Origin of the sequence: Yinghuangia seranimata (genome assembly GCF_029953285.1) — a bacterium.
Taxonomy (GTDB): Bacteria; Actinomycetota; Actinomycetes; order Streptomycetales; family Streptomycetaceae; genus Yinghuangia; species Yinghuangia seranimata.
The window spans coordinates 57085-113430 of sequence record NZ_JASAOI010000044.1; the positions used below are offsets into that span (position 1 = coordinate 57085).

At 72.6% G+C, this 56346-nt stretch carries 54 protein-coding genes (1 of these 54 only partly in view); 23 read left to right on the forward strand and 31 right to left on the reverse strand.

What is annotated here, in order from left to right; translation table 11 throughout:
* Positions 1 to 160: the 3' portion of a hypothetical protein gene (locus tag QI554_RS26900; protein WP_281473149.1), read on the forward strand. The gene continues 41 nt to the left of window position 1, outside the view; only the last 160 of its 201 coding nucleotides appear in the window; the start codon falls outside the window, past its left edge; the stop codon is at positions 158 to 160.
* A 233-nt stretch (positions 161 to 393) separates the two neighbouring features.
* Here the strand turns inward: QI554_RS26900 and QI554_RS26905 are convergent, their stop codons facing one another.
* Positions 394 to 663 (reverse strand): helix-turn-helix domain-containing protein, encoded by a 270-nt coding sequence (locus QI554_RS26905; protein WP_281473151.1) that lies wholly within the window; start codon positions 661 to 663, stop codon positions 394 to 396.
* Between the two features lie 159 nt (positions 664 to 822).
* Between QI554_RS26905 and map the strand changes: the two genes are divergently transcribed.
* Positions 823 to 1590: a type I methionyl aminopeptidase gene (gene map, locus QI554_RS26910; protein WP_281473154.1), complete on the forward strand. Its 768-nt coding sequence runs from the start codon at positions 823 to 825 to the stop codon at positions 1588 to 1590.
* Between the two features lie 27 nt (positions 1591 to 1617).
* Here map and fabG read toward each other — a convergent pair whose 3' ends face one another.
* Complete coding sequence (gene fabG, locus QI554_RS26915) at positions 1618 to 2355, reverse strand: 3-oxoacyl-ACP reductase FabG (RefSeq protein ID WP_281473156.1); 738 nt, start codon at positions 2353 to 2355, stop codon at positions 1618 to 1620.
* 159 nt (positions 2356 to 2514) lie between these two features.
* Between fabG and QI554_RS26920 the strand changes: the two genes are divergently transcribed.
* From QI554_RS26920 to QI554_RS26935, 4 genes are all read left to right on the forward strand, one after another.
* Positions 2515 to 3444 (forward strand): SDR family NAD(P)-dependent oxidoreductase, encoded by a 930-nt coding sequence (locus QI554_RS26920; RefSeq protein WP_281473158.1) that lies wholly within the window; start codon positions 2515 to 2517, stop codon positions 3442 to 3444.
* Between the two features lie 641 nt (positions 3445 to 4085).
* Positions 4086 to 4472: a hypothetical protein gene (locus QI554_RS26925; RefSeq protein ID WP_281473160.1), complete on the forward strand. Its 387-nt coding sequence runs from the start codon at positions 4086 to 4088 to the stop codon at positions 4470 to 4472.
* Positions 4473 to 5432: 960 nt separating this feature from the next.
* Positions 5433 to 6983, forward strand: coding sequence for a fibronectin type III domain-containing protein (locus tag QI554_RS26930; protein WP_281473162.1), 1551 nt, complete (start codon positions 5433 to 5435; stop codon positions 6981 to 6983).
* 245 nt (positions 6984 to 7228) lie between these two features.
* On the forward strand, positions 7229 to 9514 hold the full coding sequence (locus tag QI554_RS26935) for a HelD family protein (protein WP_281473164.1): 2286 nt from the start codon (positions 7229 to 7231) through the stop codon (positions 9512 to 9514).
* A gap of 114 nt (positions 9515 to 9628) precedes the next feature.
* On the opposite strand, the gene QI554_RS26940 is transcribed toward QI554_RS26935, so the two are convergent.
* Both QI554_RS26940 and QI554_RS26945 read right to left on the reverse strand, forming a co-directional pair.
* Positions 9629 to 10195, reverse strand: a complete 567-nt coding sequence (locus QI554_RS26940) for a hypothetical protein (RefSeq protein WP_281473166.1) — start codon at positions 10193 to 10195, stop codon at positions 9629 to 9631.
* A 235-nt stretch (positions 10196 to 10430) separates the two neighbouring features.
* On the reverse strand, positions 10431 to 11099 hold the full coding sequence (locus QI554_RS26945) for a cyclase family protein (protein WP_281473168.1): 669 nt from the start codon (positions 11097 to 11099) through the stop codon (positions 10431 to 10433).
* A 427-nt stretch (positions 11100 to 11526) separates the two neighbouring features.
* Between QI554_RS26945 and QI554_RS26950 the strand changes: the two genes are divergently transcribed.
* Positions 11527 to 12474, forward strand: coding sequence for an arginase family protein (locus tag QI554_RS26950; RefSeq protein ID WP_281473170.1), 948 nt, complete (start codon positions 11527 to 11529; stop codon positions 12472 to 12474).
* A gap of 899 nt (positions 12475 to 13373) precedes the next feature.
* On the opposite strand, the gene QI554_RS26955 is transcribed toward QI554_RS26950, so the two are convergent.
* Positions 13374 to 14195, reverse strand: coding sequence for an alpha/beta fold hydrolase (locus QI554_RS26955; RefSeq protein WP_281473172.1), 822 nt, complete (start codon positions 14193 to 14195; stop codon positions 13374 to 13376).
* A gap of 238 nt (positions 14196 to 14433) precedes the next feature.
* Here QI554_RS26955 and QI554_RS26960 point away from each other — a divergent pair, with 238 nt between their 5' ends.
* Positions 14434 to 15234 (forward strand): GNAT family N-acetyltransferase, encoded by an 801-nt coding sequence (locus QI554_RS26960; protein ID WP_425528064.1) that lies wholly within the window; start codon positions 14434 to 14436, stop codon positions 15232 to 15234.
* Here the strand turns inward: QI554_RS26960 and QI554_RS26965 are convergent.
* The 3 genes from QI554_RS26965 to QI554_RS26975 form a co-directional block, all read right to left on the reverse strand.
* Positions 15212 to 15901: a class I SAM-dependent methyltransferase gene (locus tag QI554_RS26965; RefSeq protein ID WP_281473176.1), complete on the reverse strand. Its 690-nt coding sequence runs from the start codon at positions 15899 to 15901 to the stop codon at positions 15212 to 15214. The genes QI554_RS26960 and QI554_RS26965 overlap by 23 nt on opposite strands.
* Positions 15902 to 16035: 134 nt before the next feature.
* A complete protein-coding gene (locus tag QI554_RS26970) occupies positions 16036 to 16470 on the reverse strand; it encodes a VOC family protein (RefSeq protein ID WP_281473178.1) in 435 nt (144 codons plus the stop codon).
* A 50-nt stretch (positions 16471 to 16520) separates the two neighbouring features.
* Entirely contained in the window at positions 16521 to 17108 is a 588-nt protein-coding gene (locus tag QI554_RS26975; RefSeq protein WP_281473180.1) for a TIGR03086 family metal-binding protein, read from the reverse strand.
* 142 nt (positions 17109 to 17250) lie between these two features.
* On the opposite strand from QI554_RS26975, the gene QI554_RS26980 reads away from it, so the two are divergent.
* Positions 17251 to 17604: a VOC family protein gene (locus QI554_RS26980; protein ID WP_281473182.1), complete on the forward strand. Its 354-nt coding sequence runs from the start codon at positions 17251 to 17253 to the stop codon at positions 17602 to 17604.
* 4 nt (positions 17605 to 17608) lie between these two features.
* On the opposite strand, the gene QI554_RS26985 is transcribed toward QI554_RS26980, so the two are convergent.
* A complete protein-coding gene (locus QI554_RS26985; RefSeq protein WP_281473184.1) occupies positions 17609 to 18025 on the reverse strand; it encodes a winged helix-turn-helix transcriptional regulator in 417 nt (138 codons plus the stop codon).
* 121 nt (positions 18026 to 18146) lie between these two features.
* On the opposite strand from QI554_RS26985, the gene QI554_RS26990 reads away from it, so the two are divergent.
* The 3 genes from QI554_RS26990 (at position 18147) to QI554_RS27000 (ending at position 19621) form a co-directional block, all read left to right on the forward strand.
* Positions 18147 to 18566: a YybH family protein gene (locus QI554_RS26990; protein WP_281473185.1), complete on the forward strand. Its 420-nt coding sequence runs from the start codon at positions 18147 to 18149 to the stop codon at positions 18564 to 18566.
* A gap of 55 nt (positions 18567 to 18621) precedes the next feature.
* Positions 18622 to 19107 (forward strand): GNAT family N-acetyltransferase, encoded by a 486-nt coding sequence (locus tag QI554_RS26995; RefSeq protein ID WP_281473187.1) that lies wholly within the window; start codon positions 18622 to 18624, stop codon positions 19105 to 19107.
* Positions 19108 to 19189: 82 nt separating this feature from the next.
* Positions 19190 to 19621, forward strand: coding sequence for a DUF4259 domain-containing protein (locus QI554_RS27000; RefSeq protein ID WP_281473189.1), 432 nt, complete (start codon positions 19190 to 19192; stop codon positions 19619 to 19621).
* A 27-nt stretch (positions 19622 to 19648) separates the two neighbouring features.
* Here the strand turns inward: QI554_RS27000 and QI554_RS27005 are convergent, their stop codons facing one another.
* A complete protein-coding gene (locus QI554_RS27005) occupies positions 19649 to 20278 on the reverse strand; it encodes a TMEM175 family protein (RefSeq protein WP_281473190.1) in 630 nt (209 codons plus the stop codon).
* 85 nt (positions 20279 to 20363) lie between these two features.
* On the opposite strand from QI554_RS27005, the gene QI554_RS27010 reads away from it, so the two are divergent.
* Positions 20364 to 21131 (forward strand): maleylpyruvate isomerase family mycothiol-dependent enzyme, encoded by a 768-nt coding sequence (locus QI554_RS27010; protein ID WP_281473191.1) that lies wholly within the window; start codon positions 20364 to 20366, stop codon positions 21129 to 21131.
* Positions 21132 to 21198: 67 nt separating this feature from the next.
* Here the strand turns inward: QI554_RS27010 and QI554_RS27015 are convergent, their stop codons facing one another.
* The 3 genes from QI554_RS27015 to QI554_RS27025 all read right to left on the reverse strand — a co-directional run bounded on the left by QI554_RS27015 (position 21199) and on the right by QI554_RS27025 (position 24010).
* Positions 21199 to 21801, reverse strand: coding sequence for an FMN reductase (locus tag QI554_RS27015; protein WP_281473192.1), 603 nt, complete (start codon positions 21799 to 21801; stop codon positions 21199 to 21201).
* The gene (locus tag QI554_RS27020; protein WP_281473194.1) at positions 21798 to 22907 is read right to left on the reverse strand and encodes an LLM class flavin-dependent oxidoreductase; all 1110 of its coding nucleotides are present in this window, start codon (positions 22905 to 22907) and stop codon (positions 21798 to 21800) included. The genes QI554_RS27015 and QI554_RS27020 overlap by 4 nt, the downstream gene beginning before the upstream one ends.
* A gap of 134 nt (positions 22908 to 23041) precedes the next feature.
* Complete coding sequence (locus QI554_RS27025) at positions 23042 to 24010, reverse strand: aldo/keto reductase (protein ID WP_281473196.1); 969 nt, start codon at positions 24008 to 24010, stop codon at positions 23042 to 23044.
* A gap of 144 nt (positions 24011 to 24154) precedes the next feature.
* Between QI554_RS27025 and QI554_RS27030 the strand changes: the two genes are divergently transcribed.
* Complete coding sequence (locus QI554_RS27030) at positions 24155 to 24865, forward strand: hypothetical protein (protein WP_281473198.1); 711 nt, start codon at positions 24155 to 24157, stop codon at positions 24863 to 24865.
* A 163-nt stretch (positions 24866 to 25028) separates the two neighbouring features.
* Positions 25029 to 26159, forward strand: a complete 1131-nt coding sequence (locus tag QI554_RS27035; RefSeq protein ID WP_281473200.1) for a hypothetical protein — start codon at positions 25029 to 25031, stop codon at positions 26157 to 26159.
* 76 nt (positions 26160 to 26235) lie between these two features.
* Here QI554_RS27035 and QI554_RS27040 read toward each other — a convergent pair whose 3' ends face one another.
* A complete protein-coding gene (locus QI554_RS27040) occupies positions 26236 to 26700 on the reverse strand; it encodes a MarR family winged helix-turn-helix transcriptional regulator (protein ID WP_281473201.1) in 465 nt (154 codons plus the stop codon).
* A 136-nt stretch (positions 26701 to 26836) separates the two neighbouring features.
* On the opposite strand from QI554_RS27040, the gene QI554_RS27045 reads away from it, so the two are divergent.
* The 4 genes from QI554_RS27045 (at position 26837) to QI554_RS27060 (ending at position 30525) form a co-directional block, all read left to right on the forward strand.
* Positions 26837 to 28417, forward strand: coding sequence for an MFS transporter (locus tag QI554_RS27045; RefSeq protein ID WP_281473202.1), 1581 nt, complete (start codon positions 26837 to 26839; stop codon positions 28415 to 28417).
* 118 nt (positions 28418 to 28535) lie between these two features.
* Complete coding sequence (locus QI554_RS27050) at positions 28536 to 29459, forward strand: SPFH domain-containing protein (RefSeq protein WP_281473204.1); 924 nt, start codon at positions 28536 to 28538, stop codon at positions 29457 to 29459.
* Positions 29456 to 29788: a type II toxin-antitoxin system antitoxin gene (locus QI554_RS27055; protein WP_281473206.1), complete on the forward strand. Its 333-nt coding sequence runs from the start codon at positions 29456 to 29458 to the stop codon at positions 29786 to 29788. Before QI554_RS27050 ends, QI554_RS27055 begins: the two co-directional genes overlap by 4 nt.
* Positions 29789 to 29868: 80 nt before the next feature.
* Entirely contained in the window at positions 29869 to 30525 is a 657-nt protein-coding gene (locus QI554_RS27060) for a GOLPH3/VPS74 family protein (protein WP_281473207.1), read from the forward strand.
* Between the two features lie 15 nt (positions 30526 to 30540).
* On the opposite strand, the gene QI554_RS27065 is transcribed toward QI554_RS27060, so the two are convergent.
* From QI554_RS27065 to QI554_RS27080, 4 genes are all read right to left on the reverse strand, one after another.
* Positions 30541 to 30990: a group II truncated hemoglobin gene (locus tag QI554_RS27065; RefSeq protein ID WP_281473210.1), complete on the reverse strand. Its 450-nt coding sequence runs from the start codon at positions 30988 to 30990 to the stop codon at positions 30541 to 30543.
* A gap of 158 nt (positions 30991 to 31148) precedes the next feature.
* Positions 31149 to 32582, reverse strand: coding sequence for an alpha/beta fold hydrolase (locus QI554_RS27070; protein WP_281473212.1), 1434 nt, complete (start codon positions 32580 to 32582; stop codon positions 31149 to 31151).
* A gap of 30 nt (positions 32583 to 32612) precedes the next feature.
* Positions 32613 to 33488, reverse strand: a complete 876-nt coding sequence (locus tag QI554_RS27075; RefSeq protein ID WP_281473214.1) for an SDR family NAD(P)-dependent oxidoreductase — start codon at positions 33486 to 33488, stop codon at positions 32613 to 32615.
* A gap of 42 nt (positions 33489 to 33530) precedes the next feature.
* Complete coding sequence (locus tag QI554_RS27080) at positions 33531 to 35123, reverse strand: flavin-containing monooxygenase (protein ID WP_281473215.1); 1593 nt, start codon at positions 35121 to 35123, stop codon at positions 33531 to 33533.
* A 154-nt stretch (positions 35124 to 35277) separates the two neighbouring features.
* Here QI554_RS27080 and QI554_RS27085 point away from each other — a divergent pair, with 154 nt between their 5' ends.
* Entirely contained in the window at positions 35278 to 35889 is a 612-nt protein-coding gene (locus tag QI554_RS27085; protein WP_281473217.1) for a TetR/AcrR family transcriptional regulator, read from the forward strand.
* 61 nt (positions 35890 to 35950) lie between these two features.
* Here QI554_RS27085 and QI554_RS27090 read toward each other — a convergent pair whose 3' ends face one another.
* Entirely contained in the window at positions 35951 to 37417 is a 1467-nt protein-coding gene (locus QI554_RS27090) for a CoA transferase (RefSeq protein ID WP_281473219.1), read from the reverse strand.
* Positions 37418 to 37723: 306 nt separating this feature from the next.
* Between QI554_RS27090 and QI554_RS27095 the strand changes: the two genes are divergently transcribed.
* Entirely contained in the window at positions 37724 to 38122 is a 399-nt protein-coding gene (locus QI554_RS27095) for a hypothetical protein (protein ID WP_281473221.1), read from the forward strand.
* A 79-nt stretch (positions 38123 to 38201) separates the two neighbouring features.
* On the forward strand, positions 38202 to 38657 hold the full coding sequence (locus tag QI554_RS27100) for a DUF4442 domain-containing protein (RefSeq protein ID WP_281473223.1): 456 nt from the start codon (positions 38202 to 38204) through the stop codon (positions 38655 to 38657).
* A 204-nt stretch (positions 38658 to 38861) separates the two neighbouring features.
* On the opposite strand, the gene QI554_RS27105 is transcribed toward QI554_RS27100, so the two are convergent.
* The 9 genes from QI554_RS27105 to QI554_RS27145 form a co-directional block, all read right to left on the reverse strand.
* Entirely contained in the window at positions 38862 to 39284 is a 423-nt protein-coding gene (locus tag QI554_RS27105; RefSeq protein WP_281473225.1) for a hypothetical protein, read from the reverse strand.
* Between the two features lie 51 nt (positions 39285 to 39335).
* Entirely contained in the window at positions 39336 to 40745 is a 1410-nt protein-coding gene (locus tag QI554_RS27110; protein WP_281473228.1) for a type I glutamate--ammonia ligase, read from the reverse strand.
* A 439-nt stretch (positions 40746 to 41184) separates the two neighbouring features.
* Entirely contained in the window at positions 41185 to 42216 is a 1032-nt protein-coding gene (locus tag QI554_RS27115) for an N-acetylglucosamine kinase (RefSeq protein ID WP_281473230.1), read from the reverse strand.
* Entirely contained in the window at positions 42204 to 43487 is a 1284-nt protein-coding gene (locus QI554_RS27120) for a family 4 glycosyl hydrolase (RefSeq protein ID WP_281473232.1), read from the reverse strand. The genes QI554_RS27115 and QI554_RS27120 overlap by 13 nt, the downstream gene beginning before the upstream one ends.
* Positions 43484 to 44326, reverse strand: a complete 843-nt coding sequence (locus QI554_RS27125; protein ID WP_281473233.1) for a carbohydrate ABC transporter permease — start codon at positions 44324 to 44326, stop codon at positions 43484 to 43486. Before QI554_RS27125 ends, QI554_RS27120 begins: the two co-directional genes overlap by 4 nt.
* A 1-nt stretch (position 44327) precedes the next feature.
* Entirely contained in the window at positions 44328 to 45329 is a 1002-nt protein-coding gene (locus QI554_RS27130) for a carbohydrate ABC transporter permease (RefSeq protein ID WP_425528063.1), read from the reverse strand.
* Positions 45330 to 45375: 46 nt separating this feature from the next.
* Positions 45376 to 46722 carry an ABC transporter substrate-binding protein gene (locus QI554_RS27135; protein ID WP_281473235.1) on the reverse strand — a complete coding sequence of 449 codons (1347 nt, stop codon included), beginning with the start codon at positions 46720 to 46722 and terminating at the stop codon, positions 45376 to 45378.
* A 110-nt stretch (positions 46723 to 46832) separates the two neighbouring features.
* The gene (locus QI554_RS27140) at positions 46833 to 48020 is read right to left on the reverse strand and encodes an ROK family transcriptional regulator (RefSeq protein ID WP_281473237.1); all 1188 of its coding nucleotides are present in this window, start codon (positions 48018 to 48020) and stop codon (positions 46833 to 46835) included.
* A 210-nt stretch (positions 48021 to 48230) separates the two neighbouring features.
* On the reverse strand, positions 48231 to 49058 hold the full coding sequence (locus tag QI554_RS27145; protein ID WP_281473239.1) for an SAM-dependent methyltransferase: 828 nt from the start codon (positions 49056 to 49058) through the stop codon (positions 48231 to 48233).
* Positions 49059 to 49313: 255 nt separating this feature from the next.
* Here QI554_RS27145 and QI554_RS27150 point away from each other — a divergent pair, with 255 nt between their 5' ends.
* Positions 49314 to 51605 carry a phosphoinositide-specific phospholipase C-related protein gene (locus tag QI554_RS27150; RefSeq protein WP_281473241.1) on the forward strand — a complete coding sequence of 764 codons (2292 nt, stop codon included), beginning with the start codon at positions 49314 to 49316 and terminating at the stop codon, positions 51603 to 51605.
* On the opposite strand, the gene QI554_RS27155 is transcribed toward QI554_RS27150, so the two are convergent.
* Genes QI554_RS27155 through QI554_RS27165 form a run of 3 tightly spaced genes read right to left on the reverse strand, consistent with a single transcriptional unit; the run spans position 51569 to position 55339 of the window.
* Entirely contained in the window at positions 51569 to 52285 is a 717-nt protein-coding gene (locus QI554_RS27155; protein WP_281473242.1) for a vWA domain-containing protein, read from the reverse strand. The genes QI554_RS27150 and QI554_RS27155 overlap by 37 nt on opposite strands.
* A gap of 25 nt (positions 52286 to 52310) precedes the next feature.
* Positions 52311 to 53900 (reverse strand): hypothetical protein, encoded by a 1590-nt coding sequence (locus tag QI554_RS27160; protein WP_281473244.1) that lies wholly within the window; start codon positions 53898 to 53900, stop codon positions 52311 to 52313.
* On the reverse strand, positions 53897 to 55339 hold the full coding sequence (locus QI554_RS27165) for a protein phosphatase 2C domain-containing protein (RefSeq protein ID WP_281473246.1): 1443 nt from the start codon (positions 55337 to 55339) through the stop codon (positions 53897 to 53899). The genes QI554_RS27160 and QI554_RS27165 overlap by 4 nt, the downstream gene beginning before the upstream one ends.
* Between the last annotated feature and the right edge of the window lie 1007 nt (positions 55340 to 56346).

A 56346-nucleotide genomic window follows, 5' to 3' on the forward strand; every position in this document is an offset into this window, starting at 1 on the left:
GGTGTTCTTCGGCTCGATGGCGTCGCTGTACGTCCCGGCGGCGCGCGCCGCGCAACTGCCGCGGGTGCCCCGCGTGCCGGACCGCTTCCTCCCGGCCTACTTCGCCCTGCCCTTCCCCGGCCCGCTGTGGAGCGCGACGGGGACCGCGGCCTTCATCTGACCGCGTGACGCCGACCTTTCGCACCGCGGCCGCCTGGCGGGCGACCGTCACCCCATCAACGGGCGGGACCCGACCGAGGTCACGGTCCGGAGGTCGAAAGGCTGTACCACGAGCCGCCAATCAGCCGATCGGCGGAGTATGAACACACGAAGCGGCGGCAGCGCGAGGCCTGGTCGAGTCACTGGCAGGTCGGCTGTCGTGCGGAGCCTGCCGCCGCCGCGCTTTACGCGTCGCTAGGACGCCACGGCCTGCTCGCCGTCCGCCGCCGGGAACTCCGCGGCCAGCGTGTTGAGGTCCAGCTCCAGCGCCTGCGCGAGCTGCAGCACCGTGAAGAACGCGGGCATCGCGATCGCGCCGCGCTCGATCTTCCGCAGCGTGTCCAGCGGGACGCCGGAGAGCGCCGAGATCTGCGCCGCGCTGCGCCGGCCTCGGGCCTCGCGCAGGGCCTGGCCGAGGATCCGGCCGCGGTCTCGTTGCTCGTCGGTGAGCGGGGTACGCACCATGCCTCGATTGTAGGGCCGGAGTTCTTGCGGGCGGGATTGTTTGGCGCGTCATCTTTGGTGCGCATTGTTTGGCTGGGATTCTTTGGCGTGTATTGTTTGGCCAGTTCGGGCGATGCCGCCCGCGCGCCGTCCCGCCGAGCCCCGAGCCGAGGAGCCGCCATGGTCACGTTGAAGAGCCCCGCCGAGATCGCCCTGATGCGGGACGCGGGCAGGGTCGTCGCCGACACGCTCGCGGCGGTCGCCGCCGCGGCGCGGCCCGGCGTCACGCTCGCCGAGCTCGACGCGCTGGCCGCCGAGCGGATCCGCGCCGCGGGGGCCACGTCCAACTTCCTCGGCTACCGCCCGCACCGGTCGCTGCCGCCGTTCCCCGGCGTGCTGTGCCTGTCGGTCAACGACGTGGTGGTGCACGGCGTCCCGGACGGCCGGGTGCTGCGCGACGGCGACCTGCTGTCGGTCGACTGCGGCGCGGTCCTGCGCGGCTACCACGGTGACGCGGCGATCACGGTGCCGGTCGGCCGGGTCGACGCCGCCGCCGAGCGGCTGTCCGACGCGACGCGCGAGGCGCTCGAGGCCGCCGTCGCGGCGATGGTGCCCGGTTCGCGCCTCGGCGACATCGGCCACGCCGTCCACCGGGTGGCCCGCAAGCACGGTTACGGCGTGCTGGCCGACCACGGCGGCCACGGCATCGGCACGGCGATGCACGAGGACCCGCACGTCCCCAACGACGGCGTGCCTGGCCGCGGTTACCGGCTGCGGGAAGGGCTCGTGCTGGCGCTCGAGCCGATGTTCCTGGAGGGCGGCGGCGACGCGTACCGGCTCCTGCCGGACCGCTGGACGATCGTCACGGCGGACGGCAGCCGCGCGGCGCACTTCGAGCACACCGTCGCCGTGACGGCCGACGGCCCGCTCGTGCTGACCGCGGCCTGACCGCTCCGACCGGCCCGAGGCGGTCGGCTACATGCCGCGGCCGCCCGTCACTTCGACGACCGTCCCGGTGATGTAGCTGGACAGGTCGGAGGCGAGGAACAGCACCGCGTTGGCGACCTCGAACGGCTCGCCGGCGCGCTGGAGCGGGACCTCGCGCTCCTTGGCGTCCCAGATGTCCTGGCGCATCGCCTCGGTCATGGCGGTGCGGATGAGGCCCGGCTGCACCGCGTTGACCCGCACGCCCAGGTGCCCGAGCTCCTTCGCGGCGGCCTTGGTCAGGCCGACGACGCCGGCTTTGGCGGCGCTGTAGTTGGTCTGCCCGGGCAGGCCGATCTTGCCGGACAGCGACGAGATGTTGACGATCGCGCCGTGCCCCTGCTCGCGCATGACCAGCGACGCGGCGCGGGTGCCGAGCCAGGTGCCGCGCAGGTGGACGTCGATGACCGTGTCGAAGTCGTCGAGCGTCATCTTCCGCAGCGTCGCGTCGCGCGTGATCCCCGCGTTGTTCACGAAGACGTCGAGGCTGCCGTACGCGTCGACGCAGGTCCGCACCAGCTCGTCGACCTGCTCCGGCACGGTGACGTCGCAGGTCACCGCGATGGCCGTGCCGCCCTCGGCGGTCAGCCGGTCGGCGGCGGCGAGCGCCGCGTCGCCGTCCCTGTCGCCGATGACGACCTGCGCGCCGTTCGCGCAGAACACCCGGGCGATCTCGTAGCCGATGCCTTGTGCCGCACCCGTCACCACCGCGCCGCGTCCTTCGAGCATGGCCGTCCTCCCCGTCGCACCGCCGGTCTGCCGGGCCAGCGTACTGACCCGGCCCGTGCGGGGGAGGCGGGTCGGCGGGCTTGTCTTGGCCGGTCGGGTGCCGCATAGTGCGACGGGCGTAATGTGTGATCAAGTCAAGGAAATGCGAGGGCGCCCGCCATGCCGACCTACGGACCCGACACCACCACCGACGAGGTCGCCGCAGGCGTCGACCTGGCCGGCCGCACCGCGGTCGTCACCGGCGCCACCTCAGGGCTCGGCCTGGAGACCGCGCGCGTGCTCGCCCTCGCCGGCGCGCACGTCGTCCTCACCGCGCGCGACGCCGCCAAGGGCGAGGCCGCGCTCGACGCCGTGCGCGAGGCGGCCGGCGCCCCGGTCTCCGTCGAGGCCGGTGTGCTCGACCTCACCTCGCTCGCGTCCGTGCGCGAGTTCGCCGTGCGACTCCTCGACCGCCGGCCGTGCGTCGACCTGCTCGTCAACAACGCCGGCGTGATGGCCACCCCGTTCGAGCGCACCGCCGACGGCTTCGAGCTGCAGTTCGGCACGAACCACCTCGGGCACTTCCTGCTCACCAACCTGCTCGCGCCCGCCCTGCTGCGCGGTGCGCCGGCGCGCGTCGTCAACCTCAGCTCCGCCGGGCACACCGCGAGCGACATCCGCTGGGACGACCCGAACTTCGAGCACACCGACTACCACCCGTGGCTCGCCTACGGGCAGTCCAAGACCGCCAACGTGCTCTTCACCGTCGAACTCGACCGGCGGCTCGCGGGGCGCGGCGTCCGCGCGTACGCCGTGCACCCCGGCATGATCCGCACCAACCTCGGCCGGCATATGAACCGCGAGGCGGGCGCCGAGCTGCAGTCGAAGATCAGCCGCGCGAACATGCCCGCGATGAAGTCCGTCCCGGCGGGCGCGGCGACGCAGGTGTGGGCCGCGACCGCGCCCGAACTCGCCGAGCAGGGCGGCCTGTACCTGGAGGACTGCGGCATCAGCGACAAGCACGCCCCGTGGGCGCGGGACGCCGAGTCGGCGGCCCGGCTGTGGACGCTGTCCGAGGAACTGGTGGGGGAGAAGTTCCCGCCGGCGTGAACGACCAAGGCAGGTAAGGGAAACGGGCCCGCAGACGGGGGGAATGTCTGCGGGCCCATCCCATCCCGGCGGCGCGCTGGGGGGAGGTGCGCGCCTCGCCGGTTCACCCGCCCGCCGGCCGAGCCGACGGCGGGGGTCATGGCCACCGGCCTTTCGGCCGGTGCCGAGATCCTACGCACCCACGATGCCCGACGGGTGGCCTCTGCCGCTCGCGGACCGTCGATTTCGGGCTCGCCCGCGTGATCAGGACGAGCGATGGCGCGCTGGCCTGGCGAACCGACCGGTTCGTCGGGAGCGGACACCGTGTACCGGTGAGAGGCCGCTTCGCGGGCGGGCGGCGGTCAAAACGGAATTGGCCCAGGCCACTCGGCGCCGATTGGACCTTTGATCATGGTCGCGGATCGCCAAGACTTGACCCGACCGAGGGAAGTGAGCGGCCGATCCGGAATATCGGGCCGCGACCGGACCCCGGCCGGCCCCGGCGGCCCACCGCCGCCGGGGCCGGCCCCCCGGCCGGGCCGCCCCCACGGGCATTTGGGGGCGGCCCCGGGCCCGGGCCCGCCCCGGGCGCCCCCCCGCCGGGGGGGCCGGCCGCCGGGCCGGGCCGCACCCTGCGGTCGACGGCGGGGAGGTACCAGATCATGGAGTTCGGAACAGCAAGTCTGCTTATAGCTTTCATCGTTGCGGTGGCGGTGCTCGGCCCTGTCCTCGGCGCCGACAGCCGCGACGGACGCGACTGGCGGCCCACCGGGCCGCGCACCAAGGGCTCCGTCGCGGACCGGCTTCGCGGCCGCGCCCGGCGCCAGGCGGCCCTGTGGGACGCGTACCTGACGGACCGCCAGGCCACCCGCGAAAGTGGCCCGCTGCGCTGGCGCAAGGCCGGCAGCGAGTGGGTCCTCGACGGCGCCACCGCGCCGCGGACCCCCGCGGCCCGCTCCAAGGCCGCGACCCGGCCGGCAGAGCAGCCCCGCCCCACCGCGCCGGACGACGACGCCCAGGGCCTCCACCCCTGTGGCTCACGCGACTGACCCAGCACAAAGCGGGCCCCGAGCCCGCCCACTGAACGGCCCCCGGGCCGACCAGAACTCCGCCCGGTGGCCGGCGTCCGACCCTCCAACCCCTGTCGGTCGCCGGTCACCGGGCGGTATGCGTTCCCCGGCGAGGGCGCGGGCCCTGTGGGTGGTGCCAACCCTTGACGCGGCCGGGCCGCTGCGTTCCGAAGCCGCGCCGGGCCCGGCTCCACGCCCAGGTCCGCCCGCTCAGGTGCTCCCGCTCAGGTGCTCCCGCTCAGGTGCTCCCGCTCAGGCCGCTGCGCGTTCGTCGAACGCCACGCGGACACGGGCGGCGTCGGTGTTCAGCGCGCACGCCCCTCGCGCAGCCGTCGGCCGGGGCCGGGCCTCGGCCGGGCCGCGGAGCGCAAGGCGTCCCCACTCGCCTGCAGGCCTCGGCGTCGCGGCAGCGCCGATCGCTCTGCGTCGTGTCGGGCCTCTCGCTCGCGGCTCGTTCGTCAGGGGCGGTCTCGTGCCGGGGTGGCGCGGCGCCGTCGGCGAGCGTGCGGCCACGGCGCCGGACCACCTCGTGAGGGTGCCGGATCGACGTCGTCGCGGCGGTCGTACTGTCCTGGTTTGTGCGGTATTTTCCGCCCGTCCCGGCTGACGCTGGCCCACCTGCACGCAGCCCGGACGTCCTTCGGGTGATCTCGCCGTGGACCGGTCTCCCGGTCGCGGCCGTCGGGCGCTAGCATCCGCGCGTACGACCGACCGGGCACACCGTGAGCTGCGACGCCGTCCGGTACCGGACGCAGCGCACGGGGGGTCTCCACCGACATGAACGAACGCCTGGGACGCGCAGAACCGGCCCGCTTCGCACGGCCGTTCAGCCCACCCGTCGCCCCCCACCACCCAAATTCGAGTCGCTTCGCTCCCAGCCTTGTCGATTCGAGCCGCTTCGCTCCCGCCCTTCGTCTGTCGCGTCGCGTCCGGCGCGCCGTGCCGTCGGCTGCCGCGCTGCTGCTCGCCGTGGTCTCCGCGGCCCCCGGCGCGGGCGCCGCGCCGCACGTCGAGGTCCCGGCCGCGCACGCCGGTTCGCTCCCGCAGCGCGGGCTGCTCCTCGTCACCACGCAGCAGCAGGTCGACGTGACGCAGGCCGGCGTGAACTCCGTCCCGATCCCCGCCGAGGCCACCTCGGTCGCCGTCACCCTCTACGGCGCCTCCACCGCGGCCGGTCCGGGCTCGGTCACCAGCGCCACCGCCGCGGTCGGCGGGTCGAGCCCGTTGCGCGGCGGCCAGAGCGTCACCGTCACCATCGACCAGGTCGCGACGACGCTCGGCCCCAGCATCTTCGAACCCTGGCTGTCCGCCCCGGCCGGCGGCGCGACCGCCGGATTCCCGGCCAACGCGCAGGTGTTCCCGAACGCGGCCACGCAGCCCAAGGCCAACCCGGCCGCACCGCACGCGCTGCTGGTGTTCACCGTCCCGGCCGGCGACATCGGCGGACTGCCCACCGGCGTCGACTTCGGCCCGGTCACGGCCCCCGGCTCGGCGATCCGCAACGTGCCCTTCTCCAGCAGCGGCGGCGCGCCCCTCACACTCACCTCGATCACCGCGACGCCGCCGTTCGCCGTCGAGAACACCGGTACGAGCTGCCCCGCGAACACGCGCATCGCGCCCGGCAGCCCGTGCAGCGTCGCCGTCCAGGTGACGGTCGGCGCGCGCGGCCCGCTCACCGGCACGCTGACCTTCAGCGGCAACATCCCCGGCGGCTCGCGCACCGTGACGCTCACCGCGTCCGGCATCACCATCCCGGCGGCGCCGAGCGGGCTGACCGCCACCGCAGGCGACGGGCAGAACGTGCTGTCCTGGATGCCGCCGAGCGACGACGGCGGATCGCCGCTGACGTCGTATCAGATCTACCGGACCGGAGGCCCGTCGCCCGCGCCGGTCCAGATCGGCAGCGTCACGCCAGCCACGCTCATCTACACGGACACCGGGCTGACCCAGGGCACCGCCTACTCGTACACGGTGCGCGCCACCAACGCGGTCGGCGCGTCCCCGGAGTCCACCACCGCTTCCGCGACGCCCGCCGCGTCCCTGAGCGTCGCCACCGCGAACGTGCCGCCCGCCGTGGCCGGCCAGCCGTACAAGGCGACCCTCCAGGCGATGGGCGGCACCGCGCCCTACCGCTGGTCGGTCGACGGCACGCTGCCCGCCGGGATCATCCTCGACCCGCTGACCGGCGAACTGAACGGCACGCCGACGGACGCGGGCGACGCCGCCTTCACCGCCAAGGTCGCCGACAGTTCGACCCCGGCCAAGGAGGCCGAAGCCCGGCTGGTGCTCAGCGTCGCGCAGCCGCCCGCGCCGACCCCGACCGACGGCCCGGTCGGCGGGCAGCAGGCGGCCCGCACCCCGACCTCGTCGGACGGCTCCGGCGGCGGCCACTTCGCGCTGTGGGCGTGGAGCCTCCTGGGCGCCGCGGGCCTCGCGGGCGGAATCGTCGCGGTACGGCGACTGCGGGCGTCCCGCGCCTACCGGGGCTGAGCCCCCGGCGGCAGAGCCGTCCCGCGGGTGCCCGTCGCGCGCTCGGCGGCCGCGCGGTTCCCGGCGAACGCCAGGTTCCCACGCGCCCGGCGCGCTCCGGCGCGCCTGGCAGGCGCCCGCTCCGCACGCCCTCCAACCGCAGCACATGAGCGTCCGCTCGGGGCAGTAGTGCCCGGAGCGGATAACCGTCGGCCCGGGGCACTAGTCTTTTCCTTTTTGCCCTACCTGTACGAGGAGCCAGCCCGATGCCCCTGCCCCCTGCCGGGCAGCAGCCGCCCAGCGTCCCCGCGGGCGCCGACAGCGCCGACGCGACCGCCAAGGACCGCGAGATCGAGGCGGAGCAGCGGCACGTCGACCGCGCGTACCTGCGCCTGGAGGCCATGCGCGGCGAAGCGCAGGCCCTGCTCCGGGAGGGCTACAAGCAGGCGCAGGTCGGCACCGTCGGCTCCCTGGTCGAACGCGACACCATGGTCTTCCGCGCCGAACTGTGGGCGCGCACCCTGGACGCCGCCGACGACGGGCTCGTCTTCGGCCGCCTCGACCGCACCGACGCAGAGGTGTGGCACATCGGCCGCATCGGTGTGCGCGACGCCGACAGCGAGATCCTCGTCGTCGACTGGCGCGCCCCCGCCGCCGAGGCCTTCTACCAGGCCACGCCGGACAACCCGCACGGCGTCGTGCGGCGCCGCGTGCTGCACTGCCGCGGCCACCAGGTCGTCGACGTCGAGGACGACCTGCTCGACCCCGACAACGCCCCGGACGACCTGGTCGTCGTCGGCGACGGCGCGTTCCTCGCCGCGCTCAGCCGCACCCGCGACGGCAGCATGCGCGACATCGTCGCCACCATCCAGCAGGAGCAGGACGACGCGATCCGCGCCCCCGCCGACGGCTCGGTGATCGTCCGCGGCGGACCCGGCACCGGCAAGACCGCGGTCGCCCTGCACCGCGTGGCCTACCTGCTGTTCCGGCACCGGCAGCGGTTCGGTTCGCGCGGCGTTCTCGTCGTCGGGCCCAACCCGCGCTTCACCGCGTACATCGAGCGCGTCCTGCCGTCGCTCGGCGAGGGCGGCGCCGTGCTGCACTCGCTCGGCGACCTCGTCGACGGCATCAGCGCGAGCTACCACGACACCGCCGACGTCGCGCGCCTCAAGGGCGCCGCGGGCATGGTGCCGCTGCTGCGCCGCGCCGTCGACGAGACGCCCGCGGGCGCCCCCACCGAACTGCGGATCAAGCACCGAGGCACCGAAGTCGTCCTGGACACCGGCACGTTGCGCCGGATCAGGCGGGAACTGCTGAACCGCGCCCGGCGCGGCCCCAACGGGCAGCGCGTGCAGGCCGCCAAGACGCTGCTCGCCGAGCTGTGGCAGCGCCTCGCGTCGCGCGGCGCGGCCCGGGGCGAGAAGGAGGCGTTCCTCGAAGACGTCGCCGCCCGCGACGAGTTCCGCGTGTTCCTCAACGCGTGGTGGCCGCTGACCCGTCCGCTGGACGTGCTGCGCGGCCTCGCCGACCCGGCCCGCCTCGACCGCGCCTCGCGCGGCCGACTCGGCCGCGACCACGTCGAACTGCTCGCGCGCAGCTGGGAACGCACCGCGCGCACCGGCGAGGTGTCCTTCCTCGACGTCGCACTGCTCGACGAAATCGACACGCTGGTCGGCCCGTTGCCGAAGCCGAGGCCGCGCACGCCCGGGCTGCCCGACGAGGACAACCCGTACATCGTCGACGGCTACGACATCTTCACCGGCGAGAGCGTCCGCACCTCCGCGCCGTCCGACGACTTCCGCGAAGTCACCACGTACGCCGACCGGATGGCCCGGCAGCGCGGCCGCGGCGCGCACGACGAGGACGGCGAGCCCGACGAGTTCGCGCACATCGTCGTCGACGAGGCCCAGGACCTCGCGCCGATGCAGTGGCGCATGCTCAAGCGCCGTGGCCCGCACGCCACATGGACGATCGTCGAGGACCCGGCGCAGAGCGCCTGGGAGGACCTGCCCGCGTCCGGCGCCGCGATGACGGACGCGCTTGGCGACCGGCGCCGCCACGAGTTCGAGCTCACCACCAACTACCGCAACCCGGCGGAGATCGCCGCCGTCGCGGCGCGGGTGCTGGTGCGGGCCGTCCCCGGCGCCCGCCCCTCGAAGGCCGTCCGCACCGGCGGCGAACCGCCGCGGCTCGTCTGGGCCCCCGCCGCCGAGTTCGGCGCCGAGGTGCTGCGCGCCGTGAACCGGCTGCTCGACGACGTCGAGGGCACCGTCGGCGTCGTCACCCCGGTCGGCGCCACCGCGCCGCTCGTGGACGCGCTCGCCGGACTCCCCGAGCGCGTACAGGTGATGGACGCGCTCGACGCCAAGGGCCTCGAGTTCGACGCCGCCGTCATCGCCGACCCGCGCGGCATCGTCGACCAGGCGCCCAGCGGCCTGCGGACGCTCTACGTCGCCCTGACCCGCGCCACGCGCAGCCTCGTCGTCGCCGTGCCGGACGGCGACCGGGGATGGGCCGCGGAACTCCTGGGCGTGGCGGCCGAAGAAGGCTGAAAAGGACCAGGGGCGAGCGGGGGAGCAGCAGGAACGAGCGGTAACGCGAACGGGCCCGGGGTCGGTGTCGACCCCGGGCCCGTTCGTGTGCGCGTCAGTGGTGGCGACGCCGAATTACTTCAGCTTGCCCGCGGGCATCGGCGAGTTGTCGTCGTTGCCGACGAAGCACTGCAGCGTCTTGTCGTTGTCCATGATCCAGGACGACGCCGTCGGGTAGACGAACGAGATGTTCAGCTTGTCGGCGTTCGGCTGGCGCTTGATGACGGGGTCACCGTACTCCGAGCACTTCGCCTCGATGTCCTTCTGGTACGACAGCGACGTCGGGGACATCGTCGACGGCATGGTGTACACGCCCACCGTCTCGGCGGCGTGCGGACCCGTGCACGACGTCTTGCTCATCTTCTCGCCCTCGAAGTTGACGCAGTCGCCGACCTTGAGGTCGATGCGGTTGACCTTGTCACTGCTCGCCGAGGGGTTCGCGGTGCCCGGCTTCTTCGTGCCGGTGGAGGAGCCAGAGGGCTTGCCCGCGGGGGAGTCCGTGGACTTGCCCGACGCGGTGGCGTCGGCGCTCGCCGTGGCCGACGACGAGCTGCTGGAACTGGCGGCCTTCTTGTCGTCCTTGCCCAGACAGCCGGTCAGCGCGGACATCGCGACGATGCCGGACGCGGCCACCGCGGTCACGCGAAGAACGGAAGTACGGGTGGAACGGAGAGAACGCATGGGGGACGAAAACCTCTCGTGGTGGATGGGACGCGCAAGAGTCTGCACCACGAGTGATCAGCACAAAGAGGGGGCCCACCCTTGAAATCCGGGGGCGACTGTGGGATGTCGCAGACCATCCGGGTGGGTGTCCTCGAATTTTGTACCACGCTTGTGGCAGAAGCAGTAGAGCTTCGCGTCAATGGCATGCCAGGGCTCAGAACACCGCGAGCGGGTTCACCGGCGACCCCGTCCCGCCCTGGATCGGCAGCGGCGCGGCGGTGAACATGAACTCGTACCGGGACAACTCCCGGCACGCCCGGCTGAGTTCCTCGACCAGCGGAGCGTCCAGCAGAGCAAGCCCCATCGACACCAGCCCGATCTGGTGCAGCGGCGCCTTCATGACCGCGCTCGGGTACGGCATCCGCTCGATGCAGTCGCCGCCGTACAGCGCCACCTCGCGCTCGTACAGCCACTCCACCGCGGACGCGTCCAACCCGGCCCGCAGCGACCGGTCCTCCGGCCCCTCCACCCGCTCGCGGGCGCCCAGCCCGATCCGGACCAACAGCGCGTCGCCCGTGCCGACCTCCACACCGCACACCTGCTCGGCGGCCGCCAGGTCGTCCGCCGTCACGAACACGCCGGGCACCAACCAGTCCACGCCCCGTGCCGCGGCGACGTCCAGCAGCACCCCGCGCGTCACGATCCCACCCCGCTGCGCCGCCACCGCACCGAACGTCAGGCCCCGACCGGCGATCACACAGTCACTCGCCAGCCGGCCGTTGTACATGACACCCTCGAAGTACACGTGCCCGACGGCGTCGACATGCGTCAGACCGAGCCCGTGCGGCACCATCCCGACGTAGTCCAGCGCCGACACGGGCATGTGCGCCTCATATAACAGGTGATGCTGAATAGGCCTGGTATTACCCGCACTTCGATGCGCCGAGAGCGCCTGCCCGAGCGCCACGACACGCCCCTCACGCACGAGCCCGGCCGCCCTGACCCGATGGGCGGACGAGATGTGGTTGAGCGTCCCGAGCTCGTCGTCGTCCCCCCACCGCCCCCAGTTCGAACACCGCGCAAAGATCGCCCGCAACTGCGCCTCATCCGTAACCGGAACCCGTCCCATGCCCCGGTTTGTACGCCGCAGGCCCGGACCAGACAACCCCCGCGGGGGATGGCGGGGCAGGGCGACACGGGGGGCGGGGGGAGGGAAGGGGGAGGCGAACGACCGACGCGCGCGATGACGGGCCCGGTTGCGTCCGTCGAGCCTCACCGCGACTGTGCAGCCTGTGCGTCACACTGCACGCATGGCTACCCGCAGCAGCCCTGCGCCCCAGTCCGACGTCCCCGGCCCGGTCCTCGACACGGGGTGGTTCCTCCTCGGTGCGCCGTGGGACTGTTCCGGGACGGGCCGCGGGGAGCAGTTGGCGCCGGCGGCATTGCGGGACGCCGGACTGGCCGCGTGGACCGGCGCGGCCGGGCATGACGCGGGCGACGCGATGACCGACATCCGAACCACCGACCGCGACCCGGCCTCGGGCGTACGGGCGCTCGACGACACCGTCCGCGCGGCCGCCAACCTCGCGGACGCCCTGCGTGCGGCCCGCCGCGCCCACCCGGGCCGCCGCCCGCTCGTCCTCGGCGGCGACTGCAGCCTGCTGCTCGGGGTCTTCGCCGCGCTGGACGCCGGGACCGGACTCTGGTTCGTCGACGGCCACCCCGACTACGTTGACGGCACCACCTCCGACACAGGCGAGACGGCGGACATGGACCTCGCCGCCCTGACCGGCGCGGCCGAACTGCCAGGCCTGTTCGGGGAGTCCGGGCCACCCGTCCGTCCCGAGGACGTGGTCCTGCTCGGCCACCGCGTCCGAGGGATCGACGCCGCGGCCGCAGCCGAGACCGCCCGCCTCCCGGACCGCCTCCGCCGCCACGACGCCGACGCCGTACGCGCCGACCCCTCCGCCTGCGGCCGCGACGCCGAGGCCCGGCTGCGCGACGTCGAGGTAGGCGTGTGGCTCCATCTCGACGCGGACGTCCTCGACCCGACCGCGCTGCCCGCCGTCACCTACCCCCAACCCGACGGCCCGGACTGGACGCAGATCACCGAACTGCTACGCCCCTTGGGACACTCGCCAGCCCTCATCGGCATGAGCATCGCCGACTACCGCCCCGACCTCGACCCATCAGGAGAAGGCGCCCGTCGCCTGGTTGCCCTACTGGCCGAAGTCCTCCCCGGCCCGACACCGGGCTAGCCGGCGCCGTCGACGAGTGACGCAAGTGTGACGCGAACACCCCCTGATGAGGGAGTTCTGGTGATTCGCATACGTGACGGCACAGTGGCCAGGGGGGTACGGAGGCTGGGCTGTCGCGTTGCGGCGTGGGAGTCGAAGACCATGCACGGTCCCCTGACCTGCATGCCGGCGGTGGCCACCTCCCCCTCCCGATTGTGGATTGTCCGCGCGGCCGGTCGCCTGTCAAGGCGCGGTGGATCAGTCGTCAACAGGTGGCCTGTCGCGTGTCGGGGAGGCGCCTTGACAGGCGCCCGGCCGCGCTTAAAACCGCGGCAACTATCGGGAGGGGGAGGCGGTGTGGAGGCGCATCGGGTGCGTTGCGTCGCCGGGCTGCGGTCCCAGCGTGGTGCCCGCGACCGGTCTTGAAGACCCATGACCCACCCTCACCAGGCCCATATCGGACCAAATGCGGGCATTGTTTCGCTGATTCCCTATTGGCTTTCCGTCAAGAGGCGGATGTGGCAACACATTGCCCGATCCGTCACACGAAAACGGTTTTCAGTAAGCCTCGGTGGCCGCAGCCCCTCGACCGACCCGCCGGCACGGCCGCCCCCGACCGGCACCGCCCGCCCCACCACGCTGGGACCGCAGCCCGGCAGCGCGAACCCGGACACGCGCGCCTTCACACCCCGCGCCCCTCCCGACAGCTGCCGGGTTGTCTGCGCGGACGGGCGGCTGTCAAGCCGCCCCCACCAGCACGCGACAGGCCACCTGTTGACGACCGGTCCACCGCGGCTTGACAGCCGTTCGGCCGCGCGGACCATCAAAAATCGGGAGGGGCGCCAGGACACCGCCGACAGCCAGGTCAGGAACGGTGCAGGCAAGGACCCCACGCCGCAACGACGCAGGCCCAACACGCCCTACCGCCAAGCCCCCTCGTCGAGCCACGAGGCAATCGACGCCGCAACCCGCTCAGGGTGCGTCAGCGGGCCGAAGTGGGCGAGGTCCGGGTGGACTTCCAGCCTCGCGTTCGGGAACTGCTCCGCGAGGCGGCCGAAGCGTCCCGACGGGGTCTCGACCCCCTGCACCAGCACCACCGGGCAGTGCACCTTCGCCATCGCCTCGAACACGTCGGCGACCAGCGACGACACGTACACCTGGGCCTCGTCGAGCGGCCGGCACTTGAGGCGGACCCCGTCGCCCTCGTCCACGAACCCGTGGTCGACGTACGCCGCCAGCACCTCCGGGGCGAACGCGTCCATCGGCGGCTTGGACGCGTAGTTCCGGTACGCCTCGGCCCGGTCGGGGAACACCGCACGGCGTCGCTTCGTGGGCTCCACCAGCGGGTTGGACTGCACCTGGCCGGCAGCCGGCGGCGGGAAGGCGGCCGGCTCGTACAGCCACAGCGACCGGAACGTCCCCGGACGCGCCGCCTCCGCCAGCACCAGGGCCGCTCCGCCGCAGGAGTGGCCGACGCCGACGACCTCGCCGTCCCGAGCCTCCGTCGGCAGGCCGTCCACGACAGACAGCACGTCGTCGCCGAACGCCGACCACGGAAAGTCGTAGCCCTCGGGCATCCGCGTGTCCCCGTGCCCCCGCAGGTCCACCGCATGCGCGTCGACGCCGGTCAGCCGCCGTACCGTCGGATCCCACACACGCCCGTGGAAGCCGGTCGCATGCGCGAAGACCGCCGTGACGTCAGCGGGCGCGCCGCCTGTGCTGAACCGATGTACCGCAGGCACCACAGCGTCCCCAATTTTCATAGACCAAGTCAACCATCCCGCGCACGGGACCCACGCACGGGGCTCGCGCGCGACCCACGCACGGGGCTCGCACGCCGCTCCGAGTCGCCCCCGTCGCGCGACACCGCATCCCCCACCCGTCCCGTAGCGTTGTCCAAGCGTCCGCCGACCGTTCCAAGGGGGAGTGTCAGCCGTGGGTGTGTTCGAGATCGGCAACGCGGGGAGCCGCGACCTGGCGATGATGACCGGCTGGGCGGTCGACGAGGGCTGGAACCAGGGCCTCTCCGACCGGATCCCCTTCGCCGCGGCCGATCCGCACGGTTTCCTGGTCGGGCGCCTCGACGGTGAGCCGGTCGCGTGCGTCTCGGCGGTCCGCTACGGGGCCGACTACGGCTTCCTCGGCTACTACATCGTCCGACCCGAGCTGCGCGGCCAGGGCTACGGCATGCGGATGTGGCGTGCCGCGATGGAGCGCCTCGAAGGCCGCACCGTCGGCCTGTGCGGTGTGTTCGCCCAACAGGACAACTACCGCAAGTCGGGCTTCCAGGCGGCGTGGGACGCCGTCGGATTCGTCGGCACCCCGCGTCCGGCGGGCCCGCTGCCCGACGGCGTCACCATCGTCGACGCCGGAACCCTCCCGTTCGCCGAACTCGCCGCCTACGACCGGCGGTTCTTCCCCGCCCCCAGGGACGCCTTCCTCGCGACCTGGACCACCCTGCCCGACCGGACCACCCTCGCCGCCGTCCAGGACGGGCGCATCAGGGCCCTGGGCGTCATCCGCCCCGGCAGCGGCCCCATCCGGATCGGCCCGCTGTACGCCGACACGCCCGACCTCGCGTCCGCGCTGCTCCGGGCGCTGGGCGCGGCCATGCCCGGCGAGATCACGGTCGACGTCCCCGAAGCCAACGCGGACGCCATCGCCGTCATGGAGGAGTGCGGGCTCCGCGAAACGGGCCGGATGGCGTGGATGTACCGCGGCGAAGCCCCCGACGTCGACGTGCCGGGCTTCTACGGAGTCACGAGCTGCGAACTGGGATAGCCCGCGCGGTGAACCACGTGCGGTCGTCGGTCAGCCACCGGTCGAACGCCAGTCCCGTCGCCCCGAGATCCGCCGAGAGCTCGTCCCCGTCGACCGGATGGCGGCTGAACTCGTGCGTCCACGTGAGGTCGCCCACGTGGTAGTCGATCACGACGTCGACCCGCGGGCCCTCGCGGTGCACCGACCTGATCACCCGTCGGATGCCGTCGTGGTCCCGCGACCCGGGCTCGACGGTGGCGAACCACGTGGGGTCGGCCCGCTGCACGACCACCCAGCCGTCGGCGACGACGTGCCGGCGGCAGGTGGCGAGGAAGGCCCGCCGCAGCTCCGCGTCCGCGTTCAGCATCGTGCTGGCCAGCAGGACCACGTCGAACGACCGCCCCAGATCCAGCCCTTCGATCTCGGCGCACTCCGTCGGCAGGTCGGCGACGCGAGCAAGCATCGCGGGGGACTCGTCGACGCCGAGGACCGGATGGCCCAGCGCGGCGAGCGGCCGCAGGATCCGCCCCGTCCCGCAGCCCAGTTCGAGGATCGACGCGCCCGGCGGGACGGCATCGTGCACGATGTCGGGCTCGCCCATGACCGGCAGCAGCGTATAGAACTCGACCGCGCACCCGTCCGGAGTGATCTCGCCCGGACCGGCTCCGTGCTGCGAACTCGTGCCCATTCCTGGCCCCTTCCGCGACGGTCAACCAGCCCGCCAACGAACGGGCGGGCGCGGGCGTTCCGGAGCGCCGGGACAGGCCTGTCCCAGAACAGGCCCGCCACCCCGGTCCGCAAAGTCCTCCGCGTCTTACCGCGCTACCGCGACACGCAGAACTCGTTCCCCTCGATGTCCGCCATCGTCGTCCACACCGACGGCCCGACGCGCCCCTCGTGGAGGACCGTCGCGCCGCGGTCGACCAGCCGCGCGACGACGTCCTCGCGGGGATCGTCGCCGACCCGCACGTCGAAGTGCATGCGGTTCTTGACCGTCTTCGCCTCCGGCACCAGCTGGAACAGCACCCGCGGCGCCCGCTCCAGCCCCTCCGGGTGCCGGATGGCCTGCCCGACCTTCCACACCAGCACGCCGTTGTGCGTGATCGTGTCGTCGTCGCTCGCGTGCCCGGCGGCGACCAGGCCGCGGATCATCGCCTCGTCGCTCGGCTCGACGTCCCAACCCAACGTCTCCGCCCACCAGTCGGCGAGCGTGTGCGGGTCGGACGCGTCAATGGTCACCTGGAAGTAGTACGCCATGCCGGGCACGCTACCCATCGCCCCCGCCACGAGTCGGCCGCCGCGCCGGCTCACCGCCGCGGGTCACGCCCCGAGAAGGCGGCCAGCGCGTCGTACACCGGGGCGTCGTCCGCGACCTCGACCTCCAGGCCGATGTAGCCGCCACCCGCCTCGCCGCGCATGGACGGGACGACGTTCTCCCGGCTCCACCGCAGCGTCAGCGCGCCGACCTCCTCGTCGAGTCGCGTCGGCGAGTCGATCGCCCGCGCGATGTCCCAGGCGCGCAAGGCGAGTTCGGTGGTCTGCTGCATGACGGCCCACCGGCCCGGCACCGCACCGAACGGCAGCTTGTGCGGTCGGTCGAGCGCACCCGGGCGGTGCCAGACCTCCGTCAGCCGCGCCGCGGCCGCGTCGAAGGCCGCCGCCCAGTCCTCGCCGACGGCGTCCCCGACCCCGGCTGCCGCGCTGCCGTCCCGGCCCTCCGTCACGGCGGCGAAACGGGTGGTCTCCTCCACGACGTGCCCGACGAGCTGCCGGACGTCCCACAGCGCGCACGGCGTCGGCAGCCCGCCCTGCTCGGGGCGGATCTCCCGTACCAGGTCCGCGAGTTGCCGCACGGCCCGGTCCAGCACCACGACGTCGTCCTGACTCCGCTCCACGTCCGCCCCCTGGCTCGTCTGACGGGTGCACCAGCACCCGAATGTCACCAGGAAGACTCCTGCGGCCTCACAAACTCATCGCTGCCGGACCCGCCCGTGTGTCCTCCCGACACCACGAAAAGCGCTCCTCTACCCTCAAACCATGATCAACGGTGCGCACGTCATCCTCTACAGCCGCGACGCCGAAGCCGACCGGGCCTTCTTCCGCGACGTCCTCCGCTACCCGTACGTCGACGCCGGGCACGGCTGGCTGATCTTCAAGGCCCCGCCGACCGAGCTCGCGATGCACCCCACCGACGACGCGCCGTCCTGCGACCTCTACCTGATGTGCGACGACCTGGCCGCCACCACCGAGGACCTCGTCGCGCACAACGTCGAGATCACCAAGTCCCCGGAGAGCGCGGGCTGGGGGCTCGTCACGGCCTTCCGCCTCCCGGGCGGCGGCGAAGTCGGCCTGTACCAGCCGCGGCACCCGCGCGCGACCGACCTGCCCTGAGCCGTCAGGTGCCGGTGGCCTCCCAGGCCGCCAGCACCTCGGTTCCGGTCCGGTACAACTCCATCAGCAACGGGCGCAGCGCCAGCCCGGCGGCGGTGAGCTCGTACCGCGTGCGCACCGGAAACCCGGCGAGCCGCACACACCCGACCAGGCCGCGGTCCTCCAGCTCGCGCAGGCGTTCGGTGAGCACCTTCGCGCTGAGCTCCGGCAGCCGACCGCGCAGATCGCCGAACGAGCAAGGCCCTTGCATGAGTTCGCGCAGCACCAGGGTCGTCCAACGGCCGGACACCGCCGCCAGCGCGACCTCGACCGGACAGCCGGCCACCGGCCGCACGGTCCGGCCCCGCGGATCGGGCACCAGCTCGGTGTCCCAGGCTCCGGCGGCGGCGGCGGTCCCTCCGGGCTCGACAGATGTGCTCATCCGACGAGTCTCGCACGACGCCGCCGCGCGGCCGGGTGTCGTGACACGCGCGGTCTCCGCTGCTCACAGCCTCGTCGGTTTCCGTTTGGTGACCCTCGCAACGACCGACTTTGCTGACGCCATGACCCAAGAACACGGCACGACAACAACCCCGTTCGCCCTCACGACCCACGCCGCCGACCACCCCAAGGTCTTCGAAGCCGCCTTCAACTCGGGCGACCCGGCCCTTGTCGCGACGGTCTACGAGGACACCGCCACCTTCGTCCCCACTCCCGGCACCGCCGTCACCGGCCCGGAACTCCACGCGGCCACAGCCGACTTCCTCGCCCTAGGCCTCCCCATCTCCGTCCACCTCCGGCACTGCTACACCGCAGGCGACCTCGCCCTCCTGATCGCCGACTGGACCATCACCGGAACCACCCCCACCGGCGCGCCGATCCACCTCACCGGCACCGCCACCGACGTGGCCCGCCGAGGCCCCGACGGCCTCTGGCGCTACGCCATCGACAACCCCTTCGGCACCGCCACGCCCGACAACTGACCCCTCCCCAGACAAACCCCGTGGCATCAGCGCACCCCCTCGGTATGGTCGGCCAATGCCCGAGCTGCAACCGCTCCAGGCCGGCCACGCCGAGGCGGTCCTGGCCTTCGAACTGGCAAACCGCGCCTACTTCGCCGCCTCGATCTCCGACCGCGGCGACGCCTACTTCGACCACTTCGCCGACCGCTTCGACGCCCTCCTGTCCGAGCAGGAGGCCGGCGTCTGCGCCTTCTACGTGCTCGTCGCCGACGACGGCTCGGTCCTCGGCCGCTTCAACCTCGTCGACCTCGAAGACGGCACCGCCGAACTCGGCTACCGCGTCGCCGAACACGCCACCGGCCGAGGCGTGGCCACCGCCGCCGTCCAACACCTCTGCCACCTGGCCGCAACCCACCACGCCCTCCACACCCTCCGCGCCGGAACCTCCCCCCAGAACCTCGCCTCCCAAAGAGTCCTGACCAAAGCAGGCTTCACCCCCACCACCCCGCCCGCCCCGGCCGGCAAAGCAGACACCTGGTACGAGCGCGACCTGACGGCCTAGCCGCACCGCGCGGCCCACCGCCCGAAGGCCATTCGCGCGGATCGAGGTGTGGACGGCAGCCCCGGAGCGGGCGCGAGGAAGGATGGCTCAGGTGGTGAAGTCTTGGGGTGCCGGCGCGTACGACAACGAGTCCGCCCAGTCGATCGTGTCCCAGCTCGGGTACTTCGGCCAGGCAGCGCGCATCGACGCCGTTCGGGTGCTCCTCGACGATGTGCTGGAGGATCCCGACTGCGTACTGGACACCAGTGGCGCGGAAGCCGTGGCCGCCGCGGCCATGGTGGCCGGCCGTTGCGCCGGTGGTGAGCGGTACGTTCCCGACTTCGGTCCGACCGGCGGTGGACTGCCGGACTTTCCGCGCGAGTTGTACGTGCGCGCCGCTCAAGCCCTGGACGTGGTTCTGGGGCCCGGGTCGGACCTCGCTCGGGACTGGGCGCTCGCGGACGGCGGTGGGGCTTGGCGGCGGGAGGTTGTGCGGATGCGTGATCTGCTCCGTTCGAGCGGCGACAACCGGTGAGGCGGGCCAGGGGTCTCCGGTCGGCGGTCAGGTGGTGGCGGTGGGCCGGTCGGGGTCGGTGGTCGGGATCGGGAGTTGGTTGAACATGTAGTAGATGGCCAGGGCGCCGTGGAGGAACAGGGTGCCTACGGGGGTGACGAAGGCCAGGCCGACGGTTACCGGGTAGAGGATCATGCCCAGGCCGAAGCGGAATTGGGTGGCCTTGGCGGCGGCGCGGTCGACTTCGGGGCGGAAGAGGTGGCCGGTGCGGGTCACGTACCACCAGAAGAGGGAGAACGTCAGGGCGTGGGCGACCATGAAGCCGCTGTAGATGGCCACGGCGATGCGGGCGTTGTGGCCGTCGCGGAGGTAGTCGGCGACGAGGGAGGTCGGCCAGGGGAGGGCGCCGACGACGAGGAGCAGGAGGAGGTTGAGGAACAGCAGGGGACGGTCGACGCGGGCGATGTGGCCGAAGACCTGGTGGTGGTTGGTCCACATGATGCCGATGACGAAGAAGCTCACGACGTACGCGGCGTAGGACGGCCACTGGTGGCCTAGCGCCGACCACAGCGACTCGCCGGGTTCGGTCTCGGGGACCTTGATCTCGAGGACGAGGAGCGTGATCGCGATGGCGAACACGCCGTCGCTGAAGGCTTCGACGCGGCTTGACTCGTTCACGGGGGACCTCTTCTCCCGGCGGCTCGACTGCGGTGGTCGTGCGCAAGTCTGCGGGATTGTCGCCCCCGTGTGCTGGACTGGGCGCATGGAGTTTTCGCGGTTTGTCGAGTGCCTCGGGGACGATTTCGCGCTGCTGCGGGCGGCGGTCGCGGTGGACGTGGCGCCGACGGTGCCGACGTGTCCGGAGTGGACCGTCGCCGATCTGGGCCGGCACGTCGGGCAGGTGTACCTGCACAAGACGTCGATCATGCGGGACGGCGCCGAGCCGGATCCGTGGCCGCCGGAGGGGCTGGACGAGGAGGAGCCGCTCGCCCTGCTGGACCGGACGTACGCCGACCTTGTCGAGCAGTTCGCCGCGCACACGCCGGAGGACCGCGCCCAGACCTGGTACGGCCCCGACCAGACCGTCGGGTTCTGGATCCGGCGGATGGCGCAGGAGACGGTCGTGCACCGGATCGACGCCGAGCTGGCGGTGGGGAAGGACGTCTCCCCGGTGCCGGACGACCTCGCGGTCGACGGTGTCGACGAGCTGCTGCGGATCTTCGTCGGCTACTACGTGCGCGAGTGGCCCGACCACTTTGGGAGCGTGCTCGCGGGCTCGCCCGGGTGGACCTGTGCGCTGCGGACCACCGACGGGTCGGCGGCCTGGACGGTCAGGACCGGCGCGGGGTGGTTCGACGTCGAGGACGGTGTCGCGGAGACGGTCGACGCCACGGTGATCGCCGAGCCACAGGACCTGCTGCGCTGGGTCTGGAACCGCGAGACGCCGGGGGAGCAGACCCGGGTGGTCGTCGAGGGGGAGCAGGCGGCGGTCGAGGAGATGCGGGCCTGCGTCGCCAAGTCGACTCAGTGAAAACGAGAAAGACGGCCGGTGGTGGACACAGGGGTGGTCCGCCACCGGCCGTCGGCCGGAGGGAGGCTCAGTTCGCGCTGCGCTGCGGCCGCAGCGCGGCGAGCTGGGCCTCGAAGGGGATCAGCTCGGGTTCGGCGGGTCGGGGCGACGGCGCCCGGCCGGTCAGGAGTCCGGCCAGTTCGCCGGCGGCCCGGGCCACGCGCGTGTCCAGGCCGTCGGTGTTGCCCCAGTCCTCCGACGCCGCGTAGACCGAGGTCGGGACGACGACGGCGTGGAGGTAGGTGAACAGCGGGCGGACCGCGTGCTCCAGGGCGAGGGAGTGCCGCGGGGTGCCGCCGGTCGCACCGATGATCACGGGCTTCCCCGTCAGCGCGTCCGGCTCGATCAGGTCGAAGAACGACTTGAACAGGCCGCTGTAGGACGCGTTGAAGATCGGGGTTACGGCGATCAGGGCGTCGGACGAGACGACGGCGTCCAGCGCCTCACGGAGCGACGGCGGCGGAAAGCCGGTCACCAGGTGGTTCGCGATGTCCTTGGCGTGGTCCCGCAGTTCGATGACGCGCAGGTCCGCGCCGTCGACCCGGTCGCCGACCGCCGCGGCGAGGCGGTCGGCGAGCAGGCGGGTGGACGACGGCACGCTCAGCCCCGCCGTGACGACGACGATGTTCACGCCGAGACTTCCTCGACATCACGCGACCCGGCGGCCACGCGCGCCGCGTGCGTCGGCGCGTCCGGAACCGTCGACGGACGTCCGGACGCCATCTCCGCGCGCAGCGTCGGCAGGATCTCGCCGAGCTGGTCGAGCTGCTCCAGCGCGGTCTTCAGCGGAAGTCCGGCGTGGTCGACGAGGAACAGCTGCCGCTGGTAGTGGCCGAACGACTCGCGGAAGGTCAGCGTCTTGTCGATGACCTCCTGCGGGCTGCCGACGGTCAGCGGGGTCTGGTCGGTGAAGTCCTCGAGCGACGGACCGTGCCCGTACACCGGCGCGTTGTCGAAGTAGGGCCGGAACTCCCGTACCGCGTCCTGGGAGTTCTTGCGCATGAAGAACTGGCCGCCGACGCCGACGTACGCCTGCTCCGGCGTGCCGTGCCCGTAGTGTGCGTACCGGTCGCGGTAGAGCCCGATCAGCCGCTGGAAGTGCTCCTTGGGCCAGAAGATGTTGTTCGCGAAGAACCCGTCGCCGTAGTAGGCGGCCTGCTCGGCGATCTCGGGGGACCGGATCGAGCCGTGCCACACGAACGGCGGGGTGTCGTCGAGCGGACGCGGCGTCGAGGTGAAGGACTGCAGCGGGGTGCGGAAGCGCCCCTCCCAGTCGACGTTCTCCTCGCGCCAGAGCTGGTGCAGCAGCGCGTAGTTCTCGATCGCGAGCGGGATGCCCATCCGGATGTCCTTGCCGAACCACGGGTACACGGGCCCGGTGTTGCCGCGTCCGAGCATCAGGTCGACGCGCCCGTCGGCGAGGTGCTGGAGCATCGCGAAGTCCTCGGCGATCTTCACGGGGTCGTTCGTCGTGATGAGCGTCGTGGACGTGGACAGGATGATCCGCGAGGTCCGGGCCGCGATGAAGCCCAGCATCGTCGTCGGGGACGACGGTACGAACGGCGGGTTGTGATGCTCGCCGGACGCGAACACGTCCAGCCCGATCTCCTCGGCCTTGAGCGCGAGGGCGACCATCGCCTTGATGCGCTCGTGCTCGGTCGGCGCGCGGCCCGTCGTCGGGTCGGGCGTGACGTCGCCGACGGTGAAGATGCCGAACTGCGTGCTGGTCGTGCTCATGGCCGGAACTCCCCTGTGCGGTGATGGTTGAATCTTAAACCATCACCCTCAAGGGCGTCGACCTCCGGGATATTCCCGGGTCGGCGGGACGTGCCCCGCCGACCCGGAAACCGCAGGTCAGAGCGCTGCCGGCCTCAGTAGCGGGTGCCCTCGGGGGCCGGCAGGGCGTCCAGCTCCGCCAGGTCGTCCGCGGTCAGCACGACGTCGGCCGCGCCCGCGTTGTCCGCCAGGTACTTCGGCGTCTTCGTGCCGGGGATCGGGATCACGTACGCGCCCTGCGCCCGCACCCACGCCAGCGCGACCTGCGCCGGCGTCACCCCGAGCCGGTCCGCGATGCCGCGCACCGCCGCCACGATGGCCTGGTTGGCGGCGATCGTGTCCGCCTGGAAGCGCGGCAGCGAACGCCGCCAGTCGCCCTCGGGCAGGTCGTCGACGGTGGCGAAGTTGCCGGTCAGGAAGCCGCGGCCGAGCGGCGAGAAGGGCAGGAAGGCGATGCCCTCGGCGTCGCAGTAGGGGAGCACGTCGGCGAGCGCGTCCCGCGTCCACAGCGACAGCTCCGACTGCACGGACGCCACCGGGTGCACGGCCTGCGCCCGCTTGATCTCGTCCACGGTCACCTCGGACAGGCCGATGTGCCGCGCCTTGCCCGCCGCGACCACCTCTGCCAGCGCGCCCCACGTCTCCTCGATCGGCACCTCGGGGTCGACGCGGTGCAGCTGGTACAGGTCGACGTGATCGGTGCGCAGGCGGCGCAGGCTCTCGTCGATCGACGCGCGGACGTGCTCGGGGCGGCCGTTCTTGATCAGGCTGCTGGTGCCGCTGCCCAGGCCGCCGTCGGCCAGCTGCAGGCCGACCTTCGTGGCGAGGACGACACGGTCGCGGACGCCCTCCAGGCCGCGGCCGACGACCTCCTCGTTGGTGTACGGGCCGTACACGTCCGCCGTGTCGATCAGCGTCACGCCGAGCTCGACGGCCTGGCGCAGTACCGACACCGAGACCTCGTCGTCGCGTCCCGACGGGTCGTACGCGTGCGTCATCCCCATGCAGCCGAGCCCGATCGCGCCGACCTCGGGTCCGGTGCTGCCAAGTGTGGTGGTGATCATCAGGCGTGCTCCTCGCTGTGGTGTCGCGGACGGCGGTGCTCGTCGCCGTGTCGTGCCGGCGTACGACGCACAGCCTGCCGCTTGGAGTGCGCTCTAATACAAGGGGGATTTCCGTCGGCCTGCCGACGGTCCTAGGGTGCCCGGATGATCTTCTCGCGCGGAGCACAGCCGGAACCGCTCGCCGACCCGGTCCCGTGGCGGGACGTCACCAGGTTCACCGTCGGCACCGTGGAGCGCCCGCAGTCGCCGTCGCGGAAGCGCGCGGTGGTCGGGCCGCTCGCGATCCGGGTGCCGTCGGGCAGGGTGCTGTACACGCCGTGCGCGTACGTCGTCGGCGACCGCGAGCTCTACGAGGACCACCCCGGCCACCAGACGCTGATCTGCGCGCTCGACGCACCGGTCGAGGCGGAGAGCGGCGAACGGGTCCACATCGTCCGGGACGCCGCGGGCACGGCACTCGGCAGCCTGCACCGGGTTCCGCCCAAGCACCGCCTGGCCAGGCACACGTGGCGCATCGAACGGCCGGACGGCGCGCCGGTCGTCGGCCGGCCGCCACGGCTCAGCGTGGGGGAGAAGGCCGCCGGGCTCGGCGTGAAGGCGTTCACCGGGGCGCTCCAGATGGTCGGCGACATGGGCGCGGAAGGCGGCGACCAGGGCCCGCGCCCGAAGCGGGCGAGCGCGCGTGAGCTGGAATGGCGCGTCGACGGCGGCCGTCGCGCCGGCCGTCACGACGGCCAGGACAGCGACGTGGGCAAGGTGGTGATGGCCAGTCAAGGGGCGGACCTGGTCAAGGTGTTGGATGACGGCTTCGATCGGCGCCTGGCGTTCGCGTTCGCGCTGATCGGTGACAACTGACCCTCCCCACCGCGGATCACCGCGCTCGCGCAGAGCGAACAGCGCATTCGGGATCAGCAAGGGGAGCAGGGCACGGGTGCGGGTTACGTTGGGCGGGTCGTAACGCAGTGCAGTCGGCCGGGCGGCGCCACGGTGTCGCCGGGACCGCAGAACGGAGTCAGCCGTGCCCGTGCCGCTTCCCACCCCCGACGAGGTCGACCTCGTCCCGCCGACCGCCGAGGAGGTCGCCGCCACGTCGCGCGCGATCGCGACCGCGGTCGCCGTGGACGGCGAACTGAGCGCCGTGCAGCGGCTGTTGCTGGAAGCCCTCTACGTGTCGATGACCGGCCACCCGGCGGCCGTCGAGGGCGACGCGATCGACGCGCGCGGGCTGGGCGAACTGCTGCGCCGCCGCAACGCCGCCTTCCGCGGCCGGATCCTCCAGGTCATGCTGCTGGGCGCGCTCGTCCTCAACCCGCTGCCGGAAGAGGTCATCCAGCGCGTCGACGAGTGCGCGCGCGAACTCGGCGTCGACGACGGCATGTTGGAGGTGGCGCGCAGCTACGCCCACGGCAACGCCGCGCTCGCCGCGTTCGACTTCGAGCGCAACGGCTACACCGCCGAGTGGGACACGCAGGGCAACGAGGCCCTGCACACCGCCGAGTCGCTGCCCGAGGCGTGGGCCCAGGCCGTCGACGACCCCGAACTCGCGGCCCGCTGGAAGGCGTTGGAGGAGCTGCCGAAGGGCACGATGGGCCGCGGCATCACGGACTTCTACCGCGCGCGGGGCTTCACGTACCCCGGCCTGCCCGGCTCGGCGCCGCCGCTGCTGGCGCAGCACGACTGGGTGCACGTCCTCGCCGACTACGGCACCACCGTCGAGTCCGAGCTCGAGGTCTTCGCGTTCATCGCGCGCGCCAACGACGACCCGCGCGGCTTTTCGCTGCTGGCCATGGTCGTCTCCCTCTTCGAGACGGGCGCGCTGGCCACGGGCGCGGGTCTGTTCGAGGCCGACCCGGGGCACCTGGCGAAGAGCGGTATGGCGGTGCGGGTGGCCGACGCGATGCGGCGCGGGGCGCTGTGCGCGGGCAGCAACGACTTCATGAGCGTCGACTGGTTCGCGATCGCCGACCAGCCGATCGAGAAGCTGCGCGGGCACTTCTGCGTCCCGCCGAAGTCGGCGGACGCGGTCGCGGCCGGCGCGGTCGGGCCGTGGGACGCGGGCGGCATCAGCCCCTACCAGCTGGGCGCGGGCCAGGAGTTGGCGGCGCGCGAAGGCCGGGAGTACGACTCGTTCGGGGCGTCGGTCGAGTAACCGACCCTCCCTGGCGCGCGAATCGGCGGCGCGGTGCCTTCGGGCCCGTGCCGCTTCGGCGTTTCGGCTGCGTGCGTCACACCCCGAGCCCCGGCCACCCGCCTTCCCCGGGCTCGCACTTGTCGCCGATGGTCTCGCACCAGCGCCGGACGACGGCGCGCTCCTCGTCGGTGAAGCCGGTCTCCAACTCCGCCTCGCGCCGCTGCACGGCCGCATGGGCCCCGGCCAGCACGGCGCTGCCGGCGTCGGTGATGTGCAGCTGCTGGGTACGGCGGTCGGCCGGGTTGGGTGCGCGGGTGAGCAGGCCCCGGCCTTCGAGGGCGGTGAGCATCTCGTTGGCGGCCTGGCGGGTGCTCGCGACCTTGCGGGCGATGTCCGAGTTCGAGCAGCCGGGGTTGCCGGCGACGATCAGGAGCGTCGCGTACTGCGGGCTGGTCAGCCCGTACTCCTTGAGCTCGACGCTGATCGCGGAGCGCATGGACAGCCACGTGCGGCGGACCATGAAGCTCAGCGACCCCATGTCCTCGGCCTTCAACGCCATGCCGCTCCGCCTTTCGTCGTGCCGTGCCCGCGAGCGCCCCCGCGAATCCTATTGACAGGTTCCTGACAATCTGGCGAGACTTCATCCGTCAGGTACCTGTCAATTCTACGCCCGCCCGAGAGATCGGAGCGAGAGGGTGTCCTCTCCGTCTGCGCCCGTCCGTCCCGCCGCCCGGCAGCGCCTCGTCCTGTGCGTGCTCGTGCTCTCCCAGCTCCTCATCTGGATCGACAACACCATCCTCGGCGCCGCGTTCGAGACCCTCGCCGACCCGCGGCGCGGCCTCGGCGCCACGCCCGACCAACTCCAGTGGGCGTCCGGCGCCTACACGCTGGTCTTCGCGACGTTCATCTTCACCGCGGGGGCGATCGGCGACCGGATCGGACACCGCAACGTCCTCGTCGCCGGGATGGTGGTGTTCGGGGCGTCGTCCGTCTGGGCGGCCTACCCCGCGGACGCGGACCAACTCGTCGCCGCCCGCGCGGTGATGGGCCTCGGCGGCGCCCTCATCATGCCCGCCACGATGGCGATCCTGACCCTCACGTTCACCGGGCCCGCACGGGCCGGCGCGTTCGGGGTGTTCTCCGCGGCCTCGGGCATGGGCATCGCGGCCGGGCCGGTCCTCGCGGGCGTGCTGCTGGGCAGCTTCTGGTGGGGGTCGATCTTCCTCGTCAACGTTCCGGTCGCCGCGATCGCGGCCGTCGCCGCCCTGCGCCTGCTGCCCAACCACCGCAGCCCCGACCCGCGCCGGTTCGACGTCGCCGGGCCGCTGCTGTCCATCGCCGCGCTCGGGCTGCTCGCGTACGGGCTCATCCGCGCGGGGCAGGTGGCCTCGTGGAGCCGTCCCGACGTGTGGGCGCCGGCAGCGCTCGGACTGCTCCTGCTCGCCGCCTTCATCCGCCTCGAACTCCGGCTGGCCGCACCGAGCTTCGACCCGCGGCTGTTCCGCGACCGGACCTTCGCCATCGGGCACGTCGCCCTCGCCCTGCTGTTCATGGCCCTCACGGCGTCGTCGTTCTACTTCGCCTTTTACATGCAAGGCGCCCGCGGCTACACGCCGTTGGGCGCGGCGATGGTCGGACTCCCGCCCGCCGTGGGCGTGATGATCGGCGGTCCTGTGGCGAACCGCCTCATCCAGCGTGTCCCGCTGCGGATCATGGGCACCGTCACGCTCGCCGTGACCACGGTGACCATGGGGGCCGCTGTCTGGTACGGGCTCGACACGCCCGTCCCGGCGGTGATGGTCGTCGGTTTTGTCCAGGGCCTCGCCATCGGCATGACGATCGCCCCCATCACCGTGACGGTCATGGGAGGCCTCCCGCCGGAGCGTGCCGGCGCGGGCTCGGCCGTGAACAACACCGTTCGCCAGGGCGGCAGCCTGCTGGGCGTGGCGCTCGGCGGCACCGTGATGTCGATCGTCTACCGCGACACCATCCGCCCCGACCTCGCCGACGCCCCCGCCGCGCTGCGCGACAAGGCCTCGACCTCCGCCGAACTCGCCCGCGCCGCGGCGGCCGAGGCGCACCGTCCGGACATCGTCCAGGCGGCCGACCATGCCTTCATGCACGCGATGCATACGACGAGCGCCTTCGTGGCCGCGACGGTCGCCCTGGCCGCCGTCCTGATGTGGACCGGCCTCCGCCGGCGCGGCGCCGACCACCCGGCCGCCCAGGCCGCCGATTGGCCCGCACAGGAGGCGATCGCCGAACCGACACAGTGACGCAGTGACGCAGTGACGAGAGCGGGGGCCTTCGGGCCCCTGTTCTCGTTTTCCGGCCTCGTAAAAGTGATATCACTTTGCTACTCTCATGAAGTCAGGTAAGCCAGGGGAGGCCACCATGAGCACGCACAGTCCCGAGATCGCGGTCGAGATGCCCGAGCCGCAGATCCGGGAGCGGGAGATCCACGGCGTCGGCGGGCTGTCCGCGCTGGTCGTGGGCATCGTCGGGATCCTCGGCGCGGTCGCGCTGTTCGTCGCCGGCGGCACCGTCGACGGCGGGGCGCGGGGCGGGCTGATCGCCGCCGGCGTCGTCGTGGTGCTGGTCGCGCTCGTCGGGCTGTGCGGGCTGACCACCGTCGCACCCGGGCAGGCCCGCGTCGTGCAGCTGTTCGGGCACTACAAGGGGACGCTCCGCACCGACGGCCTGCGCTGGGTGAACCCGTTCACCGACCGCAGCCGGATCTCCACACGGATAAGGAACCTGGAGACCGCGACCGCGAAGGTCAACGACAACGACGGCAACCCGATCGAGATCGCCGCGGTCGTCGTGTGGCAGGTCAAGGACACCGCGCAGGCGGTCTTCGAGGTCGACGACTTCGAGGAGTTCGTCGCGATCCAGGCCGAGACCGCGGTCCGGCACATCGCCAACAGCTACCCGTACGACAGCCACGGCGGCGAAGGCCTGTCGCTGCGCGACAACGCCGACGAGATCACCGCCAAGCTGTCCGCCGAGATCGCCGCACGCGTCGAGTCGGCCGGCGTGCGCGTCATCGAGTCCCGCATCACGCGGCTCGCGTACGCGCCCGAGATCGCGCAGGCCATGCTGCGCCGCCAGCAGGCCGGCGCGGTCGTGGCCGCCCGCAGCAGGATTGTCGAAGGCGCCGTCGGCATGGTCGAACTCGCCCTCGGGCGCCTCGAGGAGGGCGACCTCGTCCAGCTGGACGACGAGCGCCGCGCCGCGATGGTCAGCAACCTGCTCGTCGTGCTGTGCAGCGAGCAGGCCACACAACCGGTCGTGAACACGGGTTCCCTGTACCAATGACGGAACGCAAGAAGCTCCTGCTGCGCCTGGACCCGGCCGTCCACGACGCGATCGCCCGCTGGGCGGCCGACGAACTGCGCAGCACCAACGCCCAGATCGAGTTCCTGCTCCGCCGTGCGCTCGGCGACGCGGGGCGGATGCCGGGCGACGCGCGGCGACCGGTCCGACGGGGCCGGCCGCCCAAGCGGCAGGAGCCGCACGAGGGCCCCGACGGGGGCCCGGACGGGGGTGAACGGGGAGATGGCGGACACGATCCCGGCCGTCGTGGTGGCGGTGACGCTGGCCATGACGACAGGGACACTGGTGATGTCGACACGGTGGGCGAATGAGCGGATCACGAAGGTCCTCCGCCGCGCCGCACCCCGGAACCACCCCGCTGACACCATTCCGCGAGACGGGAGACGGGGCCATGCCCGCACGTTCTGACGAACCCACCCTCACCCAGCGGGTCCTGCTGCTGGCGTACCGCGCCGACAAGGAGCGCATCTCCGGCGGCTCCCACCTCGGCGTCACCCTGCAGGCCGTCGCACTGCAGTCCCTCCTCGACCAGGGGCTCGTCTCCGACGAGCGGGGGAAGGTCGTGGCCGAAGGCGGCCGCCGCGCCGCCGCGCAGGACGCCCTCGAGGCGGCGCTGTACACGCGGATCACCGAGTCCCGCCGCCCCCGTTCCTGGCAGCACTGGGTCAAGACGCGCGAGCACACCGCCAAACAGCTCGTGCGGACCGACGCCGCCGAGGCCGGGCTGATCAAGCTGACCGAGGCCCGGATGCTCGGGATCTTCCCGTACACCCGGGCCAAGCTGCGCCAACCGGCCCCGCGCCGCGCGGCGGCCGACGCGATACGCGACGCGCTGCGCGCCACGACGCCGGTCGCGCGCGTGCCGCGGGACGCCGCCGTGCTCGCCGTCCTGGTCCACCACGGCGAACTGCCGACGGTCACGACGTTCAGCGAACGCCGGGCCAACCGCGCCCGGATCGACGAACTCGCCGCGCGGCTCGGCAGCCCCGTGCCGGAAGCCCTGCGCAAGGCCGTGCGCGACGAGAAGGCCTCGCACGGCGGGGGCTGACGGCGGCTGCGGGGCTCAGGACGACTCGGCCGGCCAGTCCCACATCGGCACCTCGCGCAGCGGGTGCAATTGGTCGTCGGTCTCTGCGTGCGAGTTCTGCACCGCCACCTCCGAGCCGAACTCGACGTGCTCGCGCAGCGCCTGACGGAACGGCGGATCGTCCGGCAGACCCGTCTCGTCGGCCGCCGCCATGTACAGGTCGACGAACCGTTGGCGCTGCTCCTCGGTGATCTTGTGGCCGCGGTGCGCCGCGATCAGGCCCAGGAAACCGCCCATCTCGCGTGAGAACGTGTCCGGGCCGCCGAAGGCCTCGGCCGTGAACGCCGTCAGGTGGTCGACGTGATGGGGCTTTCCGGCGCCGAATAAGGGCTGTAGCAGCGGGTCCTTGAGGATGCTGGCGTAGAAGACGTCGTTGAAGCGGTGCAGGGCCTCGTGCCCGCCCGCGTGCTCGTAGAGGCTCTCCATGCGCCCAGTCCTACCCGCCGACCGGCGGCCAACCAAGCGGGTGAGCGAGAAATCGCCGTCGGCGTAATCCCGGACGGTCGCGACATCAGCCGGGTGGGCGTACCGCCGCCCCGGCCGGCGGTACGCCCACGGCCCCTCCTCAGACGGCCGGCTCCACCTCAGCGAGCGGCGCCGACCGAGGGGCCGCGAACCGCCGCGCGACACAGCTCGCGCAGCGGAGCCGTCACGGACTGCGGACGCTCCGTCAGGACCATGTGCCCGCATCCGGGTTCGATACGCAGCTCGGCGTGGGACAGCTCCGCCGCGAGCCGCTTGCTGTGCCGGACGGGGGTCAGCTTGTCGCGGTCGCCGACCACGATGTGCACCGGGACGTTCGCCATCGCGCCCAGCCGACCGGCCTTGTCGTGCGCGGCGATCGCGGGGAAGAAGCCGCACACCGCCTCGGGCGACGTGTTGTAGAGCATCCAGGCACAGGACCGCACCGCGGCCTCGTCCGCGGCCGGGCCGAACAGGCCCTGCTTGACCGCCGCCAGATGCGCCTTGGTGTGCGGCCCGGGCAACACCCGCCGCCCGCGCGCGAACACCTCGGGCCGACGCTCGCCCAACGCGAAGAACCGCAACGCGCCCCGGGCCCGCAGCCGCTCCCGCAGGGGGAACGGAGGCTCCAACGGCGCGAGATCGCCGGCCGACGTGGCGACCAGCAGCACCCCGGCGATCCGCGGCCCGAACAGCTCGGGATACGCGGCCGCCAACGCCATCGCGGTCATCCCGCCCATCGAATGCCCGCCGAGCACGACGGGTCCGCTGGGAACGGTCGCGTCCAGCACGTCGAGCAGGTCCTCGCCCAACTGGTCGATCGAAAACGGCCGTGCCAACCCGGACGTCGAACGCCCGTGCCCCCGCTGGTCATACGTGACAACCCGCACCGGCGGCAGCCCGTCCCCGCCTTCGGCAAGAGCCCGCGCGGCCCCGGCCCACGCCCCGTGCGTGAGCGTCCACCCGTGGGCGAGCACAACGGTGAGCTCCGCGTCGGCGGGCCCGTACTCGACGACATGCAACAGGGCCGCGTCGCGCGTACGCACGGAGTGGATCCGCCGGACGGGAACGATGGAACGGTACGAGGACGAGGCGGACGCGCCCTCGCCGCCAACGCCGCCCCGCCCTGTCCCGGCACCATCACGCGCGACCTGCGCGGGAAGGACCGCAGCGGCGGCCGACACGAGCTGCTCCGCAGCGTCGGGGACCGGTTCGTGGATGGACCCGGCAGGCTGCGCAGCGCCGTCGGTCGCGGCCGTAGCTTCGCGGGGTACCGACGTCACCGACGTTTCCGCGCCCGTCGTGCCGGCCGTACCTGCGGCGGCCAACGGCTCGGCCGCGGCCAACGGTTCGGCCGCGGGCTCGCTCGGGGGTGTCGCGCGCTTTGGGACCGGGGCGGCCTTCTTCGGGCGGTTGGCCGCGCGGGGCTTCTTGGTGGGCTTCGGCGCATCCGGCGTGGTCTGTGCCGTGCGCGACTCGGCCGTCTGCTGTTCCGCGCCCGTCGCCTCGGACGGCTCGTCGGAGTCTGAGGCGGGCGGCGTGGTCTCGTTCGTCATGGGTCTCCTCGTCGCAGGGGAGGAACGGCGTCAGCCGGCCGACTTGGTGCCCGGGCGCGTCGTGGCGGCGGGGCGGGCGGGGCCGAGGGGGAGGGAGCGGCCGGCGAAGCGGCGGACCAGGGTCTCCAGGCCGACGCCGAGGGCGCGTTGGCCGATGTCGATGGCGGTGGCGTCGGGGCCGACGAAGACGCGGGCTCGGTTGTGCTTGACGCCGCGCAGGATGATCCGGGCCGCGCGGTCGGGCGACGTGCGGGCCAACCGGTCGAAGGAGACGGCCAGTTCGCCCGCGTCCAGGCCCTGGGCGGCGCGGGCGCTGCGGGCGATGTTGGTCTTGATCCCGCCGGGGTGGACGGTCGTCACCCGGATGCCCGAGTTGGACATCCGCATTTCCTGGCGCAGCGACTCGGTGAAGCCCCGCACCGCGTACTTGGCCGCGCAGTAGGCGCTCTGCGTCGGGATGCCCATCAGACCGAACACGCTGGAGATGTTGACGATGTGCGCGTCACGCGAGCGCCGCAGGTGCGGCAGGAACGCCTTCGTGCCGTACGCGACACCCCAGAAGTTGATGCCCATCAGCCACTCGAAGTCGTCCCACTCCATCTCCTCCACGGTGGCGGTCAGCGCGACGCCGGCGTTGTTGACGACGAGGTTCACCGTCCCGAAGTACCCGGCGGTCTCGTCGGCCCACGCCTGGACCGCGTGCCGGTCGGAGACGTCGACGCGGGTGGCGACGGTCTCGCTGGCACCCTGCTTGAGGGCGAGCGCAGCGGTCTCCCGCACCGCGTCCTCGTCGATGTCGGAGAGTGCGAGCCGGGCGCCGTAGCGGGCGAGTTCGTACGCCAGCGCCCGCCCGATCCCCGAGCCCGCTCCCGTGATCGCGGCCACCTTGCCGGCGAAGTCCTGCACGTCGTGCTCCTTGTGGTGGAAGGGGTGGTCAGTAGGCGTCGGTCACAGCGGCGGGGCGGTGGCCACGGGTGCCGCCGCGGCGTCCGCGCGGACCTGCTCCCGCGTGCGGGCGCGGTGCCCGGCGGGCGAGAACCGGCGGTTCATCCACATGAACTTCCAGACGTAGTCGGGCCACAGCGTGGTGTTGGTGCCCGTGCGCGGGTCCAGGTACCAGCTGGAGCAGCCGCCGGTGGTCCACACCGTCTCGGACATTTTCGCCTGGAGCCGGGCGTTGTACGCGTCCTGGGCCTCGCGTGTCACGTCGATCTCGGCGATGCCGTTGCGCTCCATGCTGACGATGGCGTCGACGGCGTACTTGATCTGGGCCTCGATGACGAGCGTCATGGAGCTGTGCCCGAGCCCGGAGTTGGGGCCGATGACGAAGAACAGGTTGGGGAACCCGGTGGTCATGGCGGCCTGGTGGGCGGTCATGCCGTCCTTCCAGGCGTCGGCGAGCAGGACGCCGTCGCGGCCGACGAGGGCGTGGGCCATCGGGATGTCGGTGGCGTGGAACCCGGTGCCGAGGACGATCGCGTCGCAGGGGCGTTCGACGCCGTCCTTCGTGACGACCGAGTTCGCCTTCACCTCGGCGATGCCGTCCGTGACGACGTCGACGTTGGGCTGGGCGAGCGCCGGGTAGTAGTCGTTGGACAGCAGGACCCGCTTGCAGCCGAACGTGAAGTCGGGCGTGAGCTTTTCGCGCAGCTCGGGGTCGCGGACGGCACGCTTGAGGTGCGCGCGGGCGATGCCCTCGGCCCTCTTGGCGAGCCGCGGGTGCTTGCCGTTGAACCACAGCCAGAAGCCCTCGCGGCCCCAGAACAGGCCCAGCCGCACGGCCCGTTGGGCGGCCGGCAGGCTGCGGTACAACGCGCGTTCGGCGCCGGTGAACGCCCTGTCGGTGCGCGGCATGATCCACGGCGCGCTGCGCTGGTACAGGTCCAAGTGGGCGACGTCCGGCTGGATCTGCGGCACGAACTGGATGGCGGAGGCGCCCGTCCCGATGACCGCGACGCGCTTGCCGCGCAGGTCGTAGTCGTGGTTCCAGCGCGCCGAGTGGAACAGCTCGCCTTCGAACGTGTCGGTGAGCCCCTTGATGTCGGGGTACGCCGGGTCGACGAGCGGGCCGCCGCCCGCCAGCAGGACGTCGGCGTTCAGCCGACCGCGCGAGGTCTCGACCTCCCAGTACGCCGCGGCGTCGTTCCAGCGGGCCATCCGCACCTCGTGCTCGAACCGCAGGTGGGGGAGGAGCCCGAAGTCGCGGGCGCAGGTGCGCAGGTACTCCTGGATCTCGGGCTGCGGCGAGAAGGAGCGGCTCCACGTCGGATTGGGCGCGAAGGAGAACGAGTACAGGTTGGACGGGACGTCGCAGCACGCACCCGGGTAGGTGTTGTCGCGCCAGGTGCCGCCGACGTCCTTGCCGCGCTCGAGGATGACGAAGTCGTCGATGCCGTACTTCAGCAGGCGGGCGCCGGCGCCGAGGCCGGAGAAGCCGCTGCCGACGACGGCGACGCGGACGTGCGGGACAGGGCCGTCGAGCGGGTCCTGGGCGGCGTCCTGGGCAGCGGTGTCGAGCGGGTGCTGCGGCGGTGTCGGCAAGGTCTTCTCCGTCGCTCGGGGCGGCCGGCCGGGCCGGTGGGGGGCGGTGGCGAGCGGCGCCGGGCGCGGGCCCGACGGCGGTGACACGCTGACGATAGAAACATTACTGAACAGTAGTCAATAGTCTGCCCCGCGCGTCCGTACACTGTCGCGCATGGCCGTTTCGCGACGCACCCGCCTGACCCCCGACCAGCGGCGTGCCCAGCTCCTGCTGTTGGGCCGCGAGCTGCTCGGCACCCGCACGCTCGACGAGCTGTCGATCGACGAACTCGCCGAACGCGCGGGCATCTCCCGCGGCCTGATGTTCCATTACTTCAAGTCCAAGCAGGGCTTCCACCACGCCGTGGTGGAAGCCGCCTGCGAGGACTTCCTCGCGTGCACGCGCCCCGACCCGGCGCTCGACCCGCTGGCCCGACTGCACGCGGTGCTCGGCGCGTTCGTCGACTACGTCCTCGACCACCGCGCCACCTACGTGTCCCTCGTGCGCGGTGCCGCCAGCGCCGACGAGACGGTCCGCGAGCTCGTCCAGCGGGCCCGCCAGACCCAGGCCCGGCGCATCCTCACCGGCTGCGCCGAGCTGGGGATCGACGACACCCCGCTGCTGCGCACCGCCGTCCGCGCGTGGGTGGTCTTCGCCGAGGAGGCCGTCGTCGCGTGGCAGGAGCCGGACGGCGACCGCGCGCAGCTCGCCGAGTTCCTGGAACGGACGCTCGTAGGCGTGCTGTCATGCGTCGACCCGGCCGCGGACGTGCTGTCGCGGGCCTGACCGGACACCGACCGGCACTGCCCACGTCAGCCGAGGCGAACCGGGGCCGACGGATTCCCGATCACCACCACGCCGGGGGGCTGGCCCCCCAGGGCAGCGCCGGGTGCGGCCAGTCCTCGGGCCCGCCCTTGATCCGGAACGGCGGGAGCGCGTAAGCGATTTCGCCGATCTCGGTGACCGCGAAGCCCAGGTGCGGCGCGGCCGCGACGCGACGCGGCATGCGCGGCAGGTGCTCGGCCGGATCATGATGTCCGACCAGCCACGTGGCCGTGCGGGCCAGGGCGACGTCGATGTGCGTGCCCGTGCCGTCCGCCTGACGCTCGGTCAGCGCCCGCAGCACGCCCGCCGCGAGCAGGTTCCCGGTCGCGTAGTCGAGGGCCTGGGCGGGGAGCGCGGCTGGGCGGGCCGCCGGGTCGTCGTCGGCGTCGGCCTCGATGTGGGCGATGCCCGTGGGGCACTGCACGATGCTGTCGAAGCCGCGGAAGTCCGACCAAGGGCCGTCGACGCCGCGACCGCCCCACGCCGACACGGTGGCGACGATCAGGCCGGGGTGACGGGCGATCAGAGCTTCAGGGGAGAGCCCGAAGCGGGGCAGCGCGTCCGGGCGGTAGCCGGTGACCACCACGTCGGCGTCGGCGAGGAGTTCGTCGAGCGTCCCCAGGCCCTCGGGGGTGCGCAGGTCGAGCGTCGCGGACCGCTTCCCGGCATCGAAGTCCAGGTGCTGGCCGGGGAGTTCCGGAATGTGCTCCGGGTCGATGCGAAGCACGTCCGCACCGAGCAGCGCCAGCGCACGCGTACCGACCGGGCCGGAGAAGACCCGGGTGAAGTCCAGGACGCGCACCCCGGACGCAGGCAGCAGCGGGCCGTCGCCCTCGCCGCCGGGCGCGGGACCGAGGCGGCGCGGCGACGGACCGCCGATGCGGCGGACGTCCAGCAGCGCGGCCTCGGCGAGCGCGGCACCCTGCGGGTGCACCCGCCACTCCTCCGCGCTGCGCACCGCGTACGCCAGCCCGCCGTGCTCGCGCACCCGCTCCTCGGCCTCGGCGACCGTCAGCAGCGCGAACGCGGCCGCGACCTCCTCCTCCGGCTCGACCGGCTCCGCGGGCAGTCCGAGCGCGGCGAACAGCGCGGCGCGGTGGTGCGGGTAGTTGGCCTGCGTGCGCACGACGCCGTCCGCGCACGCGAAGAACTTCGACAGCGGGTTCATGCCGCCCAGCGGCCGGCCGTTCAGGCGCAGGTGCCGCTGGCTGGTGAACGAGATCGCGACGGCCTCGCTGTCGACGGTCACCGGCGGCACGACGGCCGGCGCCGACGCGGCGTCCGAGTCGTGCGCGGACGCGCGTACGGCGGCCAGTTCGGCCCCGGCGAGGCCCACCGCGGCGGTGGTGGCCTGGGCCAGTTCGGTCACCGGCAGTCGCGCGGGCAGCGTGTCGGGGCGACCGGTGAACGTGACGCGGTCGGTGAGCGACGGGTCGCCGCCGAGAGCCCGCCAGGCCTCGTCGAGCAGGTGTGGTGAGGAAGGGCGCATAAGCCCATCCCACCACCGCACCGGGCCCACGGCGAAGCCGGGTTGCGTCGGCACCGCATGGCGATCGTCACGGTTTCGCGCGACTCGCGAGCGGAAACCTGTTCGAGGGATTCCGGTATTCGCGCGTGTAATGACCTAAATGTCTATCCCTCACGGGACCTCCACGAAGTCTCCTTCACCCTTTTGCGTGGACAGCGCCCTCTGGTGGACCCCCGCGGCGATGCGCGTCGGACACTGGACATGGGGCAACCGCCGGCCACGGCAGGCGGTTGGGGTGAGGCGATCACGGCATCGGGAGTGCGCACCATGCGGAGGATCTGGGGCGGCGGCGGGGCCAGCGGGCTCGGCGTGAACGACGTACTGATGAAGGACGCAAGGCTGAGCGTGCCGGCGCGGGGGCTGGCCGTGCACCTGCTCTTATTGCCCGAGGCGGCGCAGCCCGACCTCGTGCGGTTGGCCTCACGGCCGGGGGAGACCGCCGAGTCGATCGACGGGTATCTGAACGAGCTGGAGGTCGTGGGGTACCTCCGGCGGCGCACGGTGCGGCCGGAGGCCGCGGGTGCGGGAGGGGTCTCGGCGCCGTCGGCGTACGAGGAGGTCACGGTCTACGCGCAGGCCGGCACCGACGACGAGCTCAAGGGTGTGCCGGGCCGGGTCTTCCGGTGGCCGCTCCCGGCGGGCCGGCAGGTGCGCAGCACGTCGTAGCCGCACCGTCGCCACGAGGACCGACGTCGCGATCGAGCGACACTTCCCAGCAGAAGTTACTTGCGGGTAGCATCCTGTTGTGACTACCGAATTCGACATCGTCGCCGAAGGCCTCCGCCAGTCCGTGCCGATGGTCCGCACCCTCGGCCTGGAGTTCGTCGAGCTGAGCCGCGAGCGCGCCGTCCTGCGGCTGCCGGACCAGCCGGACTACCACAACCACCTGGCCGGCCCGCACGCCGGCGCGATGTTCACGCTCGCCGAGTCGGCGTCCGGCGCGATCGTCATCGCGGCGTTCGGCGACCTGCTCGGCCGCGCCGTGCCGCTCGCGGTCAACGCGGAGATCCAGTACCGCAAGTTCGCCAAGGGCACCGTCCTGGCGGAGGCCCGCCTCGGCCGTCCGATCGAGGACGTCGTCGCCGAACTCGACAAGGGCGAGCGCCCCGAGTTCCCCGTCGCGATCGAGATCCGCATGGAGGACGGCACGCCCACCGCCGAGATGACGGTGCTGTGGACGCTCAAGCCGAACCGCGCCTGACCCGCGTCTGACCGCTTCCGGCCGCCGCGCCCGACGCGCACGCCGCCCGCGTGCCGCGAACGCGTGACGAGAGAATCCGCCGCACCGCCCTGATGTCCCCGGCGCCCACGTGTGCGGGCGCCCGGGCGGTGCGGCGGACCCGCGTGCCGGCCCGCGAACCGGTACGCCGGCCGGCCCGCGCGCCGACGGTCGGCGCCGGGCGGCCTACAGCGGGTGGTCTTCTCCATCCTCGTCGGGAGTCCCGGCGAGGTCGTGGGCGCGGGTGATCCACTCCGCGTCCTCGGCCGTGCCGTAGCCGCCGCGCTGCTGCTCCGCGGCCTGCTCCTCGATCCAGCGCAGGTGCGACTCCCATGCGGCCTGCTTGCTCGTGCCCAGCGCGAGGCCGATCTGCGACCACGAGGCGCCCGCCTCGCGGGCGGTCCGCACCGTCAACTGGCGTCCGTAGCGGGCCTTGCGGGCGATGACCTCCTCCAGAGCGAGCAGCTCCAGCGCCTCCGCGCGGGCCAGCGGCGCGATGCCGGGGCCGCCGTTCGCGTCGGCGAAGGCGTGCCGCAGTCGAAGCTCCTCGTAGCGGGCGACGGCCGTCTGCAAGGTGAGGCCGCGTTCCAGTTCGTTCGGCGTCGTCATGACCCGAGTCTTCGCGTCAAGCTGCCCTGACGTCAAGGCGGCTTGACGAAATCAGTACCGCCAGCGCGTCGCCGCGACGACCTCCTCGGGCGTCGCCGCCGCGAACAGCGCCGCCTCACCGCGCCGCACCGCCGCGACCGCGTCGTGCAGCGGATCGCCCAACGCCTCCCGCAGCACCGTCGAACGGTCGAACGCCGCCACCGACTCCAACAGCCGCTGCGGCAGCCGCTCCGCCGCGGGATCGCGCGCGGGGTCGCCGACCGACTCGGGCGGCAGTGTCAGCGACCGGCCCACCCCGTCCAGGCCGGCGGCCAGCACCGCGCCCACCAGCAGATAAGGATTCGCCGCGGCGTCGAAGCACTTCAGCTCGGCGTTCGCGCGCGTCTCCGCCTCACCCCGGCTGCCGGTGATCAGCCGCAGTGCCGCCTCGCGGTTCTCCAGCCCCCACGTACGGAACGCCCCGGCCCACTGCGACGGCACCAGCCGCACATAACTCGCCACCGACGGCGCGCCGATCGCCAGCAGTGCCGGCAGCGCGTCCAAGACACCGGCGAGGAACGCCTCCGCGTCCGCCGTGAGCCCGTGCGGGCCGGGGCCGCCGTGCATCAGGTTGACGCCGTCGCGCCACAGGCTCAGGTGCAGGTGGCCGCCGTTGCCGACCATCCCGGCCGTGACCACGGGAGCGAACGAGCAGCGCAGGTCGTGCCGGGCCGACACGCCGCGGATCGTCTGCCGGACGAGCACACTGTGGTCGGCGGCCGCCAGCGGATCAGCCGCGGCCGACGACACCTCGAACTGGCCCGGTGCGTACTCGGGATGCAACTGCAGCACGGCCAGGCCCTGGTCGTCGAAGGCCTGCAGCAGATCGGCGAGGTAGTCCGACAGGTCGACGACACGTTGCATGCCGTACGCCGGGCCCTCCGTCGGGAACACCGGCTCGTCGTGCCGCGACCCGGCCTCGGCCACCACCCACTCGGTCTCGAACCCGGCCCGCACCTCGAACCCGCGCTCGGCCGCCGCGGCGACCATCCGACGCGCGAAGTCCCGCTGGCAGCCCGGATGCGGGACGCCGTCCTGCGTCAGCCGGTCCCCGGGCGCCCACGCCCACCCGGACTGCGCGGCGAGCGGCGTGATCCGGTCCAGATCGGGCACCAGCCGCAGATCCCCGACGGGACCGCCGATCCACCTGCTGTCGGTCATCGCGTCGTTGACCAGGAACACGTCGAAGCAGGGCGCCGCCCCGACCCCCCACGCCGCCGCTTCGCCCAACTGCCCGACGGGAACGGCCTTCGCCCGCGTGATCCCGGCGTTGTCCACCCACCCGACGGCCACCCCGACCACCTTGCGATCCCGCAACGCGGCCGCCACCCCATCCGCCCGCAACCCGCGCGCGGCCCGCGCCTCAGCGGCCCCGGGCGCGGGGAGCGTGGGCGAACGGTGGCTGTTGGAGGTACCCGCCATGCGCCCAATCCTGACGGTTGGGACAACCCGACCGAAACTCCCTGATCGAGTGATGTCCCGGGCCGGTGACGCAAGTGTGACGCGAAGACCCCCCAATGAGGGAGTTCTGGTGATTCGCATACGTGACGGCACAGTGACCAGGGGGAGAGCCTGCCGCGCCCCACGCTGGAACCGCAACCCGGCAGCGCAACGAACCCCAGCAACAAACCCCGCCCGGAACCCCAAGCGAAACCGCAGCCCGGCAGGGAAACCAAAACAAAGTGCGTCCACACCCCGCGCCCCTCCCGCCAGGTGCGAGGTAGTTAGCGCGGACGGCCCGCGGGTCAAGCCGCCCCCTCAACCCCAGAGCAGGTCATCTGAACCAAGGTCAGATACAGCGCGGCTTGAGGCGCGGGCCGTCCGCGCGAAAATCCAAAAGCGGGAGGGGCGTCAGGCCCCCTCAGCGGACCAGCCCGACCCCGGTGCGGCCAGCACCCGTAAACGCCCCCCGCAGTCGCCGTTCCGCCTCCGCCAGCGCTCCCGGCGCGTTCCCATGAAGCGTTTCCAGACCCAGCAAAGCCGCACCCGCGATCGGGGGAACGTCCGCGATCCGGATCCTCGCATGCGGAGCCGCGTCGGCCAGTCGCAACCCGATCCCGTCGATCAGCCGACGAGGCCGCGCCGCGAGGACCCCTCCGCCCAACGCCACGTCCGCGACTCGACCCAGCAGGTCCAGCCGACGCAGTGCGGTCGTAGCGAGAACGGCCACCTCCTCAGCCTGCCGATCGAGAATCCGCGCGGCGACCTCGTCCCCTTCATCGGCCACCCGACAAAGCAAAGGCACGAGCTCATGAAGCCGCTCCCACCCGATCAACCCCAAATGCACGTCGATCGCCACCTGTGTCGCCGTAGCCACACCGAAGTGCGCCGCGGCCGCCTCGGCCAGCGCCGTCGCGGGCCCGCGCCCGTCCTCGGCCCGTACGGACCACCACATGACCTCTTCGAACAACCCCCCGCCGCCGCCCCAGTCACCGGTGATCCGTCCCAGCGCGGGAAAACGAACGGTCCCTCCTCCACCTCTCCGTCCGACGCAGTTGATCCCCGCCCCGCAGACCACTCCGACCGCGTCCGCAGCCGCCGTCCCCGACCGCAGCACCGCGAAGGTGTCGTTCGCGACCGCCGTCGTCACTGCCCAGCCCCGGGCCTGGAGTTCGTCGCGAAGCCGGTCCTCCTCAACAGGCAGGTCGGCGTTCGCAACACACGCCGACACATGCCCCACCGGCAGAGCGATCCCTGCCGCCCCCACCGCCTCGCGTACCAACCCCTCGAGCACATCGACCGCGGCCCCAAGGCTCCGCCCGTGCGGCCGGTACCCGGCCCCCCGCACGGTCGCCAGCACCGTGCCGTCGGCCGCCACCACCGCCACGTCGGTCTTCGAGTTGCCGCCGTCGAGGGCGAGGACCACTCGTCGGTCAGAGATCACCGGGCCCACGCCAGGTGTTCCTTCCCGGCCGCGATCAACCGGTCGGCGAGCGAGTCGGCCAACCCCACCTGCCCGATCGTCGGATGCGCCAGCAGCGCGTCGAACACCCGGTCGCGCCCACCCCGCAACGCCGCATCCAAAGCGAGTTCCTCGTACGCCGCGGTATGCGCCACCAGCCCCGCATGCAGCGGCCCGAGCGGCTCCAGAGCGACCGGCACAGGCCCGTCCACCGTCACACGGCACGGCACTTCGATCACAGCCTCGTCGGGCAAACCCGCAAACGTCCCGTTGTTCCGCACATCCGCAACCAGCGGAGGAGCATCCGCAGCCGAGCCCAGCAGCGCGGCCAGCAACTCCACCGCCGCCTCCGAATAGAACGCCCCACCCCGCTGCGACAACAGCTCGGGCTTGGTGTCCAACGTCGGGTCGCCGTACGCCGTCAGCAGCTGCGCCTCGACCTCAGCCACCGCACTCGCCCTGCTGACCGCCCCCGCCGCCCGCTGCTCCGCGACGACGGCGTCATGCCCCCAGTAGTACCTCAAGTAGTAGGAAGGCACCGCGCCGTACCGAACCATCAGGTCCAACGGCACCCCCAACCCCGACGCCAACTCCGCCCCGTGCGAGGCCAGCAACTCCGGCAGCAGGTCGCGCCCCGCCAGAGCCCCCGAACGCACCCGCACCCCCCGCTCCCACGTCAGGTGGTTGAGCCCCACGTGATCGAGCGAGACCTGGTCGGCCGGCACCCCCAACAACTCCGCGATACGCCGCTGGTAGCCGATCGCCACATTGCAGAGCCCGACCGCCCGGTGCCCCTCGTCGAGCAGCGCCCGCGTCACGATCCCGACCGGATTCGTGAAGTCGATGATCCACGCGTCCGGCGCAACAGCCCGCACCCGCTCAGCCACCGACAGGACAACGGGAACGGTCCGCAGCGCCTTCGCCAACCCACCCGCCCCGACCGTCTCCTGCCCGACGCACCCGCACTCCAGCGGGAAGGTCTCGTCCCCGAGCCGCGCGGCCTGCCCGCCGACCCGGAGCTGCAGCAGCACCGCGTCCGCGCCCTCCGCGCCCTTCTCGACGGAGTCCGTCACGACGACCCGCGCGGGATGCCCGTGCCGGGCCAGCATGCGCCGGACCACCCCGGCGACCAGCTCCGCACGCTCGGACGCCGGGTCGACCAGCACCAGTTCCTCGAGCGGAAGTACGTCGCGCAACCGCGCGAACCCGTCCGCGAGTTCCGGCGTGTAGGTGGACCCGCCGCCCACGACGACGAGCTTCATCCTTTGACTCCCGTCAGTGTCACACCCTCGATGAACGCCTTCTGGGCGAAGAAGAACACGAGGATGACCGGGGCCATCACCAGCAAGGTGGCGGCCATCGTGAGGTTCCAGTTGGTGTGGTGGGCGCCTTTGAAGGACTCGAGGCCGTAGGACAGCGTCCACGCCTCCGGGTTCTCGGACGTGTACACCTGCGGCCCGAAGTAGTCGTTCCAGCAGTAGAAGAACTGGAACAGGGCGACCGCGGCGATGGCCGGTTTGATCATCGGGACGACGATGCGCAGCAGGATCCGCAGTTCGCCGCAGCCGTCCACGCGCGCCGCGTCCAGGTACTCGCTCGGCAGTGTGAGCAGGAACTGCCGGAGCAGGAAGATGGAGAACGCGTCGCCGAACGCCAGCGGGATGATCAGCGGCCACAAGGTGCCGGACAGGCCCATGTCCTCGGACCAGAAGATGTACATCGGGATGATGATGACCTGCGGCGGCAGCATCATCGTCGCGATGACGGCCATGAGCGCGACGCCGCGGAAGCGGAAACGGAACCGCGCCAGGGCGTACGCCACGGGCAGGCTGGAGATCAGGCACAGGGTGGTGCCGCTCACCGCGTAGATGAGCGTGTTGCGCCACCACGTCCCGAAACCCGGCGTGTTGAAGATGTCGCTGTAGTTGCTCCACCGCCACTCGTGCGGCCACAGCGACGGCGTCAGCGTCTGACGGTCGGTCATCACCGAGGTCAGGAACAGGAACACGAACGGCAGCGCGAAGAACAGGACGGCGGCCACGGCGAGCGTGTGCACGGCGATCCAGTGCAGCACCCGCTGGGTGCCGACTCCGTGTCTCATCTCAGTCCTCCGCGGTCATGAAGCCGGCACGTCGGCGCATCAGCAGAACGGTCGCCAGCATCGCGATGCCGAACAGCAGCAGCGACAGCACGCACGCGACGCCGGTGTCGAAGGAGGAGAAGCCCTCCTGGTACACGAGTTGGGGCAGCGTCAGGGTGGAACCCTGCGGGTAGCCGGGCTCGAAGCTCTGGCCGGGGGCGCCGATGATGCCGCTCGCGACCTTCCCGGCGACCATCGCCTGCGTGTAGTACTGCATCGTCTGGATGACGCCGGTGACCAGGGCGAACAGCACGACCGGCGTGATGGACGGCCACGTGACGTAGCGGAAGCGCTGCCAGGGACCCGCGCCGTCGAGCGAGGCGGCCTCGTACTGTTCGCGCGGCACGTCCACCAGGGCGGCGATGAAGATGACCATCAGGTCGCCGATACCCCACACCGCGAGCATCGCCAGCGCCGGCTTCGCCCAGGCCGGGTCGTTGAACCAGCCGACGTTCGGGATGTGCAGCGTGTCCATGATCTGGTCGACCGGCCCGGTGGCCGGGTTGAGCAGGAACACGAAGCCGATCGTGGCGGCCACCGGCGGCGCGAGGAACGGCAGGTAGCACAGCGTGCGGAACAGGCTCGCGCCGCGCTTGAGCCGTACCGCGATCATGCCGACGCCGAGGCCGAACAGCACACGCAGCGGGACCATCACCGCGACGAGCCACAGCGTGTTGCGCAGCGCCTTGCCGAGCGGCGGGTAGTCCTCGAACACGTAGCGCCAGTTGCGCAGTCCGACCCACTGGGGCGGGTTGATCAGGTCGTAGTGGGTGAACGAGTAGTAGACCGTCGCGCCCAGCGGGTAGGCGAAGAACACCGCGAACCCGATGAGCCACGGGGACAGGAAGGCGACGGTACGGGCGCCGCGCCGGCGGCGCAGGGCGCGCAGCCCGGGCGGGGCCTTGACCTTGGCCGGCCGGCCCGGCGGGGCCGCGGCCGACGTGGTGTCGGCGCGCCTCCCCACCGGGCTCGCTGTGCTTGCCGGGTGTGCTGTCACAGCCGCCGCCGCGTCACGGCTTGGCCTGGGCGGTGTCGGTGTCGATCTGCTTGTCGACGCCGGCCAGTCCGGACTTCAGGTCGGGCACCCGGCCCGCCTCCCACGCGTAGCAGAACTCCTGGAAGGTGACCTGGTACTTGCCGCCGTTGAGGCTCGCGGGGGTGCTGTTGCTCGCCGGGTTCTTGAAGACCTCGAGGAACGGCTTGAAGTGCTCGTCGCCCGCGAGCGGCGTGCTGTCGAGCGCGGCGAACGTGGTCGGCACGTTGTGGATGGTCGCCGCGAACGAGTTGACCGCGTCCGTGTCGGTGGTGAGGAACTTGATGAACTCCCAGGCGGCGGCCTGGTGGTGGCTCGACTTCGCGATGCCGATCACGGTGCCGGTCAGGTAGCCGCGGCCGTACGAGTCGGCCTGGTCGTCGGGCACGGGCAGCGGCGCGGTGCCGTAGTTCAGGGTCGGGCTGTCCTCGGCGATCGACGCGGTGCGCCACTCGCCGTCGAGCTGCATGGCGACCTGCCCGGCCTGGAACGGGTTCTGCGCGGAGAACTCCTCGCCGAAGCCCGCGCGGAACTTCTCGAGCTTCTCGAACCCGCCGAGCGCCTCCACGAGTTCCTTCTGGTAGGTGAGCATCTGCGCGGCCTGCGGCGTGCTCGCCAGGTTGGACTTGCCGTCCGCGCCGACGTACGTCGGGCCCCACTGGGCCAGCACGTGCGCGGGCGTGAACTCGTAGCCGTGGAACGTCGGCATGACGCCCGCGACCTTGATCGACCCGTCGGCGTTGAGCTGCTGGAGCTTGACGGCGTCGGCCTTGAACTCCGACATCGTCTTGGGCGGCGAGGTGATGCCGGCCGCCGTGAACATGTCCTTGTTGTAGTAGAGGCCGTACGCGTCGGCGAGGAACGGCAGTGCGCACCGCTTGCCCTGGAACTGCGTGTAGTCCAGCGTCGCCTTCGGGAAAGTCTTGGCCGGGTCCAGGCCGGACTTCGTGACGAACGGCGCCAGGTCGACCCAGCCGCCCGACGAGCAGAACTGGCCGACGTTGTCGGTCGTGAACGACGACACGACGTCGGGGCCCTTGCTGGAGCGCACGCCCTGCGTCAGCTTGTCGTCGTTGACGTTCGGGGTCGCCTCGACCTTGATGTTCGGGTGCGTGGTGTTGAACTTGGCGATCAGGTCGTTGATCGCCTTGACTTCGCTCTCCTGGCTCCAGCCGTGCCAGAACTTGATGGTGACCTTCTTGTTGATGTCCTCGTCGGCGCCGGTGCCGCCGCCGGAGCCGCCCGCGCACGAGGTGGCGAGCAGCGCGGCGGTGGCGGCGACGGCTATGGACGCGGTCAGGCGGCGGAATCGGGGTCTGTGCACTGGGATCTCCTCCGGGCGATCGGCGGGGGAAGTGCGGGGGACGTGCGGGAGATGCGGGCGCGGCGCGGGAAGTGCCGTTGCGGTGCGGGACGTGCGGGGGCTGTGCGGGGTCAGGCGGTGGTGAACACGCTGTCGCGGGCCACGTCGAGCGCCGCGTGGACGGCCCCGGTGCGCACGGGGTTGCCGCGCACCTCGCCGAGGACCAGCCGGGGCCGGGGGATGGCGAGCCCGTGCAGCTCGTCGGTCACCCGGGCCAGGAGCGGGGCGCCGCCGGTGAGCGGGACGGCCCCGGACAGGACGACGAGCGCGGGGTCGAGCACCGCGACGATCGACGCGAGGCCGACCGCGAGCCGGGTGGCGAGCTCGTCGAGGAACCCGGCGCCGCCGGGGGAGTGCTGCGGCTCGGCCGCGACCGCTTGGGCGACCGCGCCGGCCGCCGTGCGGGCGCTGATGCCGTGCGTCTTGGCCAGCGCCAACACGGCCGGGGCGCCGGCGAGTTGCTGGAAGCCGCCGGTGTTGCTGCGGCCGATGTCTCGGATCACGGGGGCGCCGGGCAGCGGCATGTAGCCGACCTCGCCCGCGCCGCCGGTCGCGCCGCGGTGCAGCCGGCCGCCGAGCACGAGCGCCGAGCCGATGCCCTCGTCGACCCACAGCAGTACGAAGTCGCCGGGGTCCTTCGCCGCGCCCTCGCGCTGCTCGGCGAGCGCCACCAGATTGACGTCGTTCTCGACGTCGACGGTGGTGCCGAGTGCGGTGCGGACCTCGTCGAGGACGCCGGGCGCGTGCCAGCCGGGAAGGTGGCGGGCGTACCGGAAGCGCCCGGTGGCCGGGTCGAACGCGCCCGGCATGCCGATCACGACGTGCGTCAGGTCGGCGGGGGCGAGCCCGGCCGAGGCGGTCGCGGCGGCGACCGCCTCGCGCAGCCGCGCGGCGACGTTCACCGGCGCGCGCCGCGGGGTGGGCAGCCGGTACTCGGCGACGACGTGCCCGGACAGGTCGGCGACCGCGACGTCGATGCGCGCGGGCGTGACGTCGAGGCCGGCCACGTGCGCGGCCGCCGGGTTGAGCTCGTACAACTGTGCGGCCGGGCCGGGCCCGCCGCCCGCCGTGCCCACCGCGCGCACCAGGCCGGCCGCCTCGAGGCGGGCCAGCAGCTGGGACGCGGTGGGCTTGGACAGCCCGGTGAGCTGTCCGATCCGGCCGCGGGAGAGCGGGCCGTGGCGCAGCAGCAGGTCGAGTGCCGCGCGGTCGTTGATCGCGCGCAGCAGGCTCGGCCGGCCCGCCCGGTCGCCTGACATCGGTCCCCCTCGGTGTCTCGTGGAGAGGTTAGGAAAGTTTCCTAACAGTTCCGCGTAGCGAGGAAGATAGGGCGGCCCGCGCACGGGTGTCAATGGTTCAGACCAGCTGTGCTGCAACCTGTCCCCGGACACGGCGAAGGCGGCAACCCCGAAGGGTCACCGCCTTGTTGAGGGTGGGTCAGCCGAGCACCCAGGGACGCCGGAGCACGCTCAGTGCTTGACCGCCAGACCGCCGGCCATGAGCCGCTGGCCGATCGTGAGCGGCTCGGCGACCGGCTCCTCGGGACGCCACACCGGCAGGTACACCACGCCGGGCTCGAGCAGTTCCAGGCCGTCGAAGTACGCCGTGATCTCCTCCAGCGTCCGGAACCGGCCGGTGCCCAGGCTGGTCAGGAGCGCGCCCTCGAGCGCCAGCGCGTCGGGGCTGGAAGCGCAGAAGTGGGTGAGCAGGAACTGGCTTCCGGCCGGCAGCGCGTCCAGGTACGTCCGCACTATGCCGTCGGGGTCCTCATCGTCGCCGAGGTGGTGGATGACGCCGACCAGCATCAGCCCGACCGGCTGGTCGAAGTCGATGAACTCCCGTACCTGCGGCAGGTTCAGCACCGTCTTGGGGTCGCGCAGGTCGGCGGTGACGACCGTGGTGTTCGCGTTCTCGGCGAGGATCGCGCGGCCGTGCGCGAGCACGATCGGGTCGATGTCGACGTAGACGACGCGCGCGTCCGGCGCGACCTCCTGGGCGACCTGGTGGGTGTTCTGCACGGTCGGCAGGCCCGAGCCGAGGTCCAGGAACTGGCGGATGCCCGCGTTCGCCATCGCGCGCACCGCGCGCCCCAGGATCGCCCGGTTGAAGCGGGCCACGTCGCCGATCTCGGGGACGATGTCCTGCGACTGCTGGGCTATCACGCGGTCGACGGCGAAGTTGTCCTTGCCGCCCAGCACCGCGTCGTACACCCGGGCGATGCTCGGCTTGCTCACATCGATCCCGGTCGGCGCCCATTCGGCGGCCACGTCGGCCCCGTCCTGCTCCGGCTCGCTCACGATGACCCCTATTCCCTTTTCCGCGCCGACAGTTGCGGCGAGTTGATGCAGCGTCAGGGCGGATCGTAGCCCGGATCACCATCGACTTGCGCGTGCCCGCGCCGAGGCCGCGCCCATGGACCCGGCGCAAACGGGCAGCGAGGGGAGAACGGCCGCGGCGACGCCTCCGGCCGGGCGGTTCCTGAGGGGTCCCCGTCGTGGCGGTTCGGGGCATTGGTACGGTTTTCCTATATTGAAGGGGTGAAAGGAACGGTTGTGACGCACGAGGCCGGGCCCGCGCCCGGCGGCCGGACCCGCGGGCTGCGCGCCGCGCGGGCGGCGGCCTATCTCGTCGTCGCCGTCTGCGTCGCGGTCATCACCGGCCTCGGCGTCGCCCGCGCCACCGTCCTCGACCGCGACTGGTACGACGGCGTCCTCGAACGCGAGGACGCCTACAATCGCCTCTACGACCAGGTCCTCGTCGACCCCGCGATGGCCGACCTCACCCGCGACCTGCTCGCCCGCCTGCCCATCCCGCCCAACCAGGCCACCGCCAACCTGCGCCTCGTCGTGCCGCCCGCCACGCTGCGCGGCATGGCCGGCGACCAGATCGGCCGCACCGTCGCCTGGCTGCGCGGCGACGAGCGCGACCTGCACTTCGTCGTCGACCTCAAGCCGATCGTCAACAACCTCGGCGGCATCGCCGAGGTCTTCGTCGGCGACCTCACCGGCGGCGTCCCCTCCGTCACCGAGAAGAACGCGCCCGACTTCGTCGCCTCCGTGCAGAACGCCCTCGACGCGCTCGCCGCCGGCCGCAGCCCCGACCGGCTGCCCGCCCTCGACCTCGCCCCCGAGGCGGCCCCCGAAGTCGCCGACCTCATCCTCGAACGCCTCCCGCAGGAGCAACGCGCGCCCCTGCGCGAACCCGTCATCGCCGCCCTGCGCGCGAACGACCTCGGCGGCGTCCTGGTCGCCGTCGTCCCCGTGCTGTTCGGCGACAAGGTCCTCGGCGCACAGCACGGCCTCGCCGAACTCAGCCACGAACGCCCCTGGGACCTCGTCGTCGACGTCCCCGCCAAGGACACCAACGTCAACCTCGGGCCGCTCCCGCAACTGCGCGCCTTCACGGTGTTCGGGCTCGGCACGATACTGGCCGTCGCGAGCCTCCTCACCCTCGGCGGCCTGTTCGTCCTGTGGCGCACCGCGCCCCGCCGCGGCCCCGCCCGCCTGCACGGACCCGGCGTCGCCCTCGCCGCGGGAGGGCTGCTCGCGGCCGTCGTCTGCCTCATCGCGTGGGCCGCGCTGCCGCACCTGATCCCGGCGGACCGCGGCGGCTGGGCGCCGTCCGTCCGCACCCTCGTCGACGACGTGCAGGAGGCCGCCACCCGCAACATCGTCGCGGTCTGGATGGTCGCCTCCGCCGTCCCCGTCATCGCGGGCGGCGTCCTGGTCGCCGTCGCCGCGTTCGCGGTACGCCGCCAGCTGCGCGGCCAGGACCCCCTACCGCGCTCGCGCGCCCGCACCGTCACCGTCATCGCCGCGGTCGGCGCCGCCGCGGCGCTCGCGCTGACCATCCTGGTGCCCGTCCCCACCGTCGGCGACCCCGCCAAGGAACGCCGCTGCAACGGCATGCCCCAGCTGTGCGACCGGCGCTACGACGAGGTCGCCTACCTCGCCACCCACAACTCGATGTCGTCCACCGCCGACCGCTTCCTCAGCCCGCTGCAGGACCCCGACCTGGTCACCCAACTCGACCTCGGCGCACGGGGACTGCTCATCGACACGTACATGTGGGAGACCCCCGAGGAGATCGCGCCGCGGCTGGCCACCGCCGAGATGTCCCCCGAGGAACAGGCCATCGTCGCCGGCGTGATCGACCGCTTCGCGCCCGCCCGCCCGGGGCTGTGGCTGTGCCACTCGGTGTGCCGCGCCGGCGCGCTGCCGCTCGTCGGCACCATGCGCGAGGTCGGGGACTGGCTGCAGCGCAACCCCAACGAGGTCGTCACCCTCATCCTTCAGGACGCCGTCAGCGGCGAACAGACCATGGACGCGCTGCGCGAGGCGGGCGTCGACCACTACCTCGCCACCCCGCCGCAGGACCCCGACGGCGAATGGCCCACACTCCGCCAGATGATCAAGGACGGCCACCGCCTGGTGGTGTTCGCCGAACGCGCCGACGGGCCCGACCCGCGCTACCGGCAGTTCTACCGGTACGGCATGGAGACCCCGTTCACCTTCACCGCCCCGTCGGAGATGAACTGCGTCCCCAACCGCGGCGGCAGCGGCAAGAAGCTGTTCCTGATGAACCACTTCATCACCGCGATGGGCGGCAGCCGCATTGACGCCGGCAAGATCAACGCCCGGCAGTTCGTCCTCGACCGCGCGCACCGCTGCGAGACCGAACGCGGCAGACCGGTCAACTTCGTCGCCGTCGACTTCGCCACCATCGGCGACGCACGCGGCGCCGTCGACGCCCTCAACAGCGACCGCGTGCGCCGCGCGGCCCAGAACCCTCGGAACGCGCCGACGGCTCAGAACTCGACGAAGTCGAGCGGCACCGACTTGTAGCCCTGCACCTGCTCCGGCACCTGCAACGACCGCGTCCGCGCCGAGTTCACCAGCGAGTTCAGCAGACTGGTCAACGCCGACGTCAACGCCTCGCCCGTACTCCCGCCGCCCGGCTCGGCCAGGAACGCCGCCACCGTCGCCAGCCGGCGCAGCGTGTACTCGCTCGCCAGCCCGAAGCCGTACGTGATCACATGCGGCCGCGGCCGCCACGTCGGATCGCGCAGCGCACCCAGCGCCGCCTCCCACTGGTCGGTCGGATCCGTCGGCACGCCGTCCGTCAGCAGGAACACCACCGGGCGCAGCACCTGCGTCCCGCGCTGCGCCAACTGGGCCACGTCCGCGTCGATCTGCCGCCGGACCAGGCGCAGGATCGGCGCGAAGTTGCTCAGGCCCTCGCAGCGCACGGTCGGCAGCGACGTCAGCTCGTCGATGTCCGTCATCGGCGTGACCAGGTGGGCGGCTGTGTTGAACGACAGGACGGACAGGTGGATGAACTCCGACATCTGCGGGCTGGTGTAGAGCGTGTCGTAGATGTTCAGCAGCGTGTCGTTGAGCAGCTTCCCGAACTCCCGCATCGAGCCCGACGTGTCGAGCACGAGGTAGGCGGGCAGCCCCTTGGGCTTGAACGCCGGCTGGGCCGGCTGCGCACCGCCGCCGAAGGGCGCGTGGGCGTCGGACATTGCTCCTCCAGGACGAGCGGGACGATCACGTCCGCGGGGGTGCGGACTGCGGTCTCGGGGGGACGGCGGACGGCGGGGGGACGGCCGGGGGCGGTGGGGGGACGGCCGCGGGTGGCGGCGGGACGGCCGGCGGTGGAGGCGGAGGGAGGGGCGAGCGCGGAGGGCTCTCGGACGGGGGCGGCGGCATCGGCGGTGGTGCGGCGGGTGGCGGGGCCGTGGCGGGTGGCGGGGCTGCGGCGGTCGGAGGGGCCGTCGTCGGCGGCGGAGGTGTCTTCGGCGGGGACGGGACGGGCGGCGGGGCCACCGCGGGCGCAGGCGGCCGATGGGCGGGCGGCGGTGTGCGGGGCGGCGGGGGCATGGGGACGTCCTGGGACGCCGGCGGAGGTGTGTTCGGCGGAGGCGGGATCGTCCCTGCCCCGGCGGCACGGGTGGGGGGCGCGGTAGGCGGAGGCGGGACCACCGGGCGCGGCGGGGTGTGCGGCGGGCTGTGCGGCGCGGCGGGCGACGGCGGGGGCGGGCTCGCGGGCGGCGGAGGTACGGCGGGCGGCCGCGGCAGCGGCGCGGAGCCGTTCGCGGTCAGCGGGATGTGGCCGGTGACGTTGCCGGTCCTGGCGGACGCGGGCTCGGCGGCCGCGTCGGATCCGGCGGACTCGTCGGGTTCGGGCTCGCGTCCTTCGGGCTCTTCGAGCTCGTCGGGCTCCTCGGTCACGATCCGCACCGGCAGGTCCAGCGCCGCGACGTCCTCCTCCAGCGCGGCGGACAGCTCGTCGGGCCCGGGCCGTTCCCCCGGCGTGTCGGCCGCCAGGATCCGGTCGAGGACCGCGCCGAAACGGCCCTCGCGCAGCGCGTCGGGCAGGGCCGCGTACGCCGTCCGCGGATCGCGCCGCACGCCGGTCAGGCAGCGTACGAGCAGCGTCGCCAGCTTGAACCTGTCGCAGTGCACGGTCAGCGGCGGCTGGCTGTCGTTCGGGAAGAGCGGGTCCTCCCACTCCGGCGACTCGATCCATTCGCGCCGCTCGATGCCGCAGGTGTCGAGGTCGATGACGAACACGTCGCCGCTGTTCCGCGCCCAGAAGACGTTGCTGTACGACCAGTCGCCGTAGACGACGTCCCACTGCTCCAACAGCGCGCAGAACGCCACGAGTTGGCGCGCGGCGGTCACGCGGACCCCCAGGTCCGGCACCGCCAGGCCGCGCGGCCCGTACGCCTCCGGCTCGCGGACCAGCCAGTCGATCTCCAACGGCGCGGGCCGCGTCGGACGCCCGCTGAGGCCGCGCAGCGCGGCGAAGAACCGGCGCGGCGCCTTCGCGACCACCACGCCCACCACCGTGCCGCGTTCGTCGAGGACGCGGGAGACGGGCCAACACGTGCAGCGGTCCACGACGTCGGTCTGCGCGGGGTCGGTCAACGTGGCCGGCAGCAGCGTCAGGGCCTTGAGGCGCGCCGCGTCCACGACACCCAGGGGCGACCGGTACAGCTTGGCCAGCCAACCCGGATGCCCGGCGATCTCGAACACGACGCGGGACTCGCCGCGATCGCGCGCGAGGACCGCGCCCTGCGGGACGTCCGAGAGCCGGACGTCCGGCGGAAACGGGCTGCCGGACCAGCTGTTCACCCGGCGCCCTCCGAACCCGGCAGCGGGCCGCACCACACCGCGACGGCCGTGCGGTCGTCCTGGAACTGCTCCTGTTCGAACCCGACGTCGAGCATGAAGGCGCCTACGGGCGGCGGCTGTTGCCACCGCCGCGCGAACCACCCTGGGAACGCCTCCAGCGCCTCGCCTACGCCGTCCGTGGCCAGCACGAGCACGTCGCCCGGCAGCAGCCGCACCTCGGCCTCGACCGCGGCGCGGGTCGTGTACGGGAGGAAAGCGGCGACGCGGTTCGCGTCCATCCCGGCCTTCGGCCGACCGAGCACCTGGTGCCAACGCCCGTCGCCGAGCAGCCACGCACTCGCGTCACCGACCGCACCGAGCACGGCGGCACGCCCGCCATCCGCGTCGGGCTCGGCGGCAATGACGGCGGCGACGGCGACGCTGCGGACCTCGTCGGGAGACCAACCGCGCTGCCGGGCAACGCCGTTGACCTGACCGGCCGCCGACAGGAACACGTTGTCCGGATGCTCCCGCGCCAACCGCCCAGCAGGCAGCCCGGCGAACCGCCGCACCTCCTCGCGCAGTCCGGCCACCAACGCGGTCACGGCGACGGTCGCACCGACATCGGAATGCGCGCTGTCCGACATGCCGTCGGCCACGGCGAGCACAAGATGCCGCCCGGCGTCGTCGCGCCCGATCCGATACGCGTCCTGCCGAGGCAGCCCCCGCCCCCGATGCCCCGACCCGACGACAGACGCCGCCAACACCTCGAGCCCCCCGAGCGAGGCCTGATCAGCGGCGATACCGGAGGGGCCGGGCGCGTCAGGCAACAGCCAAGGCTGACGCGCGGCGCGCGACCGACGGCTGATGACGGGGAAATCGGCGGGGGAGGAGGGGACTTCCGAAGCCGACGGCTCGCCCGCTTCACCGACGGAGGCCGCGGAAGCCGACGGCTCGCCCGCCCCGCCGACGGCGGCCGCACTCGCCGCGCTGCCGGGGACCCGCGGGCCGGGATCGGCCCAGCCCCGACCACGCGGATAGAGCGAACCGTCGCCGAGGCCCGGCGGGAGGAGGGCGCCCGAGCCGACCGGCTCGGGTATGCCGTCGGTGCGGTGCTGGTCGTACTGCGGGCCGTGCCAGTCGCCGTGCACGGACGACGGCGAACGCTCTCCGGCGCCAGACGGTTCGCCTCGGTCGTCGAGGCTTTGCGTCTCAGCCTGCCCCCCTTGGCCGCTGCCGCGAGGCGGCGCACCCGGCGGCATGCGGTCTCCGACGCCGAATGGCCCGTGGCTGTCGTCGGTGCCCTGGTGGGCGGGCAGCGGGCGTTGCCGGTCGTGGTGAGCCGACGTCTCCAGCAGGGGAAGGGTTCCGGCGCGGAGCAGTTCGCGCGGGTCGCCGGCGCTCCGCTGGGCGGAGTGGCGGCCTTGTTTGTCGCTGCGGGGCAGCGTGCCGGGTGGCAAGAGGTTCCCAGCGCCACGCGGTTCGCGGCTGTCGTCAATGCCGGGCTGTTCAGCTTGCGAGCGTTGCCGTCCGCCGTGAGCCGCTGCGCCTGACGGCGAAAGGGCTCCGCCACCGCGCGGTTCGTGCTGGTCGTCGGCGTCGCGCCGGACGGGCTGCCGCCCTTGACCCTCGCCGCAGGCTGATGTGCCTAGCGACAAGCGGGCGTTCGAGCTGACTGCCTTGCCGCCGTGGTCGGCGTCTCGCTGGACGGGGCGACGGAGGTCGCCGCCGCTGCGGGGCAACGTGCCGGGCGGCAACAGGTGGCCGTCGGTGAACGGCTCGCGGCTGTCGTCGGTGCTGTGCTGGTCTGACTGGGGGCTGTGCCAGTCATCGCGGGCCGATGTGTCCGACAGCGGAAGTGCTCCGGCGCCAGACGGTTCGCGCCGGTCGCCGGTGCCGGCCTGAGCGGGGTGCCGGCTTTGGTCGTGGCTCCGGGGCAACGTGCCTGGCGGTCGAAGGGGCCCCGCGCCCAACGGTTCGCGCCTGGCGTTGGTGCCTTGCGCCTCCGGTTGCTGACTCTGCCCGTTGCTGCGCGAGGCCGAGTCGGGTGCTGGAAGCACTGCAGCACCACGTGGTTCACGGGCGTCGCCGATGTGGCGCCGCGCGGATTGTCGGTCGTAGCCGTCGTCGCGGGGCGATGTGCCTGGCGGCAGTCGGTGTTGCACGCCACCAGGTTCGCGCATGCCGTCAGAGTCTTGCCTGGCGGGTGCCCGGCCCTCGCCGTCGCCGCGAGCCGATATGCCTGGGACGAACGGCATCGCGCCTCGCGGCAGGCGGGTGCCCGAGCCGAACGGTCCCTGCCTGTCTGCGGCGTCTCGTCGAGCGGGGTCCTCGCTACAACCGTCAAGGCGCGACGCTGCGCCCACCGGAGGAACTGCGCCGGTGCCAGCTGGTTCGCACTGGTCGTCGGCACTTCGGGTCGTGCGCTGCCGCCCTTGGCCGTTGCCGCGGGCCGATGTGCCTGGCG

Coding starts and splice junctions, on each gene's coding strand:
- QI554_RS27125 (WP_281473233.1), bottom strand. CDS start 44,326: ATGAGACACGGAGTCGGCACCCAGCGGGTGCTGCACTGGATCGCCGTG.
- QI554_RS26995 (WP_281473187.1), top strand. CDS start 18,622: ATGCCCGAGCTGCAACCGCTCCAGGCCGGCCACGCCGAGGCGGTCCTG.
- QI554_RS26970 (WP_281473178.1), bottom strand. CDS start 16,470: ATGGCGTACTACTTCCAGGTGACCATTGACGCGTCCGACCCGCACACG.
- QI554_RS27155 (WP_281473242.1), bottom strand. CDS start 52,285: ATGTCCGACGCCCACGCGCCCTTCGGCGGCGGTGCGCAGCCGGCCCAG.
- QI554_RS26985 (WP_281473184.1), bottom strand. CDS start 18,025: ATGAGCACATCTGTCGAGCCCGGAGGGACCGCCGCCGCCGCCGGAGCC.
- QI554_RS27020 (WP_281473194.1), bottom strand. CDS start 22,907: ATGAGCACGACCAGCACGCAGTTCGGCATCTTCACCGTCGGCGACGTC.
- QI554_RS26920 (WP_281473158.1), top strand. CDS start 2,515: ATGCCGACCTACGGACCCGACACCACCACCGACGAGGTCGCCGCAGGC.
- QI554_RS26925 (WP_281473160.1), top strand. CDS start 4,086: ATGGAGTTCGGAACAGCAAGTCTGCTTATAGCTTTCATCGTTGCGGTG.
- QI554_RS27055 (WP_281473206.1), top strand. CDS start 29,456: ATGACGGAACGCAAGAAGCTCCTGCTGCGCCTGGACCCGGCCGTCCAC.
- QI554_RS26945 (WP_281473168.1), bottom strand. CDS start 11,099: ATGCCCGTGTCGGCGCTGGACTACGTCGGGATGGTGCCGCACGGGCTC.
- QI554_RS27050 (WP_281473204.1), top strand. CDS start 28,536: ATGAGCACGCACAGTCCCGAGATCGCGGTCGAGATGCCCGAGCCGCAG.
- QI554_RS26965 (WP_281473176.1), bottom strand. CDS start 15,901: ATGGGCACGAGTTCGCAGCACGGAGCCGGTCCGGGCGAGATCACTCCG.
- map (WP_281473154.1), top strand. CDS start 823: ATGGTCACGTTGAAGAGCCCCGCCGAGATCGCCCTGATGCGGGACGCG.
- QI554_RS26905 (WP_281473151.1), bottom strand. CDS start 663: ATGGTGCGTACCCCGCTCACCGACGAGCAACGAGACCGCGGCCGGATC.
- QI554_RS27095 (WP_281473221.1), top strand. CDS start 37,724: ATGCGGAGGATCTGGGGCGGCGGCGGGGCCAGCGGGCTCGGCGTGAAC.
- QI554_RS27120 (WP_281473232.1), bottom strand. CDS start 43,487: ATGAAGCTCGTCGTCGTGGGCGGCGGGTCCACCTACACGCCGGAACTC.
- QI554_RS26960 (WP_425528064.1), top strand. CDS start 14,434: ATGATGACCGGCTGGGCGGTCGACGAGGGCTGGAACCAGGGCCTCTCC.
- QI554_RS27065 (WP_281473210.1), bottom strand. CDS start 30,990: ATGGAGAGCCTCTACGAGCACGCGGGCGGGCACGAGGCCCTGCACCGC.
- QI554_RS26935 (WP_281473164.1), top strand. CDS start 7,229: ATGCCCCTGCCCCCTGCCGGGCAGCAGCCGCCCAGCGTCCCCGCGGGC.
- QI554_RS27040 (WP_281473201.1), bottom strand. CDS start 26,700: ATGGCGTTGAAGGCCGAGGACATGGGGTCGCTGAGCTTCATGGTCCGC.
- QI554_RS27105 (WP_281473225.1), bottom strand. CDS start 39,284: ATGACGACGCCGAACGAACTGGAACGCGGCCTCACCTTGCAGACGGCC.
- QI554_RS27140 (WP_281473237.1), bottom strand. CDS start 48,020: ATGTCAGGCGACCGGGCGGGCCGGCCGAGCCTGCTGCGCGCGATCAAC.
- QI554_RS27000 (WP_281473189.1), top strand. CDS start 19,190: ATGGCTCAGGTGGTGAAGTCTTGGGGTGCCGGCGCGTACGACAACGAG.
- QI554_RS26950 (WP_281473170.1), top strand. CDS start 11,527: ATGGCTACCCGCAGCAGCCCTGCGCCCCAGTCCGACGTCCCCGGCCCG.
- QI554_RS26990 (WP_281473185.1), top strand. CDS start 18,147: ATGACCCAAGAACACGGCACGACAACAACCCCGTTCGCCCTCACGACC.
- fabG (WP_281473156.1), bottom strand. CDS start 2,355: ATGCTCGAAGGACGCGGCGCGGTGGTGACGGGTGCGGCACAAGGCATC.
- QI554_RS27025 (WP_281473196.1), bottom strand. CDS start 24,010: ATGATCACCACCACACTTGGCAGCACCGGACCCGAGGTCGGCGCGATC.
- QI554_RS27060 (WP_281473207.1), top strand. CDS start 29,869: ATGCCCGCACGTTCTGACGAACCCACCCTCACCCAGCGGGTCCTGCTG.
- QI554_RS27110 (WP_281473228.1), bottom strand. CDS start 40,745: ATGGCGGGTACCTCCAACAGCCACCGTTCGCCCACGCTCCCCGCGCCC.
- QI554_RS27085 (WP_281473217.1), top strand. CDS start 35,278: ATGGCCGTTTCGCGACGCACCCGCCTGACCCCCGACCAGCGGCGTGCC.
- QI554_RS26980 (WP_281473182.1), top strand. CDS start 17,251: ATGATCAACGGTGCGCACGTCATCCTCTACAGCCGCGACGCCGAAGCC.
- QI554_RS27070 (WP_281473212.1), bottom strand. CDS start 32,582: ATGACGAACGAGACCACGCCGCCCGCCTCAGACTCCGACGAGCCGTCC.
- QI554_RS27090 (WP_281473219.1), bottom strand. CDS start 37,417: ATGCGCCCTTCCTCACCACACCTGCTCGACGAGGCCTGGCGGGCTCTC.
- QI554_RS27030 (WP_281473198.1), top strand. CDS start 24,155: ATGATCTTCTCGCGCGGAGCACAGCCGGAACCGCTCGCCGACCCGGTC.
- QI554_RS27010 (WP_281473191.1), top strand. CDS start 20,364: ATGGAGTTTTCGCGGTTTGTCGAGTGCCTCGGGGACGATTTCGCGCTG.